Below are 57,671 nucleotides of genomic sequence, written 5' to 3' on the forward strand. Positions count from 1 at the left end.
TCCTTGAAGTCAGCGAGTCTCGGGTAAGTCAGATACACAGTCAGGCGATGTTAAAGCTAAAAGCAAAGATGCAGTCTTGGCGCACCGTGAAGTAGCTCAATTGATGATTAGTATAGAAAAATTAAATAAAAGATCCCATTGCGGAGGTAGTTTTGGATAAGAACATGAAAATTCTGGTTGTTGATGATTTTTCAACGATGCGTCGCATTATTAAAAACCTGCTGAAAGACTTGGGTTTTACTAATGTTCAAGAAGCAGATGACGGCAACACTGCATTACCCATGCTCAATCAAGGTGATTTTGATTTTGTGGTAACCGATTGGAATATGCCGGGAATGCAGGGTATTGACTTACTTAGGGCCATCCGCTCAAGCGATAAGCTAAAGCATTTACCTGTATTGATGGTAACGGCCGAAGCTAAGAAAGAGCAGATTATTGCGGCGGCTCAAGCTGGAGTGAATGGCTATGTAGTTAAGCCATTTACCGCTGCAACGCTGAAAGAAAAACTAGAAAAAATATTTGAGCGTCTCGCTTAAGTGTTGCTGAAGAGGTAATAAACAATGACGCATGATGCATCATTAATTTCGCTCGAAGAAGCGAAAACAATTGTGGCGCACTTAGAATCCAATGAGATTGAGTCGGCTAACCATATTGTGCATAGCATCACCATGAGAGAATCTATTGAGCTTTTTTCTGAAGTCGGCAAATTGACACGCCATCTGCATAGCTCGCTGCGCAACTTTCATTTAGATGAGCGCATTGCCAATCTTACCAAATCGCAAATACCCGACGCAAAATCGCGCCTTGAGTATGTAATTGAAGAAACTGAAAAAGCGGCTAACTCAACGATGGATGCGGTTGAACGAAGTATGCCTATCGCTGAGGCGCTCAATCAAAGATTAAACACCGTCATGCCAGAATGGAAAAAGCTGATGTCTCGGCAAATTGAGTTAGGCGAGTTTAAGGTACTTTGCCATGATCTCGATACATTGTTGTCTGATGCTCGCAACGATTCGGCCACCTTAAACAGTATATTAACCGAAGTCCTCATGGCGCAGGGTTACCAAGATCTTACCGGCCAAGTTATTCGTCGAGTTATAGAGCTCGTAAAAGACGTAGAAGAGAATTTGGTAGAAGTGCTATCGGCCTTTAGTGACGAAGACCCAAACAAAGACAAATCTGCAAAAAACGGAAATAAAGTTAAGTCTCAACCTTCTAATAAAAATGACGATAACGTTAATGCAGAAGGACCCATAATTAATGCAGCAGATCGAAATGACGTCGTTCATGGACAAGATGACGTTGATGATTTGCTGTCTAGCTTAGGCTTTTAGGAGAGCAAACGAATGTCGTTTGAAGTTGATGAGGAGATCTTGCAAGATTTTTTGGTGGAAGCCGGAGAAATTCTAGAGCAATTGCAAGAACAGCTTGTAGAGTTGGAGAACAACCCAGAAAACTCTGATCTATTAAATGCTATTTTTCGCGGATATCATACGGTTAAAGGCGGGGCAGGTTTCCTTTCGTTAACCGCACTGGTCGATATCTGTCATGGTGCCGAAAACGTCTTTGATATCATGCGCAACGGTCAGCGCACGCTCACGCCAGAGCTGATGGACGTCATTTTACAAGCCACGGATGTGGTAGTTGAAATGTTTGAGAAAGTAAAAGCCAATGAAGCGCTCACTCCAGCCCCCGATGAGCTAATCAATATTTTACACAAACTTAGTACACCTCAAAGCGCGGATGAGCAAATTTTTGCAGAGCAAAACGCAGTTGTAGAGCCCAGCACCAAAGAGCCCGCCGCAAGCGATGCAGCTACAGTTAATTCTCCCTCTCCAGCAAATGCTGATGACGCTATTGAAGAAATTACTGAAGACGAATTTGAAGCTCTGTTAGACGAATTGCACGGCTCTGGCAGCCCCAGTAAAAATCAAGCAAGCGATATTGCACCATCAAGCAGTGACCCTAATTCAGACGACATCAGTGATGACGAGTTTGAGGCCTTGTTAGACGACTTACATGGTAAAGGTCAATTTAAGGCAGAAGACAGCTCGGTCGTTTCTGCAACACCAGAGCTTGATACAAATGTTACGCAAACGGGCAGTGATGATGAAATCACTGATGCAGAATTTGAAGCCCTGTTAGATGATTTACACGGCAGTGGAAAAGCACCGACAATTGCAAACAGCGATGCCAACAAACCGAGCGCAGGCTCTGCCAATAAAAGCCCTGCAAACCAAAGCGATAAGGCAGAATCAGCAGCAACTGAAAATACACCCAAACAAGAACAAGCTCCGCCTACGCCTGCTCCAAAAACTCCGGCAGTATCTGCGGTAAAGGCACCGGCTAAAAAAGCCGAAAAAACTGCCGCACCGCAAGCTGAGACAACCGTCAGAGTAGACACTAAACGCCTTGACCAAATAATGAATATGGTGGGCGAGTTGGTCTTAGTACGTAATCGGTTATTAAGTCTTGGTACTAGTGTAGCTGATGAGAGTATGTCCAAAGCGATTGCTAATCTTGATGTAGTGACCGGTGATTTACAGGGTGCGGTGATGAAAACTCGCATGCAGCCAATTAAGAAAGTATTTGGTCGTTTCCCTAGGGTGGTAAGAGACTTAGCCCGAACCTTGAAAAAAGAAATTAGTTTAGTGCTTGAGGGTGAAGAAACCGACTTAGACAAGAATTTAGTAGAAGCACTAGCCGACCCACTCGTGCATTTAGTAAGAAACTCTGTAGATCACGGTATTGAAATGCCGGATGAACGGGAGGCTGCTGGGAAATCTAGGATGGGTACGGTTAAATTAGCCGCTTCTCAAGAAGGCGACCATATTTTATTGACTATTGCTGATGACGGCAAAGGAATGGACGCAGAAAAGCTCAAGGAAATCGCTGTAAATCGGGGTGTTATGGATGCTGATGCGGCAGCACGTATGTCAGATGTTGAAGCCTTTAGTCTGATATTTGCGCCAGGATTTTCCACTAAGACAGAAATTAGCGACATATCTGGACGCGGTGTGGGCATGGATGTGGTGAAAACCAAGATAAATCAGCTTAATGGCTCAGTTAGCATTAATTCTGAGCTAGGCAAGGGCACCACCCTTGAAATAAAAGTACCTTTGACACTCGCCATATTACCCACACTTATGATTGTTGTAGGTAAACAAACCTTCGCTTTACCGCTTGGTTCAGTGAACGAAATTATTAACATGGATATAGAAAAAACCAATAAAGTTGACGGGCAGTTGACTATGTTAGTGCGTTCAAAAGCGATTCCATTATTCTATTTAAATGATTGGTTAAACCCGATGAGTCCGGTTGAAAATCGCGCGCTTGGTCATGTTGTAGTAGTGCAAATTGGCACCAAACAGCTGGGTTTTGTAGTCGATTCATTAATTGGTCAAGAAGAGGTCGTGATAAAACCCTTAGACGCCTTGCTCCAAGGCACGCCGGGGATGGCCGGTGCGACGATTACGTCAGATGGCGGCATTGCGCTTATCTTAGATGTTCCTAGTTTGCTAAAGCGATATGTGTAAAATCATTGCCCGTAAACCATGCTGATTCAAAAGTTGTGGATGGGGTAAGTGAGCAATACATTTTAAAGCCGCGATGAATATGCGGCTTTTTTAATACCGATAGTTAGGACTCATTTTGAAAATGAGCACGCTTTTTGCTTATTCCTTTCATACAGTTACGCAAGCAAATAAGACACTGATATATTATATGAAAGTTTGGACCGTTGTTAATCAAAAAGGTGGAGTAGGTAAGACAACCACCTCTATCTCAATCGCTGGAAGTCTCTGTGCGCTTGGTTACAAGGTCCTATTAGTTGACTTAGATCCGCATGCATCGCTGACTCATTATTTGGGCGTAGACGCTGATAATTTGACGGTTTCCCTGTATGAGGTCTTCATGCAAAACCCAAGTAAAGACTTTGACATAAATAATGCCCTGCACACTACAAAAGTAGATAATCTTATACTGTTGCCCTCACATATCGCTCTAGCCACCTTAGATAAGAGTTTTGGTAACAGTCCAGGAAAGGGCTTAGTGATTAAAAATGCCTTGAGCGCCTTAGCAAATGACTTTGATTTTGTGATTATAGATTGTCCACCGGTACTTGGTGTATTAATGGTAAACGGACTCGTCGCCGCAGATAAAATTTTAATACCTACTCAGACTGAACATTTGGCTCTAAGAGGCTTAGCGCGGATGCTCAAGACCATTGAGCAGTTGTCGAGTAGCCTTAAGGCAGACGCAAGCGTGATGATCATTGCGACACTCTTTGACCGACGTGTAAATGCCTGCTTATTGGCCTATTCAAATATGCGTAGCGTTTATAAAGGTTTAATATGGCGAGGATATATTCCTGTGGATACCAAATTTCGCGATGCCAGTTATGAGGGTGTACCGGTAAATATTTTGGCTAGTCAGTGCCGTGGTGCTTTTGCTTACGACAAACTTACCAATGAGTTGCTAAAAAATGTCGTATAAAAGCGCAGATCTCGCCATCAATGACTATCTGCATTCGCTCACAGATTTAGTGACTCCTGATAGTAAAACATCAGAACATGCTGATGAATTAGCTTTAGCTGCACAACTGCTTGCAACTGCCAATGCACAACTGATTGATGAGGCGATTAGCACGGGAGACTTGCCAGAAAAAACCTTATTTCACCAAACAAATGTTCCATTTGAAGGCGCCGCTAGCAAGATTGTAAGTAAAGAAAACCCGAGTTTGGTCGAAACAGTAAATACAAAAGAATTAATTGCCCCGCAAGCATTGCATGAACGCTTGCCTAAGCGATTTCAGGCCCTGATTTTTGATGTTGCGGGACTAACATTAGCAGTGCCGCTTATTCAACTTGGCGGCATCATACAGATGCAAGAATTGACCAGACTCCCAGGGAAACCAGATTGGTTTATGGGGGTGTTAGTAAAGCAAGATAATCAGTATCAGTGTGTCGATACAGCGAAGTGGATTTCGCCTAATAAACATGTGGCACCGATACATCAAGGGCAAAGCTATACCTACGTAATTCAGTTAGGCAAAACTAAATGGGCACTGGCTTGTTCGCAATTAGCGACAACCCAGGAATTAAGCCATAGCGATATTAAGTGGCGCGATCAGGGCAAAAACCAACCTTGGCTCGCTGGAATGATTAAACAAAAAATGTGCGCTTTAATAGACGCTAGTCAGTTGATTAAACTGCTAGAATCAAAGCCCGCAAATATACCAGAAGTATTGTAACGGAGTGAAATCTATGTCTGAACAAAGAGCGACAGCATCAGCGGCCGATCCAAATGATGAAGTCTTACAATGGGTTACTTATCGCTTAGATGAAGAAACTTACGGCATTAACGTAATGCAGGTTCAAGAAGTACTGCGTTACACTGAAATTGCTCCGGTTCCGGGTGCTCCAGACTATGTGATGGGGATCATTAACTTGCGCGGCAATGTTGTTACGGTTATTGACACACGTGCCCGCTTTGGTTTGCCACCTTCAGAAATTACCGACAATTCTCGTATCGTGATCATTGAATCTGACGAGCACGTAGTCGGCATTTTGGTAGACAGCGTTGCTGAGGTGGTTTATTTACGCTCTTCCGAAATTGACAGCGCACCAAATGTTGGTACTGAAGAAAGTGCTAAGTTCATTCAAGGCGTCTCAAATAGAGACAACGAGCTATTAATATTGGTTGATTTGAACAAGCTCTTAAGTGATGACGAATGGGATGATATCGGCGGTATTTAAGGTCGCCAAATCAACTGCAATACATATCGTTTTTTTAAAGCTTTATATCCCGTTTTATTTCGACAACGCAAGATTTTAGCGGCCTGAATTGTTCAGGCCGTTTCTTTGTGCACACTTTTACTAGCCAATCCCTGTATTTTTATCTGTATCACTCTATAATCAAGCACATACTGTTTTTTAATAATGGAAAGTCCTCATGCCAGACTCGCTTGCGTTATGGTTTGCCCTAGCTGCATTATTACTGTGTTTCGCGCTCATCGTTGTGCTGTGGGCGTACGCGCAAAACTTAAAAGCAAAACTGATGCAGTCGGTGGGCTTAATTGATGAGTTACATAAACTCAGCAGTTCGCAGTCTGCCAGTATTGATTTACTCAAAACACAAGTGATTGAGGTAAATAAGCTCAGTAAGTCTGTGCGCAAAGAATACGGCGCCATGGCTGAGCAGGTTGATACGCGCATTAGTAAGGTGGAAGACACCGTTGAGCGTCTTGAAGAGCAAGACCCCGCCCTGAAAATGTACAGTCGCGCCAGCAAGTTGGTGGAACAAGGCGCTGCGATGGACGACATCATAGAAGCTAGCGGTCTACCGCGTGCTGAAGTTGAAGTATTGATTTCGCTACACGCACGCAAATAAAAATGCCTCATAAAATATTCAAGGCAGATGTCATTTTTCGTTATCTAAAATAAAAAACCCTTTTTGAAAAGTCATTCGTTAGTAGGGGTAAGGCAGCATCTATGCATATCGGTGCCGGCATTACCTGACAATATTATTATTATAGGATGACCTTTATGATTACCTCTACTTTTTCTCGCCCACTTCAACGAAGCTTCGTTTCTATTGCTATTTTGTTTGCAATGGGATGCGCTGGGCCATCGTTGCAAGATGAGCAAACCCGCAGCGCATCTAGCACAAAAACCCATGCGCATGAAGTTGATAGTCAAATCGAGCAAAAGCTAACTGAGCCTCTGCAAACTTCAGAAGCCGAAGCAATCGTGCTTAGCGCAGCGCGCACAATCGACGGACGCTATAAACGAGAAACTGATAGGTCTGCATTGGCGCCAGCATCGTCACGACTATTGCGCCACCCCGGTGATGCCTTAATGATTCATGCTCCGTTTGCTGAGAACAATACTGAAACCTATCAAGACATCGAGCAAAGTGGGGTCAAATTAACGCGCCTTGCACCGGTTTCTACTTTTTCCATTGATGTGGATACCGGCAGCTACACAAACGCTAGGCGCATGCTGCAACGAGGTATCATGCCGCCGAGCGATGCTGTGCGCATTGAAGAGTTTTTAAATTATTTTGACTATGGCTACAGTGCACCAAAAGAGCTTCATCAGCCCTTTAGCGTCAATACAGCCGTCTCCACTGCACCTTGGGATGCGCAAAAGCACATAGTCCGAATAGGCCTTAAAGGCTACCAGCCAGATAGCTCAAAAAGCGCCGGCAGTAACTTAGTTTTCTTACTTGACGTTTCGGGCTCTATGAACCAAAGCGATAAACTGCCGCTATTAAAACGCTCACTGTCGATGCTTACCTCACAGTTGACAGAAAACGATAAAGTGTCGATTGTGGTATATGCAGGAGCCTCAGGTGTGGTGCTTAGTCCGACCAATGGGAATGACAAACTCACTATTGAAAATGCATTAAATGCCCTGCAGGCCGGTGGTTCTACAAACGGTGCTGCAGGCATTGAACAGGCCTATCAGATAGCGCAAAGTACCTTTATTAAAGGCGGCGTCAATCGGGTGATCTTGGCTACCGATGGCGACTTTAACGTCGGCATCAGTGATCATAATGCCCTCATTGAACTGATCACACAAAAACGAGAAAAAGGCATTGCTTTGACTACCCTAGGATTTGGGCAAGGTAACTACAATGACTACTTAATGGAGCAACTCGCTAACGCTGGCAATGGCAATTATGCGTATATCGACAATATCAACGAAGCTAGAAAAGTCTTAGTCGACGAGCTCCAATCCACCATGCAAATGATTGCCCAAGACGTCAAAATTCAGGTAGAGTTTAACCCTGAGGTAGTCGCAGAATATCGTTTAATAGGTTATGACAACCGTGCGCTTGCCAATGAGGATTTCAATAACGACAAAGTAGACGCTGGCGATATTGGCGCAGGGCATCAAGTAACGGCGCTTTACGAAATCACACTGGTCGAGAGTGACGGTAAATTTAATGACGACTTGCGTTATGCAAAACCAGCGACAAATGCACACAGCACTAATTTGAATGAACTAGCGCATGTAAAGCTAAGGTTTAAGCAGCCCCATGCCAAGCAAAGCCAGCTTATAGAACAGATTGTGTATCGCGACGAGATTACGAATTTTGAGCAACAAAGCGGCGATTTTAAATTTGCAGTGGCCGTCGCAAGCTTTGCCGAACGGATAAAGCAGAGTAAATATACGCAAAATCTAGACTATCAATGGATTGCAAGTACCGCTCGACAAGTTAAAGGTGACGACGTATTTGGCTATCGCAGCGAGTTTATTCAATTAGTTAACACCGCTGACGCGCTAAAATAGGCGCGCTAGCATCACTTCACTTATGACTAGGTAGCAACTTGAACGCAGTAAGCGATGAAGCACTCATGCAACATTACGCAAATGGCGATTTTGACGCCTTTGAGGCGCTTTATGGTCGCCATAAAGGCGGCTTATATCGTTATTTGCATCGACAGCTTATTGATAAGAGTCTGGTGGATGATCTGTTTCAAGAGATATGGGGAAAAGTGATCAGCAGTGCATCAGGCTATCAGGCGTCAGCAAAATTTAATACTTGGCTTTATACCATTGCGCGCAACAAAGTGATTGATCATGTTCGCCATGTGCAGGTGTTAGGTAAGGTTATGGAGACTACTAGTGGGCATGGTGACAGCCAATCTGATGAATTGACACTGCAAACGCGTGGTGCCGATTCACAGCATACTGAGCCAGAAAGCCGCCTAGAGCAAAGCTATCAGGCCAGTGCGATTGAACACTGCATGAAAAAACTGCCCAAGCATCAGCTCGACTGCTTTTTACTGCGAGAGGAAGCGGGCTTAAGCGGACAGCAGATTGCCGACATCGTGCAAAGCAATTTAGAGGCTACTAAAAGCCGACTGAAGTCAGCCTACAGACTGTTGCGTCAATGTTTAACGCTGAGAATGGATGAACAAACTAGAAACGCAAGCGCCAGTCATAAATCGGAGATAACAGGAGGGTGGCAATGAGCAATCGATTTGATGATGAGCACAATGAACATCAAGCGATTGTGAGTGAAGCTTATCAACAATTACAAAAGCCAATGCCTACAGATACACTAGACGCGAGTATTTTGTCGATAGCTAGGCAGCAAGCGCAACTGAATGCGACATTGAGCCATCCGTCAATGAAGTCACCATGGCGAAAATGGCAATACAGTGGCTCAATTGCCGCTTCAGTAATCTTCGTCGCACTGGTGTTTGTGGTAGCCGAGCCAGAAGTAAACACCGATAGCGTTCAGTCCTTGCCTCCTGCTAATTCTGAACCAATGATGGCTGATATGACAGATTCAGCGCGAGAAAGAATGATATCAGCGCCTGCTCAGACCCAGATGCAAGGGCTTGTGGTGACGAGTGCCAGACGCCTCGCTAGCAGCCTAAATACTGAAGCTGAAGAAACACCACCGTCGCTGATTGATGAATTGTTTGAACGAATTCTTGAAATAAAAGCAATAAATGAAGAGTTGATCCCACCAAAAAAAGCGATGCATACCTCACCAAATGAGATAAGTACAAGCCAATTGGTCATCAGCAATCAGAAAAAAAGCGAACAAACTAAAGGTAGACAGGCCTTAGTTCAGGACGATAACGCTGAGATTAGTGAGTTACAGAGACAATTATTTGAAGCACTGTTAGCCGATAAGCAAAGCGCGCAAAACTGGGTGCTTGATGAAAAGTACAAAGAAGTATTGACCCATGATCAACTTCTGCAATTGCAGCAACACTAAGGTCTGTTAATCTTTGCTGCAAAATCATACAGCAAAGATCAACAGACCATTGGTATTTGCATTTTGGCGTAGGGATACAAAATCATGTAGACTCGTGCGCTTTATTATAACTTTGAAATCACTCTTTTTTTACAAGCTTAATGAGCGTTGATTTTGCCTAAAAATTTAATAATGAACATAAAAACCTATGCATCATGACAGAACTTGAAGAAGCCCTAACAGCCTTAGAAAGAGGCGACGAAACGACATCAATAAAGTTATTAAAATCGATGATTGAATCGAACCCAAAGCATGCAGAAGCATGGTCTTTCTACGGGATAGTTCTGCTTAAGAAAAATCAGCCAGAGGCTATTGAGGCGCTCAAAAAAGCATGTGATATAGCACCTCTAGAATCTCGGTGGCATTTACATTTAGGACGTTGTTTAAACCAAGTGAAAGACTTTGCAGGGGCTAAGACTGCCCTGCAACGAGCTGCAGAACTCTCTCATTACGCTCCTGACGCTGCGCTTGCGCTTACCAAGGCTTTGATTCAACTAGGAGAATTAAACGAAGCATTAAACGTCATACAAATCAGTGCAGCCCGCTATGATTCACCCCAAGTACATCACAAACATGCGCAAATCTCTGCCGCTTTACATGACTATACAACAGCTATCAGCGCCATAAAAACTGCTTATCGAAATGCAAATATGTCGGAGGCAGACTCGTTGCTTCTTGCTAAATGGCACATTCATGTCAAAGATTTTACTGCAGCGCAAAATTTGGTGGATAAGGTTTTAGCGATCCGGAAAAATGACCCTAAAGCCACAATACTAGCGGCTAACCTTGCATCATGGAAAGGTGATTTTGACCGCGCTCGAAACCTGATAAAAAAAGCACTTATCAGTCATCCAAAGCACATTGACTTGATTGTTGAGCAATTGCTATTGTCCACAAGTACCGATGCAGATACCTATCATTTCGCAAGCGAAATTGTTAATCAGCCAGGCACGAGCTCAGACAGCCGCATTAAACTTCTATTCGCATTGGCACAGACGGCCGATCGCCATGGTGATTATGAATTAGCATGGGACTATGCTACTACCGCTAATCGCTTAGCAAAAAACGGCTCGACATTTGACATTAATTCACTCTATAAACAGCTCGAACACGCGCTCACAATTTATCAAAAATCACGTCCCTTAGACTCAAGCGAAGACGTACAGCAAATATATTTTTTAGGACCGCCTCGGTGCGGTGGTTCTCTTATACAAACCTTATTAGCGGCAGCCCCGGGAGTTGCCTCTGTGGGCGAACGCGGGGCATTACTGCCATGGCTGATGCCGATGTTAGTAGGCCATGATGGTATTGATGTTTTTAATAAAAGTCAGCACCAATTGCAACAAGCTGATATCGCCGGTTTAAGGGCTCTTGCTCCTTCCGCCAGCGTATATGTTGATAAGACGACCCACAACCTGCATCTCGCGGGCTTGTTGCAGCGCATTCATCCTTCTGCGAAATTTGTTCATATCGAACGAAACAAAAAAGATATGGCACTTTCCATCTATATGCGCAATTTTTCAAATACGTTTACATATAGCTATGAAATTGACGATATTAACCGCTACTTAGACTTTCAGACTTATGCAGTAAAAAAATGGCAAGAGCTTGGTTTGCCCATATTAACCCACAATCATGATGACTTTGTAAAGGCACCTGAGTCCCACGGCAAGGCCTTATTTACCGACCTAGGACTCAGTTGGAATAATTCATACCTTGGAGTTGAAGCTCGCAGCGCATCCGTAGAAACATTCAGCTCGATGCAAGTTAGAAATGAAATAAAACCACCCCCGCAGCCAAAATGGAAACCTTATGCTAAATACTTAGCAAGCATCTAAATATGAGTTTGCAAGACCAGTATTAAGCAATCAAGCTTGGATAAGACAGGTAATTAAACGAAGCATATTGCCTAACAAGTCCTTTCCAAAGAAGACTTGGCGAAAGTCACCAAAAAGTGTCCGAATCGAACAGTTTTTTCGTCCGCGGACACGAATAAATCCACACCTTTTTAATATAGTGTTTAAATAACAGTTACTTAAATTTTGGCACGAACTTCGCTTAGCACTAGTGATAAAGACTCACAGCAAATAGTTAATCAATCACTAGGAAATAAATATGACGATTAAATACAAAATTTGGACTGCCTCATTTGCCCTGTATACGTTTACCGTTTGTACACTATGTTTGATAGCGTAAGCAGCCCTTGCTCGATTAGCTGGATGTTTTTAGTAGACCATTTTTTTGCATAATGTCCTTTATTTCTTGGACGCTCTCAGGGTCATCAATGGTTGAGGGCACCGCATAGTCACTGTCATCTGCAATTTGTCTAAGGAGTTTGCGTAAAATTTTGCCGGAGCGAGTTTTCGGTAGTCTAGGCACAATGATGGTTTGTTTTAAGCACGCTACCGCGCCGATTTCTTTTCGCACCATATTTACGAGCTCCGTTTGCAAGTCGGCTTCTGAAATGGTTGCGCCATCTTTCAACAACGCTAGGCCGATTGGCACTTGTCCTTTTAAGCTATCGTAAACACCAATAACACTGCACTCGGCAACGTCACGATGCGCCGCAAGTACTTCTTCCATCTCACCGGTTGAAAGCCGGTGGCCGGCTACGTTAATGACATCGTCGGTGCGACCCATAACAAATAAGTAGCCGTCTTCATCTATATAGCCGCCATCACCTGAGCTGTAATAGCCCGGAAATTCTTTTAAATAGCCGTCTTCAAAGCGAGCAAAATCACCCCATATAGTGGCTAAGCAGCTAGGTGGAAGTGGGAGTTTGATGGCAATTGCGCCTTGAGTGTTAGCCGGCACCGGCTCACCGCTGTGGTCAAGAATCTGTACATTGAATCCAGGCACCGGTTTGGTCGATGAACCTGGCTTGGTTGGCAGCGTTTCAATGCCGGTTAAATTAGCGCAAATTGCCCAACCTGTTTCAGTTTGCCACCAATGATCAACCACAGGTTTGCCGGTTTTTTCAACGGTCCACTCGTAGGTGGGCGGATCTAGTCGTTCGCCTGCCATAAAGATGGTTTCTAGACAGTCAATGTTATATTGCCCCAATAAAAGCGCCTCAGGGTCTTCTTTGCGAATGGCTCTAAACGCAGTGGGAGCGGCAAATACGGCTTTCACGCTGTACTGCTCTATTACCCGCCAAAATGCCCCAGCGTCAGGTGTTCTAACGGGTTTGCCTTCATACACAACGGTGGTGCAGCCATGCAGTAACGGCGCATACACGATGTAAGAATGCCCCACTACCCAGCCTACATCTGAGGCCGCCCAAAATACATCACCTGGCTCTAAGTTATACACCGAGCGCATCGAGTATTTCAGTGCCACCGCATGACCGCCATTGTCACGGACCACGCCTTTGGGCTTGCCGGTGGTGCCGGAGGTATAAAGCACATAAAGAGGGTCGCTACCCAAGACCTTAACGCAGTCTGCGGGAACTGACTGTTGAGTGGCCTGCAGCCAGTCGATATCTCTGGGACATTGCATGCTGGCAGCGCACTGTTCCCGTTGCAATAGAATTACGTGTTCGGGTTTGTGTTTGGCAAGCTCAATCGCTTGGTCTACCATCGGTTTATATTCGATAACTCGGCTAATTTCGATACCGCAAGACGCCGTGACAACTAACTTAGGTTTGGCATCATTTATTCTGATCGCTAGTTCGTTTGCTGAGAACCCGCCAAATACCACCGAGTGCACCGCGCCTATTCGGGCACAAGCAAGCATTGCAACAACCGCTTTGGCAATCATTGGCATGTAGATAACCACCGTATCGCCTTTTTCAACGCCGTACTGGCGTAATGTACCGGCAAACAGTGCGACTTCTTTTAGCAGTTCGCGGTATGTGTACTGCTGCGCCTCATCCGTCACAGGCGAATCAAAAATAAGCGCTAACTGTTCACCTCGGCCATTTTCAACATGATGGTCAAGGGCCATATAACAAGTGTTCATCTCGCCGTTGGCAAACCATCGGGCAATGCCGTTGCTATCCTCTGAAAGTATGCCGCTCGGAAAGGTAAACCAAGGTAAGTCTGCGGCTTTCTCTCCCCAAAAGGTTTCAGGTGCGGCAATAGAGTGATCGTATTCTTGCTGGTATGACATATTGATTCTGCCTTATTAAAATTACTAACGGTGGCTACATTTCAATCTGTGCAAAACGGACTTATTCGCTAACGCTACGCACAGTTCATTATCTTGTACTCTACAATAGAGCAGTTTGGGGAATAGGTGTTATTCGACTTCGGGCTTACATCTATGCTTATTTAGGATATTCATTTGACTAGCGATGATTTTTAGCCAATGATGCAAATAGACCTTGGCATGGATAAATGCTACCGATAATAACAACACACAACAGAGGTACTTTATGTCGTTTAACGCTGACATGCTTGAAGAATTAAATCTCATCTTGAAATTTCCAAACAAAAGCTTGATGCAAGGGCTCAAAGTACGCAAAGATGCTGACCAAGCTATGATCGATGCAGCACAACGCCTATACGAAAAAGGCATTGTGCAACAACCTGACGGTGGCTATTTAACCGATTTAGGCCACGATCTTGTTGAGCATGCGCAAATCTTGCAATCTGCACTCACTTCATAATAAGCCACTGAATAAACGTTTAGACGTCTAGACGTTTATTCTTGACATTTGTTCCCATTCCGCCACAATAACGACATCTTTGTTTCATTTGGTGTCTGTGCTTCATGCCGATTAAAATACCTGCTGAGCTTCCTGCTTCAGACGATTTGTCTTCCGAAAACATTTTTGTGATGGACAGTGAGCGTGCGCTTAAGCAAAATATACGGCCGCTCAACGTGGGTATTTTAAACCTCATGCCTAATAAAATAGAGACCGAACTACAAATACTCCGCTTGCTTTCCAATACCCCTTTGCAAATTAACATCGACCTAATTCGTATCGACGAAACCGCACCAAAAAATACCCCTGCATCTCATATGAATGCTTTTTATCATTCGTTTTCTGAAGTGAAAGATAAAAAATACGATGGGCTTATCATTACCGGCGCGCCCTTAGGTAATATGGAGTACGAAGACGTTAAATACTGGGACAAAATGACCACGCTGATGGACTGGAGCCGCCGTCATGTGCAATCTACCATCTTTTTATGCTGGGCAGCTCACGCGGCTATGTACCATTATTATGGTGTGCAGCGAGTGGTCAGAGAGAGAAAGTTGTCTGGCGTTTTTGAGCATCGAGTTCTGGACGAAAAAAACGAGCTGGTGCGCGGCTTTGACCCTTATTTTTGGGCACCGCATTCTCGCGTGGGTGAAATTCCTATTGAAGATTATCAGCGGATCGACGGTCTTTCTGTGCTCGCTAGCTCTTATGATGCAGGTGTCTATATTGCCGCAACAGACGATAAACGCTTAGTTTACGTTACCGGGCATCCTGAGTATGACCCATTAACCCTTGCGCAAGAGTATGAGCGAGATGTAGAGGCTGAACTCAGCCCTGCAGTGCCTGAAAATTACTTCCAGCAAAACGATCCAACAAAAGACATTAAAGTCCGCTGGAAGTCACACGGCACTTTGTTTTTTACCAATTGGCTCAACTACTGCGTGTATCAAACCACGCCGTTTGATTTAAACGAACTTAATTAACCCATCGCATATAGGAAGTCGCAGTGACCGATACCGCAACCCGCATAGCCAAGCTCGCATCTACTCGTATTTTAGTGCTTGATGGCGCAATGGGAACCATGATCCAAGAGCTAAAACTCAATGAAGAAGACTACCGCGGTGAGCAGTTTAAAGACTGGCACTGCGACCTGAAAGGCAACAATGATTTGTTGGCAGTCACGCAGCCTCACCTAATCAAAGAGATTCACCTGGCGTATTTAAAAGCGGGCGCCGACATCATTGAAACCAATACCTTTAACGCTACTGCTATTTCGATGGCCGATTACGACATGCAAGACCATGTTGAACAAATTAACCTGTGCGCGGCTAAGTTAGCTCGTGAAGCGGCTGATCAAATAAGCGCACAAGACCCTGCTAAACCACGATTTGTTGCAGGTGTGCTTGGACCAACCAGTCGTACCGCTTCTATTTCGCCGGATGTCAACGACCCAGGTAAGCGCAATGTGGATTTTGACGAGCTAGTTGAAACCTACACACAGGCCACCAAAGCGTTAATAAAAGGCAAGGTAGACATCATCATGCTCGAAACTATTTTTGATACCTTAAATGCAAAAGCAGCAGCCTTTGCTGTCGATGCGGTATTTGAAGAGCTTGGTTTAACTTTGCCAGTTATGATATCAGGCACCATCACTGATGCCTCTGGTCGCACGCTTTCAGGGCAAACTACCGAAGCCTTTTATTATTCTTTACGCCATGTTAAGCCAATTGCGTTTGGCCTTAACTGTGCCCTTGGCCCTGACTTGCTAAGACAATACGTGGCTGAATTATCAAGAGTCTCGGAGTGTTTGGTATCGGCGCACCCCAATGCGGGATTGCCCAATGAGTTTGGTGAATACGACATGCAGGCTGCCGAAATGGCTGAGCATATTGAAGAGTGGGCAAAGTCAGGCTTAGTCAATATTGTGGGTGGTTGTTGTGGCAGCACACCTGAGCATATACGTGCGCTATCCCGAGCAGTAGCGGGTGCAGCACCAAGAAAGCTACCTAATGTTAAGGTGAAGCTAAGGCTATCAGGCCTTGAGCCCTTTGTGCATTAGGTTTTATTAGGGCGACGGCGCTACTCATTCGATGCAGTATGTAATTGATAAGCGAATACCTTTTCGATTTAACCGTTTTACAAGAGAGCATGTAAGTGGCAGCAGAATTTTCAAGCTTTATTAATGTGGGTGAACGCACCAATGTAACTGGTTCGGCGATGTTTAAACGCCTGATCCTCTCAGAGGATTATGAGGCTGCCTTAGATGTGGCTCGTCAGCAGGTTGAAAATGGCGCGCAGATTATCGATATCAACATGGATGAAGCCATGCTCGATTCTGAGGCGGCGATGGTCCGCTTTTTACACCTCATTGCTTCGGAGCCGGATATTTCTCGGGTGCCGATCATGATTGATTCTTCTAAATGGACAGTGATCGAAGCGGGCTTAAAATGCGTGCAGGGCAAGGCGATAGTTAACTCTATAAGCTTAAAAGAGGGTGAGGAAAGCTTTTTAGCACAAGCAAAAAAAATTAAACGCTATGGTGCGGCGGCGGTAGTCATGGCCTTTGACGAAACCGGTCAGGCAGACACCCAAGCCCGCAAGTTTGAAATTTGTAAGCGCAGTTATGATCTATTAGTTAATAAAATCAACTTTGCCCCTGAAGACATTATTTTCGACCCCAATATTTTTGCCGTCGCAACAGGCATTGAAGAGCACAATAACTATGCCGTCGATTTCATTGAAGCCACTAGGCAAATTCGCCAACAGCTACCCCACTGTCATGTTTCGGGAGGCCTTTCAAATATTTCCTTTTCGTTTAGAGGCAACAATCCGGTGCGCGAGGCCATGCATTCGGTGTTTTTATATCATGCCATTCGCGCCGGTATGGATATGGGCATTGTCAATGCCGGCCAACTCGAGGTCTATGATCAAATCCCCAGCGAGTTAAAAGAGGCGGTAGAAGACGTTATTTTAAATCGCAACGATCAGGCCACCGATCGCTTACTGGAGCTAGCGCCAAAATTCCAAGGCGACGGCAAAGCCGCTGCGGTTGAAGACCTAAGCTGGCGCGAACAAAGTGTAGGTAAGCGTTTAGAGCATGCTTTAGTCAAGGGCATTACCGACTACATTATCGACGACACTGAAGAAGCGCGCCTGGCAGCAGACAAACCTTTACACGTCATTGAAGGGCCTTTGATGGACGGTATGAACGTCGTCGGCGATCTTTTTGGTGAAGGCAAAATGTTTTTACCGCAGGTGGTTAAATCTGCCCGCGTAATGAAAAAAGCCGTGTCGCACCTACAGCCTTATATTGAAGCTGAAAAATCGGGTGTCAGTCAGTCTAACGGTAAAATTATTATGGCCACAGTAAAAGGCGATGTGCACGATATTGGTAAAAATATCGTGGGCGTAGTGCTGCAATGCAATAATTTTGAGGTTGTGGATTTAGGCGTGATGGTGCCGGCAGCTAAAATCATTCAAACCGCGATTGATGAAAAAGCCGACATGATTGGCCTGTCGGGTTTGATTACCCCTTCATTAGATGAAATGGTCAATGTCGCCCAAGAAATGCAGCGTTTGAAGCTCGACCTGCCGCTGCTGATTGGCGGAGCAACCACATCTAAAGCCCATACGGCGGTAAAAATTGAACAAAACTATGATCATCCGGTGGTGTATGTGCCCAATGCCAGCAGGGCAGTCGGGGTGTGTCAAAAACTAATATCAAAAGAACATCGGCCAGCCTATGCCAAACAAATTTCAGAAGAATATGAAAAAGTACGTGAACAACACGCTCGCAAAAAGCCGCGCACAAAGGCCATTAGCTTTGAACAGGCCCGCGCCAATCGCTTTACCTGCGACTGGCAACGCTATGCAGTGCCTAAGCCTAACTTTTTAGGTGTAAAAACTATCTCAGTTGATCTAAATACCTTGCGTCCTTACATCGATTGGACACCGTTTTTCTTGACCTGGTCTTTAGCCGGGAAGTATCCGCGCATATTAAATGACGAAGTGGTGGGGGGTGAGGCAAAAAGCTTATTTAAAGACGCCAACAACATGCTCGACGATATTGTGAGAAATGCAAAGCTGCAGGCTAAAGGACGCGTGGGTATCTTTCCTGCAAACAGTATCAATGAAGACGTCAATATTTATTCACCAAGCAATAGCAACGAGCTATTAGGTGTGTCTCATCACTGTCGTCAGCAAACCGACAAACCTAAAGGTTTCAACTACTGTTTAAGCGATTACGTGATGCCTGAGTCGGTCAACGGTCGGGATTATATTGGCGCGTTTGCAGTGACCGCAGGCATTGGTGAGGACGAACTAGCAAAAGCTTATGAACAAGACGGTGATGATTACAACTCAATTATGAGTAAAGCTATAGCCGACAGATTAGCCGAAGCCTTCGCGGAATACTTGCACGAGCGCGTACGTAAAGAGCTCTGGGGTTATGCAAAAGACGAGCAACTTGATAACAATGGCTTAATCGGTGAGAAGTACCAAGGCATTCGTCCGGCACCGGGTTATGCCGCATGCCCAGAACACACTGAAAAACAGCTGATTTGGGATTTACTGGATGTGGAGCAAAGCATTGGTATGAAGTTAACGTCTTCGTATGCTATGTGGCCGGGTGCAGCGGTATCAGGCTGGTACTTTGCGCATCCAGAATCACGCTACTTTGCGGTTGCGAAAATCCAACATGATCAACTTGAGGATTATGCTAGGCGCAAAGCTTGGAGTATAGAGGAGGCGGAAAAATGGTTGATGCCAAATCTTCAAGATTAATCCATCCTTAAAAAAGAGCATAAGCTATTCGCGGAGTATTATTTTAAAACGTATAGGAGGCCGCTATCCATACTCTAGAATTGTCTTTGAACTGTCCAAACTGACCGTTGATATTCCCAAATAAGTAGTCCAGACCAGCCCTCAGTTTTAATTGATCGCTATATTCAAAGGCAAATTCTGGGCGCAATACACCGTCCTGTTGGTTTAGGCTGCCAAGTAACTCACCTTTTAACAACAATCGACCATTTGAGAATAATCGTTGGGCGCGCACTGTCATTATCGCATCCATGTTAGGCCGCAGCAAAGTAAAGCTTTGCTGATCTAAGTAGTCGATGGCAACTTGCGCATTCACAAACCATTGAGCAGGTGCGTTCCAATCGATACCAAGACCCGCAAGCAATCTACGCGTGCTCACAGTTTGTAAAGGTATTGAGCTAATAATATTCACGGTTTGGTCGGGAATATAGGCGACTTCGCCACGTACGACCGTTTCTCCAAGCGTGATATCATAACTTGCGCCAAAAAGGCTTCGTCTAGGAAATGACAAGGACACATTAACAGTATGACTGGTCGCAAGATCAGCGGGCATGCTAATTATGGGGTCAGTATCAGGCCCTCGGAAGCTTAACAAAGACAAGTCACCATCGCCTAATGAATGCGAAATCCGCAGCCCAAAAGTAGATTGTTGTAGTGTGCTATTTCGCCTCTGACTGCTGATTGTCAGAGGAATATTAGTAATGTCTAATCCACCGGTAAAGCGAGGCGATGTGTTAAAAAACTGTGCGCCAATCTCAGCTTGCTGAGATACTGTGCCGTCAAAGGCCAATGATGCATCTAGACTAAATCCACCGATTTTATTACGCCAACGCCCACCCCATCTCGCAAGTCGATCCGGTCGAACATCGGTAAATACAAAATCTCGCCGGCGAACCGGATCAAAACGGTCGGTGATCTGTATCCCGTCGAGTACGCCCCATGGCGTCACTTGTTTGCCTAGAGTAAAGCTGTGGGCGCGGGATCGCCACTGCAAAAACGCGCGGTCTATTTCAAAGCGAGTATTCTTATTTTCAACCAGTGGCCTGTTAAGTTTTGCGTAGTGAAATGTTGAACCTAAACCTACATCATCTTCGGCAAATTCGGCCCGAAGGTCGAGTTGGGCAGACCAACTATGGTTTAATTTGACCTCAGTTTGAGTATTAACGGTAAGGCGAGATAAGCTTATGTCTTGTGACTTAAAGTCAATTCCCAACCGATAGTCAAAAGCGACAATAGTAGAGCTATCACTGGCAGCATGGGCTGCCTTCAACCAGAAAAACGCGAACGCTACCAGCAATAAAGATAGTTTAACAAAGTGTTTGCCGAAATCTGACGATAAAGCGCCTAACATATCGTTTCTCAACTTATTGCAGCAGCGAGACTGGGGCGCCATAAGCAAGTTCTTCGGGCTCTAGTAAATGCGGCGGAAGTTGATACACTGACTGCATGTCACTGATCACGATATCAGTTTGATGTGACAACTGAGTATTGAAAATGGAAAAATGCGTGGCTGTCCAGATATTGTCAATCAGTTCAAGGCTTAAAACAGATACTTCTTTTAGCCGCACGTTATCGGTATCGTTATATTCAATTGATACTGGAAACCATGTGTCAGGGTCAATGTGAGCGCTAAAGCTAGCGTATCCCATTTCTTGTTTTATCGTCTCAGTTTTTGCAAGCCCTTTGAGCACGTAATAAGTCTTACTACCGATTGTTTTAGGGTCGCCTAAACTGAATTCCCAATCATCTAATGCGAATGCAAAGTTATCTTTGATGTCACCGTAACTGAGGTCTGTCGCCATAAAATAGTCGCCTCGGCTAGAAGCGGGCAACTTTCTGACTCTCTCGGTAGCAGGCAAATATAGCCAATTTTGATCATTATTGCCGCTGTTGTCGTGGCTTAAAAAACCAGTGTCACGCAGACCAGCAGGTTCGGTAAAGTAAATACCTATTTTGGTTTGATTCGGCAATTGCTCTTGCACGAATAGCGCGGAGCGTTTGCGTTGAGAGCCTGAGTGATTGCGCAAGGTAAAGTGCATGTAGCCAATCCTTGCTTCATTAATCGCGCGATTGGCAAGTTTTTCAGCAACTTGCTCAGCACTCAGAGAGTAAGCAGCATCCTTGGTATTTTGAGCATGACTGCTTGGCATAGCAAACAATGATGTGTACAAAACCGCGATTGTGCCAATCAGATAAAACTTTTTCATTACTAGGTATCCTCAATATCAAGCAACACCGCCTGGGTGTTAAATAATGCAAAAAACGCCGGTATCATAAATATTGCGCCAACTAGGCTGCCAATCGCTGCCGCAGCAACCAGTGCACCAAACCATTGCAAGGGCGGCGCAGAGCTCATACATACAACGCACAATGCAACTGCTAGAGCTAAAGCTGAAAACACACAGGCTCTTGCAATCACCAGATAGCTACCTGATAAGGCTTGTTCGGTGCCGATACCGCGTGTTTTTGCTTGACCCAGGCCCCATATAAGATGAATGGCAAAATCCACTCCTAAGCCCGTAGAAATAGCAGCAGTCATCGATGTTGCTGGCGCGATATCAATATTAAGTGCACCCATAGCTGCATAGGTAAACAGCACGCCGCTTGCTATTGGCACTAAACTCAATAGGGCTTTATAGAGGGAGCGAAACAACAGCAAAGATGCAACGAATACAAATGAAATAGCCAAGCCTAAACCGGTAAAATGTGACTCAGCCAACACGCTCATCCAGCCAACATTGACGGCAACTCTGCCACTTACACTTGCTTGTAACCCAGTATCAACTGACCACTCATTGGCAATTTGTTCATAGCTGGATACGGTTGCCTTTACTTTGCTGTATTGGTCGGTGGTGAGCTGAGAACGAATAAGCGCGTGCTGATAATTAAAATCGATTTCTTCGCTGAAATCTCCTGGGTCGCCCGACGATTCGTATAAGAACATGTATTGCATGGGCGCATTTTTTGCCTGTGGGAAACTACCTAAAGGGGCGTCATTGAGTACACTATGCATTAGTGTCATATAGTCGGTTATGGATGTGGTTTTAGCTACAAACGCTTGCTCACTGAGTAGTTGCTGCAATTGAGCGACTGCCATGATGGCGTCGGGAGTCATTAATTGTCCGGGCTGCCCTGCTGTTATCACAACATCCAAAAAATTTACGCCAGCTAAGCGATCATTTAAGGCAATGTCTGCAATGCGCACCTGTTCATTATCTTGAAAATAGCTTTGACGCTGATAATCAAAGTTCGCTTTAAGCGCAAAATAGCCCATGGCGGTCATCAAAAGAACCGCTACGCTTACGGTTAATATGGGCTTATGAAAGGCTTGTAGGGTGAGTGTTTGAATGCATTTATCGATTGCTGTAAATTTGATATCTGCATGATTTGACTTTGCTTGTAACTTGGTCAAGATCATAATGGCAGGCAACGAACTTAAGCTCAGTACCCAAGCTACTAATGCGCCAATTGCTGCAAACCAGCCAAATTCTGCAATTGGCTGCATCGGCGAACCTAAGGCTAAACCTGAAAATCCAGCGATGGTAGTGATGGTGGTCAAAGTGATTGGCAAATAGGTGTCCTGAAGTGTCTCAAGCAAATTTTGCGAGGGCGTGTTTTGTGCTTGATGTCGGCATTTGTGCAAAAAAATTGTAGAAATGTGCAGGCTATCGGCAATTGCAATTGCCATGATAATCACAGGCAGTGCGGTGGTGATTAAATAGTATTTCGCATCTAACCATCCCATCAAACCAATTGTCATCGCAGCTGCCCCAGCAATAACATACAGCGGGCCAATCAGGCTTCTAATATTGCGCAGAGCGATCCATACAATCACTAGCGCAGTGATCACCGCTGCAGGAATAAATTTGCGGGTATCTTCGCTTACCATCTGTGCTAATCGTCCATTCATAGAAGCGACACCGGTAACATGGACTGTCAAATTCTGCGACGATTCGGCGTTGGCGATAGCTAAAACTTCGCCATAGGTTTCGGTTGCATGATTGGCGTCGTAAACGGGTATGATTAGGGTTAATGCATCCCCGTTTTGAGACGCTAACAGGCCTTTCATCATGCTCATGCTGTTAACGCGATTAATGGCCTCTGTTGCTACTTTGGCTGATACTAGACCGTCTGGCACGATGCGTTCAACAATCAGATCACCCACATCCCCACGAATTGCGTTTTCATTCAAAATGCTAATTAAGCTTTGTTTTTTCACATTTGGTAGCAAGCGAACTTTTTGCTCGATACGGCGCAAGCTTTCAATGTTTTCGGGTGTAAAGGCCGATGTATTGCTAGGCGCCAGTAAACCAACGACGATTGGGTCTTCTATGCCAAATATCGCGGCGGCTCTGTCTCTGGCATAAGCGGCAGGGTGATCTTGAGGAACAAAAGCGTCAACCGATGATTCTTTGTGCACATTGGTCAGACCTAAAGCCATGGCGAATATGAGTAAAAATGAGAGAACCATCACGCGTTTGGGGTGTTCGATAATCCAAATGAAATAACGAGTTTTGATTGACAGCTTATCCATATTCGCAGCCAAGTGGGGTTTCTCTAGTTCGTTGCTTTGCATGTGCTGATCTTCCTTTAGCGGCTCATGTTCACCATGGGTAATTCCCAAAGAGGGCTTTGCTCAAAATACTTTACTCTAAAAGGTATAACGAGAAAGGTCCTAAAAAGCGGACAAATAATTAATCACTTGTTTATTGATGCTTTTTTATGCAATGCTAATAGTGTTTTTTGTAGTCAAGCGGGAGCCGTTTTATGGGTAGTGCAGAAGCTAATAGCACCTTTGAATATTCTACAGATGATCGAAACATCGCTCGTGGCCTGTTTGAGCAAGCCTATGAGCCTCTATTAAAAATTGCGCGTAATCGCCGCAGAAGGGTAGGCTTAGGGGCGACCATGATGACGGAAGACATTTTGCACGATTGTTTTTTGAAGCTCAGTGGCAAAACAATATGGCAATCTCAAGAGCAGTTTATGCGCACTGCCAATCTTGCCATCCGTCAGGTAATTGTTGACCACGCTCGCAAAAAGTTGACGCTAAAGCACGGCAGCGGGAAAAGTAATTTTTCTTACAATGAGGATGATTTTACGCTCCCAGAATACCAAGAAAGTCCAGAACAAATCCTGACTATTAATGACCTTATCGATCAGCTTGAAGTTAAAATGCCTCGCCTGTCGAAAGTGGTTGAAGCACGCTATTTTGCAGGATTAACCGAAGCTGAAACGGCGATGAGTTTAGGCGTGTCGGATCGCACGGTACGACGCGATTGGCAAGTAGCAAAAGCTTGGCTTGCCGAGAAAATGGATTCGACAGCCTAATTATTATTTCAAAACGTTTAGCACAAGTAATTTAGTTACCTTTTCATAATGCATAAGCAAGCACTCCGAATCGTCTAGCGCTTTGCTCTTTCCCTTTTTACTGAAAACATCAATCAGCTAAACGCAAGGGAAGGGCATTTGATTATCGCTCCAGCATATATTCAGTTACCTGCTTAATAACATGTGGGTCTTTGAGAATTTTTCTGTGTCCGAGTTCTCGTGTTCGAAGATATCGAGCACCGGTCCAAATGCTCGCCAAATAGTCACCAAGTTCAATTGGAATAAGTTGGTCATGCTCATCGTGAACGAATAATCCAGGTATTCTTAGGTCACGCATTAATCCACTAATGTCTGTACTATTTATCTCTAATGCATACTGTGTTTTTAGTTTAATTAATAGTTTATTCATCATAGCTTCAGATAAGCCAGTTATGGTATTGAACACCCTGAGGTGACTACTTAGAGATTGCATCGGTGATATTAGGCAAAGCTTTTTTGGCAACAAGTGTTGTTTGTCGCGCAATAATAAAACCGTAGCCGTTCCACCAAAAGAGTGCGCTATGATCCCAAAGGGTTGACCATAAACAGATATGACAAACTCTAATGCTGCAGAAAAGTCACTTAAATGGGTTGCTTGCTTACTGGAGTGGCCATGTGAAGGCATATCAAACACTACCACTTTATATCCTTGTTGAACAAGCGGTGTAATAAAGCCTTTCATTAAACTTGAATTACTTTCCCAGCCGTGAACCAAAAAGATCAGCTTTCCTCCTTTCCCCCAGCTATGAGTGACAATATGCCCGTCACGATAAACTAAACTTTTAGACTGTGATTGTTCAGGGAACTCCGCCAGTGAATATGGTCTGCGTTGGCGAACGTTGGTAAAGTGATACATTGCAATTTGCAAGCCCAGCGGTGGTAACGTAGCGCAGCATGCTCGAAGAGCAAGACGCTGTAGCTTTTGTGTCGCATTCAATGAAAATGTTTTATCGCCACTGGTGTTGACCGCTAATTTTGCAATTGACATGACTTGTTATCCTCCAATGATAATTTGAATTTATTGAATAGCGCGTTAAGCTGGAACCCCTTCTTTTGATGGACATTCCGATAAATGTATAAAGCAACAAACCTACTCCAGAGGGTGCGGCTCTCGGTTTTTTGCTTGCTCTCAAAGCTGTTCGACGTTTACATTTATATTGAAATCCTTTGTAAAATGCCGTTGTAACGGATCGGAATAAACACAGTGAAAGAAAAATATCGTAAATACGCTAATACTTATTGCTATTAGAACTAACGAGAGTTGACCAAAAAACCGGACATTTTTTTAAGTGCGTATGTATTCAAAGATGTAAGCTACTGCTTCCAGATAGCGAAGAGCTTGCTGAGCCATTAATAAGTTGGAAGCTTGATTGAGGTATTTTTAATTAAGCCAAAATTCAGGTGCTAGTTGTTTGTCCGCCAATTTTTTATACAAGTACAAGATTATCAAATTACTTGCGGCCTCATTGTGTACATGAGAGTCTTTAAGCCATGCTAGTTCTTGCAATTCAAGGCTTCCCTGAGCGGATTTTAGGGAAACGCTGATTAACTTTAATTGCTTCTGGATGCGCTCATTTGCGGGCAACATTGCAGCTTCGCTTTGTGCTTGTGCAATCTTTGCCATGGCTAAATCCGTCTGATTGGCGTAAAACAAAATATAAGCGTGGATCCCCTTTGCTAAAAGAAAGAGGGCGTTCTTTTCCCCAGCAAAGCGTTTAAATAAAGACACAGATTCTTCGATTAATATTATTGCGCTTTGTGGATCGCCCTGATGCACTAGAATAATCGCTTTAAGCATGGTTGCTCTGGCTTGTTGTATGCTCTCACCTTTTAGTGGAACATCTTCAGTTAAAATTGCATCAACAAGAGCGGAAGCTCGCTGGGTATCGCCCTTCCATGCTAGTACGATACTGGCGAGATTGAAGCGCGCGATATCTCGTCCATAGGTTGCAAAGCCTGGATTTTCATCAAATATTCGCAAAGTTTGCTCATATGCGTGCAAAGCTTCATTAAAGCTGCCTTGTAAGGCGCGCATGCCAGCTAGTTGACTATAACTAAATAAGCGCTCAAACGGAGTGTGTACATTTTGTAGTCGAATATTGAGTAGTGTAACCGAACGAGCGATATCTTCTGGTGCTCGTGTGGCTCTGGCTAAACGATTGGCATAGTTTGAAGCATCGGCGTCGTTGGTTTGACTGCCGTCACCAAAAAATGCAACCAGCCGCCTCAGTATCTTAGTTGACTCATCGTAGCGGCCGGCATCTGATAACATCATCGCATAAACCTCTTCGCCCAGGGCAACCAGAGATTCGGAGCCTATTTGCTCGGCCATCCATGGATCGAAAATCTCAAGTGCCGAAGCAGTATCGCCACGGAAATAAAAGTTTCTGCCTATGGCATAGCTTAATGCAGCAGCAGTCTTCTCATCTTCATTTCTTCTAGAAAATGCCTCTTGCCAGCGTGCCTTTAACAATTGACTTAACCTTTCAACATCTTCCTCTCCGCCAAATGCCCGTTGTAAGACGTCGGAGTATGCTTGCTGCGCCGCTAATGTTGCCTCGGTGCGCTCAAACTGCCAATTCGCCTTTTCTAAGGCCAGTTTCGCCAGACTGGCTTGGTGATTCGCATCACTTGCAAACTTTAGGCTAGTAGCCATTCCAACAAGCAATGCAAGTACAGCAGTTACAGCGAGCGTATTTGCAATTGGGTATCGCTGGATAAATCTTTGTGCTCTATAAGCCCAGTTTCCGTTCCTCGCCGATACTGGCCGTTTTTCTAAAAACGCTTTCACATCTTGACTGAAAGATAAAGCTGACGCATATCTTTGCGCGGGCGCGAATAGTAGTGCTTTAGATACTATCGCGAGTAGATCTTTTTCTGTTATTTTCGAATCATCTGCCTGCATGCCGCCATTGCTCAGTCGACTTGGGCGTTTATCAGCTATGAGTTCATGCAACAAGACTCCGAGAGAAAATACGTCAGTTTGAATCGATACCGATTCGCCTAACAATTGCTCGGGCGCTGCTGATGCTAGCGTCAGTGCCGCAGGTATATCTTTTGCGTCATTTATATCAGTGGCAATCCCGAAATCAATTAAGCGAGGAGAACCGTCAGCTGCAATCAGGACGTTTTCAGATTTAATATCTCGGTGCAGCACCAGTTTGCTATGTGCATAATCTACCGCTTCGCAAACCGCTAAAAACATTATTAAGCGTTGCTTAAGAGCTAGCTTATTATTGACAGCATGCTGCACAATCGGTTCGCCTTGAATGTACTCCATTGCCATATAAGGTCGACCATCGATATAGCTGCCACCATCTATTATGCGTGCAATGCCGTGATGATCCATATGAGCTAATCGTTGCCGCTCTATTTCGAATAATTCGGAACGGGAGCCGGACGGGCTTTGGATCAACTTTAAGGCTACTGTCTGTTCATACAAACCGTCTGCTCTATGTGCACGATAAACATCGCCCATGCCGCCGCGGCCAATATGTTGGTCAATTTTCCATGCATCGATTAGCGTCCCGTCTGCCAACTTAGCTTCGTCAACAGGATGATCAATCGCTGACGTTGCCATAAACCCTGTAGCGGGTCTCAGCCGTTTAATAAGGCGAGACACTTCATTGGCTTCTTTGGTAGTGGGTAAGGACGCAATAAAAGAGGTAAGCGCAGTGTTATCCAATGAAAGAGCATGTTCAACTTCAGCACTTATTTTTGCCCAATCTAACATTATTGGCTCCTTTGCTTATCATCAGGACTTAGCTAGTTTTTAAGTTAATCTAGCTATCGTAAAAAAGCAATGAAGACATGAAGGTTTGTTTACTCTCTGAATGAGTCTATTTATTAAACGTCTCTATATATCAGAGGGGCTGCTGCTTTGCGTATACAGAATCACGTTATTTTGCGGTCGCTAAAATTCAGCATGATCAGCTAAAGGATTTTGCTAGGCGAAGTGCTTGGAGCAATTAATCAATATGATGTACGCGCAAGGTGGAAGGTAAAGGGATATCTGCCCTTGCTTGGTCTCGATTGGGCTGCATCGCCTCCCAGCTAATAAAGTATTTGCTTGAAGGTGTTTTTTGCTGCTCAATGAGCGGCAGAACACGCAGAGGAATGCCATTATCTAAGTCATATTTTTGAATCGATTCAGGCAAGTTTTGTTCGACAGGTGCACCCGATATAACGTTTAGTGTGTTGTGTTCAACTTCCCATTGCCAAGCGACACCTTTATAACTTGCTGGCACGATAATATTGCCAGCAGAGTTAGTAAAAGCTGGTTGGCTGGTATCAATGGGTAAATCTAATGCTCCGCTCTTATCCAGATCAACACGCGAGTTTTTCCAAGAAGATATTTGTTTGCCCTTCCAATTGCTGCCTTCCTGTCGGAGCAAAAACACTTGTGTGTCACCATTTTCATCGTATTTTTGATAAGTCACAACTACTCTGTTCTCGGCATCAAAGCCTATGGGAGTGCGACCATTCAATAGTCCGCCATGCATGGGTATAGGGTCAATTATTTCGCCAGCAGCTAGCACAATTGGCAGCGCTATTTTTTTGCCAGTAGAGGATTCCCAATTAATTAAGTCTTTGCTCTTGGCGTATGACAGGTCATGATTACTAGAGGCAATTGGACTTTCACGCCAAACATAGCTTAAATGCGCATAGCCATCTGGACCAAATACAGGCCCTTTTGGGTATACACTACGAGTTCCTTCTCCATCAAGCAAGGTGCTGTCATGAATTGCCTCCCAGCTATTTTTTGAAGCATTCCAACGAATATAATACCACTGAGCTTGGCTGCTTGTGCCAAGTCGATATTTAAAGAACAGCTCGTTATTATTACCAAGGAAAAACTTAGGATAGGTCATGTGTTGCTCAGTTTCCCTAGCAATCATTACGTCTACTTGCTTTAGTGTTCTGGGGTCGTATGGTTTGCTTGAGCGAAAATACACCAAAGGATTCGCATGTAAATTTCCTACCACATGAATATGGCCATTTTCATCAAAAGCAGTGGTGATGCTATTATGTGCATCCCAACCCAGAAAGCTTGGTAATTTATGGTAAATCCACGGTGCACCGTTTACATCACCGACCTGCCTGACAGCCACACTCATTTGGCGGGCAGCATCATAATAAGCTACCAACTGGTGCTCGTCTTGACTGATAAAGTCAAACCATACTCTCTGTCCAGACCATACCCAATCAATGGCTTGAGCTTGAGGCTCGAGCACATTAGTTTCTTGCAGTGCGAACATCTGAGGGCTGTTAAGCAGAAATGCACAGCATAGAAAAAAGATAGCAAATGTTTGTGTAATTTTCATATCGCACTCTAATAGTAGTTTATTCGTAGGACAAGTTTGGATGTTTACCTGCCCAAATCTTAAAGTCGTCGAAATAAATATGCTCTTTGCGGGGCGAATGAAAGCGTGGGTCGTCTCTACCACCGCCGCGATAAGTATGGAATATTCCAGTATTAACCTTGACCTTATCTTTACCGGCTTCTCTGAAAAACGCATCATCTTTGTAATACACCAATGCATCATCGACAAACATCCATATTTGCCCATCTCTTTGCCCTGGTGTATTTAAGGCTATTGTTTGCGTGATTTTATACCACTTCCCAGCTTCGGCTTTAAAAAATGTGTAATCTTCACCGCATCTATTTTGTCTATCAGGAAAATAGGTGTAAACCACGAGTCGACCATCTCGTCGCCACATCAGTCTGGTTGAGAAGCCATTTTTGATGTTGTTTTGATCTTGCGTACAACCGACTGGAATGTTTGCGCCCTGTGCAGCCCCGCCTAAACCAGGGAGCTTGCCGCCAAGTGCCCAAACAAAATCAGGTGAAAATTTTAATCGGTATTCCATGCTGGCAGATTCCATATCAGGAAAGGCTTTATCAAACAAAAAACCGGTTTCTTTTCCGCTAGCTATGTTAGCTGCGAATTCAGCTTTTAAATGTCCTAAACCTACCTGATTACGAGCTGTCCATGTTTTCGTTTCAGAATCAAAACCTCTTATTTCACCCGACGCTCTTTTATCAATACTAGCAAAATCCTTTGCTACCATGTCTAGACGATAATCTTGATATTCATTGCTATAGTTTTCAAAATCCATTTCAAATATAGGCGCTGCGCTTATTGGCTGTGTTACTGGAGAGTTTGCCGATTGTTCGACAATGCTTGAGCAAGCATTTAATGTAGCTAAGGCAAGCGCTATACCGAACAATTCCAATGCGCCAACGCGTTTGTAGTTTGTGTTAAGGATCGTCAACATTTGTAATGCCTTTAAACAGCATAAACGATGGAAAATGCGGATTTCACATTGGAAACATGCATAGAGCGCGCATCCATCGGTGATGGTTAAATTGTATGCCCGAACTTACAATATTAATAATTCACTGGCAATCAAATTCAGTAGTTTTCGGTCATTTATTATTAAGGGTTATTCATCATTATATGTGAATACTCAACGCTTAGTGCTTCTCTTTGAAAGTGTATAGAAAAGTGATTCAGGCATTTATTTTATATTTTGTTAGAAAAAACAAGGTTGACAGGCTTTTTCAAAGGCACGGCATTTGTTCTTAGTTTTTGCGTCTATGGAATGCTGGTTAGAAAATCATTTTTGTTCAAAATTAATCAGTGTTACCATTGGCCCATTGTGTGTTTACTATACTAGAGGGTTTTATGAAAATAGCGTTGTTAATGGAAAATAGTCAGGCTGGAAAAAACCCAGTGGTGTTAAATGAACTCAATACCGTTGCTGAGCCTTTAGGTCACCAAGTGTTCAACGTAGGCATGGAGAGTGAGGCAGATCATCACTTAACTTATGTGCATTTAGGCATAATGGCCAGTATCTTAATAAATGCCAAAGCCGTTGATTTTGTGATAGCAGGTTGTGGCACAGGGCAAGGCGCTCTAATGTCACTTAATTTGCATCCTGGCGTATATTGCGGTTATTGCTTTGACCCCTCTGACGCATTCCTATTTAATCAAATTAATAACGGTAATGCACTTGCGCTAGCCTTTGCAAAAGGTTTTGGTTGGGGAGCTGAGCTTAATCTTAAATACATGTTTGAAAAAGCCTTAACAGGCGAACGCGGGGCAGGTTATCCCATCGAGCGGAGAGCTCCTCAAGTGCAAAATGCCGGAATTTTAGCGGAAGTTAAGGCAGCAGTGCTTAAATCGGACTATTTAGAAACCCTAGCTAGTATCGATCAATCTTTAGTAAAAACCGCTGTGCAAGGTGAGCGTTTTCAAAGCTGTTTGTTTGAGAACTCTCAAGATCAGGCGGTCACCGATTACGTTAAACACTTGTTAGCTGATTGAGTGGCAATTCATTCAGAACATTTCATTTAGAAAATGTTATTCAGAATATGTGATCTTATGCATGCTGTTTAAAATAGCTTACTAATGAAAGTGCCGCAGATTTTGTGCGGCATTTTCGTTCAAGAGCTAAGATTTGTTTAAAGCCTTTGGTGTTTAGCGCGGATAGCGCGCTGCTTCGCCTTCAGCAGGCAGGGTATTAAGGATAAATTCACGCAAGTCCTCATTTGAAAGCTCCAAATCTGCGCGGCGCAGATACATCATGTGTCCGCTTCTATAGCCTTTAAAGCTCATTCTATCTTTCATTTTGCCACTGGGGTCAAGCTGCCACATCGTATATTTGGCATCAAAATAATTGGTTGCGCCATCGTAATAGCCAGACTGTATCAGCACATTCAAATACGGATTCTGCGCCATTGCTAGCCGTAGGTTTTCGCCCGAATTATTGCCAGTTCTATCCCAAGGTCTGACAGAACCAAACATATTGTATTTAATGTCGGTCTCGTACTTTAACTCGGCACGAAGGTAGTGATTAATTGCAGGTGTAAATGAGTGTAGCCAGGAGGTGAGCTCTGCCCAGTAGTCTGGCCTGTCGCCGGTTTCTTTTTTGTCGATGCCAATATAGCGGCTGTCGAGTCTGCCAATGGTTTTGCCTTCATCGCGCAGCAGCTCCTTCCAGAAAAAAGCGTTGCTAATATCAAGATTGCTTTGTTCAACGGCTTTTTCACTCAAGCCAGAATAGCGTGCTACTTGTTTGATTGTTTCGGCTTTTTCTTGTTCACTGATAAAGCCTCCTCTGGCAATAGCAGGAATGTATTGGTTGATAGTGTACGCTTCAACTTCGCCAAGCACATCGTATAAATCTTTGGCCTGCAGGTCGTCGCTGAGTTTATTGTGATGCCATGCGGTAGCCGCAAAATAAGGGAGGCGATTTGCGGCTTCTACAGGGCCGGCTCTTTCGATACCAATTTCGGTAGGCGATACTAAAACCACACCGTTTAGGTACATCCACTGCTGGTTTTGCAAGGCTAGGGCTAGACCCGATACGCGAGTGGTGCCATAACTTTCGCCAATTAAATATTTGGGTGAACGCCAGCGCTCATTGCGTGTTACAAAGGTATTGAGCCACTCGGCTAAATACTCGATGTCGGCATTGACGCCAAAGAACATTGCTTTTTGATCTTCTTTTGACATCATTTCGCCGTTTTCGTCTTCTAAAACACGGCTGTAGCCTGTATTGACGGGATTAACAAAGACAATATCCGCCACATCGAGGATGGAGTAGGGATTAGTTTGCACGCCATACGGCTGAACAGGATAGCCTTCATCATCAATATTTAATATTCTCGGGCCGGTGTAGGCAACATGCATCCACACAGACGCTGAGCCGGGGCCGCCGTTAAACGACATGATCAATGGGCGCTTGCTATTATCTTTGATATCAGTGCGTTGGTAGTATGTGTAAAACAAGGTAGCAACGGGTTTGCCTTCATCATCCCAAACCGGCTGCGTCCCTGTTTTCGCTGAGTATGAAATGCGCTTACCCTTAATTTCGGTTTTATGTTCGGTAAGCACGAAAGAATCGGTGGGAATAACCCGTTCGGTAGCGCTACTAAATATTGAAAAGCTGATTAACAATAGTAAGTGTGCTGTAGATCTTATTTTTAGCATAAAATACCTTAACTTAAATACTTAACATAAATGATAGTAAGACAATGATTTTACTGCGCTTTGCCTACCTTGTATCAATATGAATTATGAGAAGTAATCCACGTAGTTGCTTAAGTGTATAGGGAATTTCATCATTTATCAGCATCAAAGTTTGAGAACGGTTTAATAGTAAAGATATGCTATATTGATGATTGGTAAATTCAGCCTTTAAAATCAAGTTAACAAAAGATAAGGCAATAGAGTTAGCGTGATGTGCGTTGAGTGGGGGCTCCTTAATGATGATAAACATCGATAAAGTGTGCGAGTTTAGTTTGCCACCACAAAGCACGAATCAACAGACCTTAGTTAAACAACACAAACTAAAAAGAGAGTAAATGCAAGAACAAGAGATTCCTTTTAGTCAAGCCTGCGAAAATAACAAACAAGCCATATTAAATATCTTACAGCTTGCTTTTGCCAATATAAATGTTGTTTTAGAAATCGGTTCGGGCACCGGTCAGCATGCGGTTTATTTTGCCAAGCATTTGCCGCATCTAAGCTGGCAAACCGCTGATCAACTCGAATATCATGCAGCAATTAAGCATTATTTGCAGCATTACCCTAGCCCCAATTTAAACGCTCCAATAGCGCTTAAGATCCCATTAGATGATATACCCGAAAATCAATATGACGGATTTTTTACTGCCAATACTGCGCACATTATGCAAGAAAACGAAGTTCAACATATGATGCAAACCATAAACCGTGTCCTGCCTGAAAACGGCGTGTTCTGCCAATACGGTCCATTTACGCAAAACGGCGAGTTTAATAGTCAGAGCAATGCGGACTTTCATCAAAAATTAATTGATAACGGTAGAGGTGGTTATAGGGATATTGAGGAATTACAGGCTTGGGCACCGCAACTTATAGTTGATAACATAGTGCAGATGCCGGCCAATAATTTAATGCTGATATGGCAAAAACGCCGTAAATGACAACATTCACGGCGTTTTAATGGATTTGGCCCAATACTAACTAATTCATATTGCGCTTTTTATTGATAGCTGCGTGCACTACCAAATACGAACACGGTCTTCTGGTGCCAGATATAGTGCGTCGCCAGGCTGCACATCAAAGGCCTCATACCAAGCATCATGATTACGTGGCGCCAGCGCTCTGTATCGACCCGGTGCATGAGTGCCGCCGCGCAGTTGGTTTAGCATGGCTTCTTCGGTAAACTTAATACGCCATACTTGTGCCCATGCTAGGAAGAAACGCTGATCGCCTGTAAGGCCATCCAATACAGGGGCTTCTTCGCCATTGAGGCTCAATTTATAAGCATGATAAGCCATCGCCAAACCGCCTACATCACCGATATTTTCACCCAATGAGTTGGCTCCGTTTACAAATTGACCTTCGAGGGGTTCATAGGCGCTGTATTGCTCTATAAGCTTCTGGGTTTTTGCGTCAAAAGCCGCGCGATCGTCTTCTGTCCACCAATTACGCTGAACACCATTAGCGTCTGATTTTGAGCCTTGATCATCAAAGCCATGGCCCATTTCGTGACCAATAACCGCACCGATTGCGCCGTAGTTGACTGCTGGATCCGCATTCGGGTCAAAGAAAGGTGCTTGTAAAATGGCTGCCGGAAATACGATTTCGTTAAACGACGGATTATAGTACGCATTTACGCGCTGAGGTGCCATAAACCAATCGTTGCGATTAGTGGGTTTAAGTTCGTCGGCAACGCTTTTAGCTTGGAAAAACTTACGCATATTCTGAACATTGCTTACGATGTCTGATGCAGTCAGCTCTAAGCCTTCAAACGACTCCCACTCATCAGGGTAACCAATTTTAGGATTAAAGGCCGCAAGCTTTGCTTGTGCATTTACTTTGGTCTCTTCGCCCATCCAATCTAGATTAGTAATACGCTCGCCGAGTGCTGTGCGCAAATTCTCAACTAAATCCTTCATTTTCGCTTTTGAGCTTTCAGGAAAGTATCTGTCAACGTACACCTTACCTATAGCAAAGCCTAGAGAATCAGTGCCAGACATCGCAGAAATAGCGCGCTTCCAGCGATCACGTGGCTCTTGTTGACCGCTCAAGGTAGTACCATAAAAGCTGAAGTCAGCCATGTAAATTTCGTCAGAAAGCATGCTGGCGTTACCAGAAATGAGGTGATACGTCAGGTAGTCTTTCCATAGTGCTATAGGTTGCTCATTAATCAACGCGATCATGTCTTTGACTGGCTCAGGTTGAGTAATATTCAGTGTCGGTATTTGCAAACCAGTGGGTGCAAAGTAAGTATCCCAATCAAACCCTGTATATTCGCTGCTCAAATCTGCACGATCAAGTTGGTTTAGGGTTAAGTCACGATTTCTACGTTTCTCTCTTGGCCACTGAATCTCTGCAATCTTCGTCTCTAAGGCAAGAATGCCGGCTGCTTTTTCGGCTGCATTTTCGACATCAGCAAAACCAAGCATGGTAGCGATGTTGTCAACATACGCTGCACGGATATCTGCAAAGCGTTCGTTGTCTTCTAAGTAATAAGAGCGATCAGGTAAGCCTAAGCCAGACACACCTAATGAGAGCTGATATTCATCAGGATTAATTCTATTGAAAGACAAGCCGCTGGAAATTGGTGTATTTGTGCCAGTTAACCATGCATTACCAAAGGCCTGGGTTAATGCGGTGATGTCGTCGATGTTTGAGATATCATCAAGCATGGCTTGAATAGGTGCGATGCCTTTCTCATTGGCTGCTTCGACGTCCATATACGCGGCAAAGAAATCAGCAATTAATGACTCTTCCAATGATTTGTTTTCAACGTCGGCAACGGTTTCGATGATGCCTTTGACGCGTGCTTCACTTTTATCGGCGAGCGCGGCAAATGCGCCAAAGCTTGTTTTGTCTGCCGGCATAACAAAGTTATCGTACCAAGTGCCGCTGGCGTACATAAAAAAGTCGTCGCCTGGTTTGATATCGGTATTACGGGCATCTAACTCAATCCCAAAGCTACCGAGTTCTGCTTTAGCTTCTGTCTGTTCGACAAGTGCAGAGCTTGCCGCTGCTTGGTCACTATTAGGTTGGCCGCAGGCCATCAATACAAAAGAGCTGGCTAGTGCCAGCGCTAAAATGGAAGGTTTCATCTAAAATCCTATAATTATAATATTAGTACGTTCTGTCGGCGCAGACGTTAAGCTGAATGGGTTTTAAAATCAAGCCACTGACAAACTCTGTAACAATTTATACCGTATTTTTCTTAAAAAGGCTTAAACTGTTGATCATGCAGCGTTCAACAAGCCCTAGCTATCCTCTTGTTTAAAGGGCAGGAGTTGAGTTGTTTCGGCATGATACTGTTTTATGCCTGCACGTTCGCGGATTACAAAATCTGCAACCGCGCGATCAAATGCGGGTTCAACTAAATAATGATTCGAATAGCAAAATGTAGGGCGAAAACCCCTGAGTATTTTATGCTCGCCTTGCGTGCCTGGATTGAACACTTGAATGCCTTTGGCAATAGCAAACTCGATACCTCGATAGTAGCAGCATTCAAAGTGCAAGCCCGATACATCCTCAAGCGCACCCCAATACCGTCCGAATAAAGCAGTGTCGTTGTAAAAAAACAAAGAGCCAGCAATCATTCGCTGATCCCTAAAGGCAGCGACTATGCATATATTGTCTTTCATTGTGTTCAATAGCTGATCAAAAAACGCACCGCTTAAATAACCCGCATGACCAGAGCGTTTGTAATAAGTTTGTTGATAACACAGATAAAAAGCATCCACTACATCTTGGCTTAAGGCATCATTGCTAAGGGTTTTAATGGATACGCCATTGTCGTTTGCGTCTTTGGCCGCAAAGGGTGCTCGCTCCTTGCGAATGCTTCGTCGTTTGCGTGAGGTAAGCGCCTGCATAAAGTCATCCATACTGCTATATTCTTGGTTATACCATACAAATTGTATGCTCAAGCGTTGATGCATATTCTGAGAAAGCAAGGCGTCACTGATGTTTCTTGGTAAAAACAGCACATGCAGAGAAGACGCATCTGCCCGCTCAGTAAGTTGCTCTTTAATCGTGCCAACATAGTCGAAAATGTGTTGTTCAGTTACACCCAATTCTGCATGTTTGCGATGGATTAAAGCACGAGATCCAGTCACAGGTGTAAAAGGCACTGCACAAAGCAGTTTTGGATAATAAGCAAGCTGATGCTGATGGTATGCGCTAGCCCATGCGTGATCAAATACATACTCGCCGTATGAATGCGATTTAAGATAGCAAGGCAGCAGAGCCACAATATCTTGTGAAAGTTCAGGTTTTTCGATGCTCGATTCAGTGCTCGTTTGCGTAACTAAAATATGATGACTTTGCCAGCCGGTATCACCATCAACACTGTGGCTTTGTGCAAGCAACTTTAAAAACGCAACACTAAGAAATGGCGTATTAGTATCTGATTGTTGCACAAGAGCGTGTTGGCTTTCGCTTGGAATGTCCTGAAGGTCGGTAACAATTGACCATTGCCACTGATGCTGCATATTTTGGTGGTTTCCTTGAATATCTTGTATTTACTGACATCGAGCTGTTCAAGCAAATTGCTTATAAAAGGTATATACGAGGTTTTGCTCTGAAAGATTAACCTTTAATATCAATACAGAACAATACAAACCTATTGTTCTTATCATAGCTAAGGGGGCTGATTCGCGAATATTTATTTTAATATCCGGGCTAGGACTTGATTCTGATCTTCAAAATCGTGAGTATGTAACAGGATTTAAAGCAAGCAATTGGGGGCTAATGAGCGTTTATGGCAGTTGATAATTCCGTCAATATCGACGATGACCCAGATCAAATTAAGCGTCAAATAAGACACAGTATCACGCGTTTTTTAGCAAGGAGAGAACACAGCTGTGTTGAATTGGTACGAAAACTAAAACAAAAGGATTATGAACATGAAATGATTATAGAGGGTCTCACCCCTTTTGTTGAGAGGGGACTGCAGTCAGACCATCGATATGCCGAGGTGTTTGTACGCTCATGTTTTGAGAAGGGTAAGGGCCCCGCATTTATTGAGCAGAGCCTGCAACAGCATGATATCGAATCGCATATCATACAAACCTTGATACAGGATGAAGCCTACGATTGGTATGAAGCCGCCTTTAGAGTAAGGGCCAAACGTTTTGGTGAGCCTTTACCAAGTGAGTGGGACGATGTTCAAAAGCAAAAGCGGTTTTTACAGTATCGAGGATTCTCTCAGACTCATATCAAAGAAGTGTTTAGTTAACACAGCGTTTAATCAGCGCTAAATTTTATTGCGCATTCCCACAATTTCATGCTTAAAATTCCCTCTTCATCATGATACTGTTGCGCGGATAGGGTTCAGGCGCTTTTGTAAAGTCTATTTTGCTCCCTTGTTTTTGCCAGCTAAAGCACCACATATTATTGTGTAAAATTAATCGGCTTTGTGCATATTAAATACGAGCCATTCACCTGATAGGAAACTGCATGACCCGCTCTACCGCTGATATCCGACGTACATTTATTGAATATTTTTCCAAGCATGGGCATCAAGCGGTGGCAAGTTCATCTCTCGTGCCAAGTGACGACCCCACTTTGCTTTTCACCAATGCGGGCATGAATCAGTTCAAAGATGTATTTTTGGGTGCAGAAAAGAGAGCTTACACCCGAGCAGTTTCATCACAGCGTTGCGTGCGAGCCGGCGGCAAACACAACGATTTAGAAAACGTCGGCTATACGGCTCGCCACCATACCTTTTTTGAGATGCTTGGTAATTTTAGTTTTGGGGATTATTTTAAAGAGCAGGCCATAGCGTTTGCTTGGAACTTCTTAACCAAAGAATTAGGGCTTGATGCCAGCAAGCTGTTAGTAACAATTTATCATGAAGACGACGAAGCTTTTGATATTTGGCACACACAGATTGGTTTGCCGGCGGATAAAATTATTCGCATTGCGACATCTGATAACTTTTGGTCAATGGGCGATACCGGCCCATGCGGCCCTTGTTCAGAAATTTTTTATGATCACGGTGAGCATATTTGGGGCGGCCCTCCAGGTTCACCAGAAGAAGATGGCGACCGGTTTATCGAGATTTGGAATCTGGTATTTATGCAGTTTAATCGTCAGCCAGACGGCAGTATGGATAATCTGCCGAAACCGTCTATTGATACTGGAATGGGCCTAGAGCGTATTTCTGCTATTTTACAAAATGTGCACAGTAATTATGAAATAGACCTTTTTGAACGTTTGATTCAGTCTGCAGCAAAGATTGTTGGCACTGAAGAACTATCAAATAAATCGCTCCGCGTAATCGCTGATCACATTCGCTCTTGCGCATTTTTGGTATGTGACGGTGTTATTCCCTCAAATGAAGGTAGAGGCTACGTACTGCGAAGAATTATTCGACGTGCGGTTCGCCATGGTTATCAACTTGGTTGCCAGAACATTTTCTTTTATAAACTTGTGGCGCAATTAGTCTGTGAAATGGGCGAAGCCTACCCAGAACTATCAGCGCAGCAAGCATTGATTGAAAAAGTGCTAAAAGTCGAAGAAGAGCAGTTCGCCAACACACTGTCGCGGGGCATGAGCATTTTGAATCAAGCGCTCGAAACCTTAGAAGGCGAGCAGGTACCCGGTGAGCTGGCCTTTAAACTTTACGATACCTATGGTTTTCCAGTCGACCTGACTAACGATGTAGCAAGGGAAAAAGGCTTGACGGTGGATGAGGCCGGCTTTGAACAGGCCATGCAAAAGCAAAAAGAAATGGCGCAATCTGCTAGTAAGTTTGGTGCGGACTACAGCAAGGTTGTGAAAGTTGAAGGTGAAACCGAGTTTACCGGTTATGACGATGTTACCGGCTCCGGTAAAGTTATTCAGCTTATACAGAACGAGCAAGCGGTAGACACAGCGACTGATGGCAATGTGCTGGTTTTCTTAGATGCTAGCGTATTTTACGCTGAGTCTGGCGGTCAAATTGGTGACTCAGGCTCAATTGAGAGCGCCACTGCCGAAGGGAAAGTGCTTGATACGCAGAAAATGGGCAAAGCCTTTGCTCATCAGGTGCAACTGAAGGGCCGTCTGAAAATTGGCGATGTGGTAAATTTAAAGGTTGATAGCGCACGCCGACAGGCAATAAAACTTAACCACAGTGCCACACATTTGTTGCATGCAGCACTACGCGAAATTTTAGGTGAGCACGTTACTCAAAAAGGTTCATTGGTAGATGAAGAGAAGCTGCGCTTTGACTTTTCACACTTTGAAAGTATTAGTGCAAAGCAGTTGCTGGAAATTGAAGATCGCGTGAATCAAGAAATTAGGTTAAACCATCCTTTAACAACGACTATGATGCAGCTAGACGAAGCTAAGCAAGCCGGCGCGATGGCTTTGTTTGGCGAAAAATACGATGATGACGTCAGAGTGGTCAAGATGGGCAGCTTTAGCACAGAGCTTTGTGGCGGCACGCATGTAAGTCGCACCGGTGATATTGGCTTGTTCAAAATATTATCAGAGGGCGGTATCTCAAGCGGCGTGCGTCGCATGGAAGCAGTAACAGGCGACATTGCCCTAAAACACGCACAAGATGACGCACAAATGCTCTTAGCACTTGCTGGTTTGGTAAAATCTGATCGTGCTTCATTGCAGCAAAAAATTGAACAGAGTTTATCTCATGCAAAACAGCTTGAAAAAGAGCTCGCTCAATTTAAGCAAAAATCGGCTGGAGAGAAATCCAAAGACCTTGTTTCGAACGTAATTGAGGTGCAGGGTGTGAAGTTGCTGGTAGCCAGACTCGATGGCGTCGAGCCAAAAGCTTTGCGCAGCATGATGGATGATTTGAAAAACCAGCTGCAATCAGGTGTGATCGCCTTAGGCTTGGCCAACGATGGTAAAGTTAATCTCATAACGGGTGTGACTAAAGATCTTTTGGGCAAAATTAAGGCCGGTGACATCGTAAATCACATAGCTTCTCAGGTTGGCGGTAAAGGTGGTGGACGGCCTGATATGGCCCAAGCAGGTGGAACCCAAGCAGAAAACCTGGACACGGCGCTAGCGTCAGTCAGAGAGTTTGTGGATAAGCAGTTAGGGTAGTGAAGGAGTCGGCACCTAGGGTATTGGTCGTTATATAGCCGCTTAATAGAGATAAAAGACTAAAGCTTTGGATATATATTGATTCTTGCTCTATAGTGATTGGACAACATGTGTATTCGCCTGACCAGCATGCAGAACTAAAATATCGGTCATAATTAAAGGAGCTAAATATGCTTATTTTAACTCGTAGAGTAGGTGAAACCTTGATGGTAGGTGATAACGTTACCGTCACAGTACTGGGTGTAAAAGGCAATCAAGTGCGCATTGGTGTCAATGCACCGAAAGATGTATCAGTGCATAGAGAAGAAATTTACATGCGTATACAGGCTGAGAAAGGCCAAACTGATCCGTCAGAGTAATGTGTAGCGCAATTTCAAGGCTCAGCAATATGCTGAGCTTTTTTAATTGCAATTAATAGATATGTTTACTTAAACAACTAATCGCTTCTTGGTTTGTTTAAAAAACTAACGAATAAGCAAAACTATCCAAAAAACCATTGACTTCAAGGGCTGATTAAGTAAACTTGCGCTCCACATTTAGGAGAGGTGGCCGAGTGGCTGAAGGCGCTCCCCTGCTAAGGGAGTATAGGGTTTATAGCCCTATCGAGGGTTCGAATCCCTCTCTCTCCGCCATTTGTGATGTTAATGTTTTAGAAGTAGTAAGAAGAGTACAGCGCGTGCGTAGCTCAGCTGGATAGAGTACCTGGCTACGAACCAGGCGGTCGGAGGTTCGAATCCTTCCGCACGCGCCACTTCTAACATCGACAATAGTAAAAGATTTACCGTTTTTGCGCGTGCGTAGCTCAGCTGGATAGAGTACCTGGCTACGAACCAGGCGGTCGGAGGTTCGAATCCTTCCGCACGCGCCATTTACAAAAGAACCACCCCCTGCGGGTGGTTTTTTTGTAAATGACACATGTGGTTGGTTGAGAAGCTCCCTAGGTTCGACAAATCGCTGACAAGCGATTTGAAACGAGCAGCTATGCTGCGAAGCCCGAAGGGTTAAAAACGCCAAAGCGTTTTTAATTCATCCTTCCGCACGCGCCATTTACAAAAGAACCACCCCTTGCGGGTGGTTTTTTTGTGTCTATAAATCACTCAAATGTTTAGTTATGCAATTAAACTGCATAAATTCATTGTTCTTGCGCAATAAGGGCGCATTTATAGTTGTTTTTTAATAATCACCATGATATCTAAGATCGCTAAAATAAAGGTAGAAGCAAGAAGGTAAGGCGCAGTGAACGAACTACTCATTGAAGCGGCTGTATTACTGGGTGTTGGTATGTCAGTAGTATTTGCGTTTCTTAGCATGTTAATAGGCGGTATTAAACTAATAGCTTGGTATGCGGCTAAATATCCTAGTCCAACTCAAACCAATATTATTCATAATAAAAATAATGTACTCCCAACAACGACAGTGAAACCCGATATTGTGGCGGCCATCAGTGCTGCCGTGCATATTCATCAACAAAAACAACATTAGGGACACCCATGTCAAATAAGTTGAAACTTACCGAATTGGTGCTGCGAGACGGGCATCAGTCATTGCTTGCAACACGCTTGCGTTTAGAAGACATGTTGCCAATTGCGAAAAAGCTCGACGCTGTTGGTTATTGGTCAATAGAATCATGGGGAGGTGCAACGTTTGATGCCTGCATTCGCTTTTTGGGAGAAGATCCGTGGGAGCGTATTCGTGCCCTAAAAAAGGCCATGCCCAATACTAAGCAGCAAATGCTGTTGCGCGGGCAGAATTTATTAGGTTATCGCCACTACGCCGATGATGTTGTAAAAGCATTTGTTGAGCGCGCGCACGCAAACGGTGTAGACGTTTTCCGTATTTTCGATGCGATGAATGACGTACGCAATCTACAAACCGCCATTGCCAGTGCAATTAACGTGGGTGCCCATGCTCAAGGCACATTAGCGTACACCGTGAGCCCGGTGCATAAGCTTTCATTTTGGTTAGATATGGCGAAAAAGCTTGAAGATATGGGAGTGCATTCCATATGTATCAAAGATATGGCAGGCCTGCTCAAACCCTACGATTGTGAAGAGCTCGTAACTGAGCTTAAAAATACTGTAAAAGTCCCCATCGCAATGCAGTGCCACGCCACCACAGGCTTAAGTACTGCTAGCTACCAAAAAGCAGTAGATGCAGGTATTGATATGCTCGATACCTCGATATCATCAATGTCGATGACTTACGGTCATACTGCAACTGAAACTATGGTGGCTATCGTTGAAGGGACATCCAGGGATACTGGTATTGATTTAGATAGCCTCGAAGAGATTGCGGATTATTTTCGCAGCATACGCATTAAATATGCACAGTTTGAAGGAAGCTTAAAAGGTGTAGACGCCCGGATTTTGACCGCACAAGTGCCGGGGGGAATGCTCACCAATATGGAAAGCCAGCTAAAAGAACAGGGTGCGCAGGATAGATTTCATGAAGTCTTACTTGAAATACCCAAAGTGAGAAAAGACTTAGGCTATATTCCTTTAGTCACGCCTACGTCTCAAATTGTAGGCACCCAAGCAGTAATTAATGTGCTTTCTGGTGAGCGTTATAAATCTATTTCAAAAGAAACTGCGGGTATTTTAAAGGGGGAATACGGTGTTACCGCCGCACCGGTTAATCAGGAATTACAGGACAGGGTCTTAAACGGTGATAGGCCAATTACCTGCCGTCCTGCCGATTTGATTGAACCTGAATTGCAAATGCTTGAACAAACCTTGAGTGATATTGCAAAAGAAAAGTCTATTCAACTGGCCGATGTTAAAATTGACGACGTGCTGACCTACGCGCTCTTTCCTCAAATTGGCCTTAAGTTCTTAGAAAATCGCAACAAGCCCGAGGCTTTTGAGGCTGCGCCAAGTGCCGCTAAAGATGCCACCGAGGCAAAGCCAAATCCGGCAGTGACCGAAACGCACAGTAGCTATTCTGTGCGTGTCAATGGACAAGTTTATCAAGTAGAGGTTGCCCAAGGCGGTGAGTTAAGTGCTATCGACATGGTGCCGGCAAGGCCTTCGCAAACCAGCTCTCCAGCATCATTACCACAACAAAGCGCGTCAACTAATGAACATACAGTGTTGGCTCCGTTATCTGGAAATATTGTTAAAGTCATGGTTAGTCAAGGTCAGCAGGTACAAGAAGGCGAGCTTATCTTAATCCTAGAAGCAATGAAGATGGAAACTGAAGTGCGTAGCGCCTATACCGGAACTGTAAACGCGATTCTGATCAAAGACGGCGATGCAGTGACTTCTGGTCAGCCTATTCTAACCATAGGATAGACAGCGCATGGAAAAGTTAATGATACTTTGGCAAAGCACTGCTTTGCCGCATTTCGAGATTGGCCAATTAGTGATGATGCTAGTGGGCTTTGGCTTACTGTATTTGGCAATTGTCAAAAAGTTTGAACCGCTATTGCTATTGCCCATCGGCTTTGGTGCACTGCTTACTAATATACCCTTAGCTGGATTTTCAGAAGTGGGTGGCTTACTGCATTACATTTATTATGCAGGCGTCGACACTGGAATATTCCCACTGTTAATATTTATGGGGGTAGGCGCAATGACTGACTTCAGTGCGCTGATTGCTAACCCTCGTATGCTGTTGCTCGGAGCCGCCGCGCAATTCGGAATTTTTGCAACCTTGTTTGGTGCGATTTTACTCAATGGAATACCGGGTTTTGAATTTACCTTAAAAGATGCTTCTGCAATCGCTATTATTGGCGGCGCAGATGGCCCAACAGCAATATTTTTAGCCTCCAAATTAGCACCTGAATTGTTAGGAGCCATCGCCGTTGCCGCATATTCATATATGGCACTAGTGCCTATTATTCAGCCGCCAATCATGAAAGCGCTGACCACGGACGCAGAGCGCAAGCTGCCTATGGCGCAACTGCGTATGGTTAGTAAAAAAGAAAAGATTTTGTTTCCTTTGGCGGTATTAGTGTTAACCCTCATCTTTTTACCCACCGCTACGCCCCTAGTTGGGATGTTTTGTTTTGGCAATTTATTAAAAGAATGCGGTGTTGTTGACCGATTAAGTAACACCGCGCAAAACGAATTAATTAACATCGTCACGATATTTTTAGGCTTAGCAGTTGGGTCAAAATTAAGTGCTGATAAATTTTTGACGGTCGAGACCCTCGGAATTTTGGCACTGGGCGCGGTTGCTTTTTCAATTGGAACAGCGGCTGGTGTATTAATGGCAAAGGTTATGAATCGCTTTAGCAAAGACAATATTAATCCATTGATTGGAGCTGCAGGTGTTTCTGCTGTGCCTATGGCTGCTCGTGTGGTCAATAAAGTCGGGCTTGAGTCCAATCCGCATAACTTTTTATTGATGCACGCTATGGGCCCAAATGTTGCTGGTGTGCTTGGTTCAGCCGTTGCCGCGGGAATATTGTTAGCCTTAGTGGGGTAACTGGAACGCTACTTGCTTATGCTTAGCTAGGTTCTTTTAGAGTAAAGCTAACAAGTGGCGTTTGATTTAATACTGACTAAACATAAATTACTGTTTGTATTCTTACTCATTCTGGCAATGACCGTGGGTTCGCGCGCGGTTGCTGACGATAGTATTGAGTACAAGCAGCGCAATGCCACCGAACGTTACGCCGACGGTGAAGAGCTATTATTTTCTCTAGTCGTTGATAAATATTCTCTGGGTGAAATCTTCACCCAAGTTAAAGATGGCCAGTTTTATCTTTTACTTGACGATGTCATTACATCAGCCAGTTTTGCTATAAAGCCGACTTATTCGAAAGGGCAAACGCTTTATGAAGGGTTTTGGTCAAAGCGTTCTAATACCTTCACTTTACTGCTTTCTGCAAATTTAAGTCAAAACGATGATTATACAGACGGTGCGGTCGCATTAGTTACATTAAACGGCGAAACCTTTCCGGTTACCGACAAAGAGCTCTATCAAATTGGAAGAGATGTATATGTCAATGCCGCCACATTGGAAAAGTGGTTTTTAGCGACTCTTACCTTCGAAGAAACAGAGCTTCAGGTCGTTGCCGATACCGAAATACTTTGGCCATTTCAGCAGTCACAGGTCCGAGAAAATACGCGGGTTTCTTCAATTAGTCGAATAGGCAATGCTGAAGAGCTTCATCATGATTTCGGGTATGCATTTCGGTCACCGCAGGCAATTGACTTGATTGTCGGTGCTCGTGGCGCAAAATTGGGTGAAGATACTAGAAGTTTCCAAGGCAACTACAGTGTGCTTGGACGCCAAGACTTGCTCGGCGTATCAACCAGGTTTTTCTTTGCAGGTGACACCAATAAAGTACTGTCGCAAGGCACCGTCGACTTTTCAAAATATTGGGTTGATGACGATACTGGACCATTAGGCATTACCAGTCTTAATTTTGGTGATGTGCAAGGTGTGCGCGTTGGGAATAGTTCGATTTCGGCAAGGCGCGGTCTGTCGATTAGTAATCAAAAATTCAATAATGAAACTCAGCAAGAAAGAACCAATGTGACTGGCATAGTGCAGGCCGGATGGGATGTCGAGCTATACCAAAATGGCGTGTTGATCAATCAGCTTTTTGATATACAGCAAGGCCGCTATGAGTTTCTAGATCTACCACTATTTAGTGGCTTAAACACATTTGATGTAGTGAAGTATGGCCCTGAAGGTCAAGTAGAAAAAGAAACCATTGAAAAGTTACTTACCGGTAGCTTTGCCTCTTTGTTTACACCTACTTATGAAGTCTCTTTAACACAGAATAATGCTAGCCTACTTGAGATCCAAGAAAATACGCTTTCCACCGACAACGGGTTTTCACTAGACGGACGATATGAAATTGCATTGGCTGAAAACTTTGGACTTAACTTTGGCCACAGCATCGCGGTTGGCAACTCTCAGGCGAGTAATGTATACACTACAGGTGCTATTTACCGTCCGTTTGATCGATTACTGCTCGACGCTGACTATCGGTATAACGAAGGTTCATCTCACGAGCTAGAACTAAGTGCCCGCAGCAACTTTTGGCAACAAATGATTTCAGCAAGAGCGTCATTAAGTGAGGACATTTCAGGTTTAACTGCTAAAGACAGTAGTTTTTCTTCAAACTTAAGTGTTTCAGGCGGAGTGTTAAATACAGAATTTCTTAAAATATTTCAACAAACAGAGGTAACAGCAGGTTCTACTTTCGACGATACCGACTTTTTGAATGTTAGCAACCGTCTTTCCTTTCATTTCAAGCCTTTTTCGATAAACAATAGTTTTGACTGGAGAAAAGTAAGTTTAGCAGACGGCACCGAAGAAGATTTTAAATTTGGTAACCTGAATTTAGTCACATCCCTCGGTAAAGTGTTTACACGCGCAGGTGTTTCCTATCGGATGGAAGAGGATGCCGCTGACATTGATTCGGCATTTGTCTCCACCAATTGGTTTGCGTTTGAAAATTATGCGTTTAGAGCTGAGATTGCACACTCATTCTCTGACGATAATACTAGATATAGCCTTGGTGTTGACTGGCGGCATGAATTATTTGCTATTAATACCCGTGTTGAACATTCAGAGTTGTTCGATACTTCATTTACCATTAGCGCCCGTATAAGCTTTGCCGAAGCGCCCACTGAATTTGGTTACATTCAAGATAGAAACAGCCTTGCTAACGCAGGTACTCTATTGGTGAGGGTATATCACGACGTTAACAACAATCGGATTTTTGACGGCGATGATATTCCCCTAAAAGACGCAAAAGTTGAAGCCGTTCAGTCTAGACGAATTGTGAAAACCGATGTAATAGGGATTGCCCAACTGGATAATCTTCGTAATTTTACTAAAACAGATATTACCGTAGATAAAAATTCAATATCCAACCCCTTGCTTGTGCAATCAACCATCAACGCCTCTATTACTCCTAGACCAGGTCTTATTTCGGTGCTCAATTATCCTATGATTGAAGGGGGAGAAATAGAAGGAGAGCTTACGTTTGAGGATGAATACGGACGGTTGCAGTATGTTGCTAATGCGCCAATGGAAATTAGAGATGGCAGGGGAAACGTAGTTGAAACCTTAAAGTCAGGTTTTGATGGATATTTTTATTTTGCTGGCTTAGTCCCGCATCAATACACCGTTTCTATTCGACCGGACTATTTAGAACAATACGCATTTGAGATCCCCAAACCGCTTGTGCTCTCGATAAAAGAGCAAGGTGACCAGCTCTTAGGTTTAGATTTTAGACTAGAGAAGAAACAGAAAGTCGAAGGCTTTATTGTGCACAGTGGTATTTTTGAAAATACTTCGATGCTGCACACCTATTACGAACTTTTTGTGCGTAGGCTTTCACAGATCCCCGACAGGATAGAAACATCACCCTTTAAGCATAAGCTTACTGGCGGCAAATATACCTTAGGTGTGAAGTTTGTGAATACAAAACTAGAAGCCGATACGACCTGTTTGTGGCTAGCGCAGTATTTTAATAACTGCAGTGTTAGAGATCATACTTACTACATATCAAAAAATGGATCGTAACTTGCTTAGAATCATTAAAAACTGCCCAACAGTTGGGTAAAAGCATGCCGCGGGCTCGCTTTGTTAACGAAGCGTCAAATTTTTGATTATATATAGAAGGTTAATTCACTATGTCATTTTGTAAGTCACTTATAAAGGTTTTCAGCATTTTGACCATGTGTTCGTATCTATCTGCTTGCTTATTAACAGATGCATTTAAAACAGAAATGATTGAAAATCACAATAAGCAATCACAACTTAGTGAGATTGAGCAAGAGCGCTTAGAATTGTCTGATGAAAAGTCTGAGCTCACTAAGAAAATTCAAGAATTAGAGCGTCGCTACACGTTAAAAGAAATTGAAGACAATATAGAAGATTTCAAAGCCCTTAGACCAAGCATTACACGCTTAATCGAATTAGAGTCTGACCTTGCCTTTGTCACCGAGTTTTTGCGTAACAAAGAGAAACCAGTTTCTTTTTCTGCGAATCAGCCCCTAGGAGACACCCTTGGCAGTCTGCCAGAGTTATCTGATATTGTTGAGCAGCAGCAAACCCAAACCTTGCTGACTAAAAATAATGGCAATGTCGAGCCTGGCTTCGATACACCTCAGCAAAGCAGCCCAAATGTTAGCGTCATGGCCGCCACTCCGATTACCGCACCCATTATTAAATCAACGACGTCGGCAATAGTTGCAACCGACAGCAAGTTTAGTAACTTTGAGGGTACATCATCAAATCTTGTTGTTGCTGCAACGACAACTGCTCCAGAAATGGATACAAAATTCAGTCAAGCCCAGGGACCTCATCAAGGCTCAACAGAATCCTCTGGTTCAAACGGCTCAACATTAAGACCCATAACTTTTCAGGGTAATACTATGAATGGTCGCAGTAGCAGTGAAATAGTCGCAAATATTAAAGATAAGGCCTTACCATTAAATTTGCCTACAGATTGCCAAGCGAGTCCATCTGGTGGTCGATATTCTGTTCACTTGGCTTCTTACTCGAATGAAAAGAACGCTAAGGCGGGCTGGCAGAGCCTTGCAAGTAAATATGCCAATGTACTGTGTGCGCTCACGCCTAAATTAGCAAGCGTGCAAGTTAAAGGCACGCCATACCTTTCTCTTCGGCTAGGGCCAATTGATAACAAAGCCATGGCGCAACAAATTTGTAAAACAATTCAGGCTAAGGGTGACTACTGTGCCAGTGCGCCATACGAAGGTGCAAGTCTGTAATATGTGTTACCGTCGTCGCGCTACCCTTATAAAATCAGTTTGCCTGATTACTTTTTTAATGGTGAGTTCTGTTGCAAAACTGGCTTATGCTCAACAAATTATAGAAATTCGCCCGATTTCGTTTGGTACTGTAGTAGTGCTAGATAATAGTACTGTAGGCTCAATAAACATCGACGCTATTGGTAATGTCAATATAAGTAATCACTTTGCGATTATTGCTCCCCCGCTTTATGGTGAATTCCAACTGTTAAACTATCCGGTCAATGCCAACCTTTTTTTATCAGGCGGGATCTTGCAGGGGCAATCATCGACGCCGGTCTTTTCGCCTGAGCAATTTACACTCACTGCTGTGAATGTGCTGGGCATTGTCAATATCGGTAACGATGGCAGCGCAATAATAAGAGCGGGTGGACGATTAGAGACATCTGGCTCAGGCAGTTTAAGCTTTGGCGACACCACCTATACCAGTCGCATCATTATCACCGTTAATTTTTAACTTTAAACAAGAGTAAATTCTATGAAGTATTTTGTTATTTTATTCATTCTACTGATACCGTTCACTAGCTTCGCTAATTTGATGATATCCCCGACTAGAATCAACTTTGATAACCGTGACCGTATGCAAGAGGTTATGATTATTAATTCAGGTAACGAAGAGCGGGTCTATCGAATTGGTTGGGCCGAATATCGAGCCAAGGAAGTGGGTGGCTACATTGAGCTTGAGAGCCCAGATCCTAATATACCCGCCTTAAGCCCGCATATGCGAATATCTCCAAGACAAGTTAGATTGGCGCCAGGCGAACGTCAAACAATTAAATTACAATTGCGCAAGCAAGCTGATATGCCTGAAAGCGAATATCGATCGCACTTACTATTTACAGTGCTGCCGCCAGAAAACACCACTACTAATCAAAGCGATGCAGAAGGTATTAGAATGCAAATTAATATGTTTATTAGTTACAGTATTCCAGTTTTGTATCATCCAGAAATCCGCGATGTAGATGCTCAACTTAAATTTCATGAGCTTAGTACGCGAGCAGACGAAAGTGCAGATTTAAAAATTTGGATAGCGCGAAAAGGCGACCAATCTGCCTTTGGTAGACTCGAAGTATTTAGCGTAGACGACAACAAACAAATTGGCATTGCTAATAATATTAGTGTGTTTAGAGAGCTAACAGAAGCTCAGCATAGTGTTCGTTTACCTAATTTTAGTCAGTACAGTGGAGTAGAAAAAGTTAGGTTGAAGTATATCGGAGAGAAAGAACATGCCGGAAAGACCTTTATAGATGAAGTAATAGCGCTTCGTTAGTTGAATTTGAAAAAAGTATTAAGGTTTATAAAAAGCTGTCGATAAACATCTTGTAGGTCATAAAACCTTAACCTGCTTCGTAAGAAGCTGACAGAGTTGTCGCGAGGAAGCTTGCGTACTATGTCATTGATTTTATATAAGCAAACGGAGAAATTCCATGTTCAAACGCAATCAATTGTATGTATCGCTTTTTGCGGCCACTATGGTCTTAGGTACAAGCACAGCAATGGCACAAGAGTCTGTAAGTTCTAGTGCATCTATCGTCGTACAGAACGCTTTCGACTTAACTGAAGTTGCGCCACTAGACTTCGGTACGGTTAGAGCAACTGTTGATTCTGACCCAACTGATGATACTGGTTCAGTAAGTATCGCTTCATTTACCCTGGGCGCAGATGGTTCTACAGGTTCTGTTTCATTGGCTGGTGGCGCAACCACAGTAGCTGCTCTTAGCGTCATTGCTAATGGTACACCTGCCGAGTTCGCTATTGCTAATGCATCGCCTTTTACTACTATCAACATCAGTTCAGTAACGGCTTTTGACCTAGTCAACACGGGTGCAGCGCCTGGCACAGCAGTATTTGGTGTAAGTTCTGTAATCTTTAGAGAAGTAGGTGCAACCGCTAACGGTACTACAGTAACAACTGATATTGGCGGCGCCGCTGGATTTACGCTTGGTGCAACCTTGTCTACAGATGATGCTACATCCGCCCAGACTAATTATGCTGACGGGACATACTCTGGTACATTTGTAATGCAAGTTAGCTACTAAGATTCGCATTTAAACGTTTAAATGCGTTTGCACGACGTCATTCAAAAGCCAGCTTAATCGCTGGCTTTTTTACGTTTTCAGTTTAGTGAAGGGGTTTGCTGGCATGAGATGGAAAACATTTCAAAAATATAACCTACAGCCGAGCAAAATGTTTCTCTACCATAGAAAAGTGCGACTGAATCAATTTTTGAGTGACGGGTTGCTGTGGATTTAAAAATACTTCAGACGTAAGACCCTGCTCGATAATCTTTCCCTTATCAATAACCAAAACGCGATCGCTGATATGCCTAACAATACCAATGTTATGTGAAATAAATACAAAACCCAGTCCTAATTCATTTTGCAACTTGAGTATTAAATTTATAGTTTGCGAGCGCACAGAAGGGTCGAGGGCCGCGAAAGGTTCATCTGCCACAATAATCTTTGGATCAAGCAACAAGGCTCTTGCCATCGCAATGCGCTGTTGTTGTCCGTCTGATAGCATATGCCGGTAATAGTAATAATGCTCTCTCAACAGTCCTACTTTAACGAGCGTTTCTTCAATTTTTTCGCGCTTTTGGGCTTCCCCAAAATCTGTATTTAAGCTTAAAGTTTGAGTGAGTATACTGCCAATTGAAAGCGACGGGTTCAAAGCGTCAGCGTTATGCTGCAAGATTAAGCGAATATCTTGACCACGAGTGCGGATTTTCGTTTGCACTGCCTGATCACTTGCTTCACTGTTATATAAATCGATTGTGCCAGAGCTTAAGGGCACCGCGCCCACCAATGCTTTGGCTAACATGCTTTTACCTGAGCCATTGTTGCCGATGATCGCAATGGTTTCGCCCTCGTGCATATCAAAACTAATTGGCCCTAACTGAAAGCTTTGCAACGAGCCAAATAATCCGCTTTTTATGGTGTGCGTGTATTCTATATTGTTTACAGAGAGTATTTTATTCATCGCCGCCAATGCCTTTTGATATGCGTTGCGCTTGGTGAGAAAGCTTCTCAGGGAGATGCAGCGGAAAATGACAGCTGTAGGTATGATCTTGAATGGCCCTTGGCGCTGGAACTTGAACGCATTCTTTCCGAGCATTTGGGCAACGCGGACCCAAACGGCAACCAGCCGGTAAATGTTGCAAGGTCGGTATCGTGCCCTCTAGCGCGACCAGTGGTGATTTAGTGGGTAAAGACACCTGAAAACTCGGCGCACTGTCTAGTAGAGCCTTAGTGTAAGGATGCAGGGGTCTTTTCAGTAAGGATTTAACCCGCCCTGACTCGACGGTTTGCCCACAATACAACACGGTCATGGAGTGCGCCACGCTGGTAATGGCTAAAAGGTCATGGCTAACAAACAGTATTGCCAAGTTTTTAGTTTTGTTAAGTTTTAGCAACAGCCTCAATATTTGTATTTTAGTCGTGCTTTCCATACCGCGAGTAGAGTCATCGGCAATTAATATCTTTGGCTCCGACGCCAGCGCCATAGCAATCATGATTTTCTGACTGACGTCCTTTGGGATTTCATGTGGATATGCTGAGAGGTACTTTTGATGTTCTTTAATGCCAATTTTGTGAATTAAGCTAATGGCAATTTGCCGGCGCTGCTTATTTTTTTGCCAGAACCACCCCTTGCTAATGAGCTCATCCGGTATGCTCTCTTCGAGCTGCTCACCAATAGTAACCGAAGGGTCTAGGGACGAAGTTGGCTCCTGAAATACCACCGCAATTTCTCTGCGCATAATTTGTCTACGTTGTTCGTAAGACATGTTTAAAAGGTCTTGCCCTGCATAAGTAATGCGGTCAGCTTTAATCGACCAATAATCGGGAATGGCACCAATTATGCACCTAACAATGAGGCTTTTGCCTGAACCAGACTCACCGACCAAAGCTAATATTTCACCTTCATTGAGTACCAAATTGACTTTTTCTAGGGCTTTAACCGTGGCGTTTCCGGTATCAATAAACAGTGTCAGGTTTTTTATTTCCAATAATGCCATTAGTGATGCAGCCTATTTCTGAGGGCTGAGCGTAAACCCTCACCAACCACATTGATGCTCAAAATCATCAAAAATATACACATGCCCGGTAAAATAATTAACCAAGGTGCTACGTATGCAACATCTAGGGCCAATGATAAGCTTGCACCTAACTCAATGGTGGGCTCTTGCGCCCCTAAACTTAAAAAGCCTAATGCTGAAATGTCGATAATCGCCACCGATAAAGCGATTGTGGCTTGCACAACGATGAGTTCAACCATGCCCGGCAATATTGAAAATATAAAAATTCGACGTGAAGATGCGCCATCCAACCGGTCTAGTAAAACATAGTCCTTTTGCAGTTCATTGCGCACATAAGTTCGGGTTTGATGCACAAATTGTGGGATCAATGCCAATGTTATGGCCATCATTGCATTAAACAAACCGGTGCCTAAAATAGCTACCATGACTATAGCAATGAGCAAGGTCGGAATTGACATAATAGAATCAAATAGATGATTCACAATACTCGAGCGCAAGCCGCTTAAAACCCCGGCTAAAGCTCCCACGCCTACTCCAATGAACACCGAAATAGCAACAATCACTAAGCTACTGCCAAACGTGGTTCGGCAAGCATATAAAAGCCTTGAAAATACATCTCGCCCGAGTCCGTCGGTGCCCAGAAGGTGAGCGATCGTGCCGTTCGGCTCCCAACTTGGCGGCAATAAAATAGCATTGGTATTTTGTAACTCTGGAGAGTATGGCGCCAGCAGCGGAGCAAATACCGTAATAATTAAAAACAACACTAACAGCACAAATCCGCTTAGTGCAATATGACTGCGCCTGAATTCTAACCAGATATTGACCAAAGGCGAGGGGTGATATTCTTCTTGATAAAGATTAAAGCGCTGCACTTTCAGCTCGCTCACGTGCAGGGTCTATAGCACGGGTAATAAACTCAATAGTTATTGTCATTGACATAACGAACAGTGAAACTACTAACATGCCAATTCTGATAGCCGGGTAATCTTGTTGATAAATTGCTTGAATAAGCCATCGGCCGATCCCCGGCCACGAAAAAATCGTTTCGATAATCATTACATTTGTAATTAAGGTCGATATTTGCAGGGCCAAAATAGGCAAGATGGGCAACAGCGCATTTTTCAAACCGTGTTTGAAAAAGATTTGGCTCTGAGTAAAGCCGCGGGATTTCGCGGCAACAATATAATCTTTGTTCATTACATCCATGATGCTTCGGCGAGTAAAGCGCACAAATAAGGCAGTGGTGACTATGGCTACCGATGCAGTTGGCAAAATTGAGTGCTGTAACGCGTCCATATAGGCTTGATGTTTATTTTCGATACTTGAGCGAGCAATGTCGATAATTAAAAAACCAGTATCAACAGGAATATCAAATAACAAGTCTACGCGTCCGGATATGGGAAGCCATTCTAGCTGGAGACAAAAAATGGTGATAAATATTAGCGCCAGCCAAAATACTGGGAACGAATAACCCACCATCGAAAAGGTCACGACTGAAAAATCGATCGGATTGTGATTCTTTAAACCACTCATAAACCCAACAGGGATACCAATGACGATAGATACTACAAGCGCATAGCAAACTAATTCTAAGGTCGCTGGAAAAGCAATACGGACTTCATTATATAGCGTTGCCTGATCGGCCAAGCTGACGCCCCAATTGCCATTGAGCAAACTTTCAATATAGAAGCCAAACTGATGAAAAATGGATTGGTCAAGTTTGTAGGCGTGTTCAAGAGCAAGCCTTTGTTCATTAGTTTGCGGAACAATTCCAGAGATATTGCTCAACAAATCGCCGGGAAACATAAAGGGCAATAAAAACGACAAAAATATCAGTGTGAATATGGTGATCACAATCAGATTGAGGTAGCGAATAAAGAGCTTAATCACTTAATACGCTCCACATCGTCAAAGCGGATACCGCCGAATGGATTTATTTTAAGGTTGTAAATATCGCTGCGTACTGCTTGATACTGCAGTGCATGGGCGATAGGCACCAATGGCATTTGCTCAAAAATCAGTTCATTTGCTTGATGATACAGGGCTGTTCGCTTATCAAAATCGTCGGTTAATAAGGCTTGGTCAACCAAGGCGTCATACTGTGGGTTGCACCACATGGCTCGATTGGTTCCTGAAGGGATGGCCGAGCAAGTTAACAGCGGGCGATAAAAATTATCTGGGTCACCATTGTCTGCATTCCAACCAATGAGCACGCTATCATGCATACCCAGTCGCAAGTTTTCCCTAAAAATATTCCAATCATAGCTCACGATATTGACCGTAACCCCAACGTCAGACAAATAACTTTTTATCAACTGAGCCATTTTTAAAGCGTTTGGGTTATATGCCCGCTGCACTGGCATCGCCCAAACATTCATCGCGAAATTATAAGGGACGCCTGCTTCATCTAATAACTCTCGCGCTCTTACCGGATTGTACCCATATTCTTTAGCATTCGATTGATAGGCCCAAGAAGCAGAGGGCACCAGGCTTTTAGCGCGTGTTGCTTGGCCTAAATAGACGGCATCAAGCAAGGATGTTTTATCTACGGCTAATGCCAAGGCTTGACGTACTTTAGGGTTATCAAATGGTGCTTTGCTGGTATTGAACGCCCAAAATCCGATATTCAGGCCGGGTTTTTCTAAGAGGGTTAAATCGGTCCGCTCTTCTATAACGCTTAAGTCACTTTGTGATGGAAACGCGACAGCATCGCATTCGCCAGTGATCAGTTTGGCCATACGTAAACTGCTTTTAGCAGTGATATCAAACATCAGATGCTGTGGACCCGAGGTAGGCAGAAAATAGTCGGTGTGGCGCTCAAAACGAATATATTGGTTTTGTCGAAACTCTCTGAATTTATAAGGACCGGTGCCAATAGGCAAACGATCTAAATCTGCAGGGCGACCTATGTCCATCAATTTTGAGGCATATTCTGCGGATAATATGACGGCAAAATCGGTAGCCAAGTTAGCCAAAAATGAACTGTCTGGCGTAAACAAGGTGATTTCTACGCGATACCCGTTTATCCGCTCGACGCTTTTTAAACGTTGATCCAAACGCAAGCTATCAAAATAGGGATAGCTGCCTCCGTTTACATCGTGATAGGGATGATTAGCATCTCGCCAACGATTAATACTAAACAATACATCATCAGCGTTTAGGGTCCGCATTGGTGTAAAATAGTTCGTGCTATGAAAGGC

General features: G+C 43.9%; 47 protein-coding genes and 3 tRNA genes (2 of these 50 only partly in view). 34 read left to right on the plus strand and 16 right to left on the minus strand.

The window, feature by feature from the left end; translation table 11 throughout:
- The 12 genes from AB9H30_RS00990 to AB9H30_RS01045 all read left to right on the plus strand — a co-directional run.
- Positions 1 to 95, plus strand: the 3' end of a protein-coding gene (locus AB9H30_RS00990) for an RNA polymerase sigma factor FliA (RefSeq protein ID WP_371192716.1). 634 nt of this gene lie to the left of the window's left edge; 95 of the gene's 729 nt are visible here — the last part of the coding sequence; its start codon lies off the left edge, out of view; the stop codon is at positions 93 to 95.
- A gap of 57 nt (positions 96 to 152) precedes the next feature.
- Positions 153 to 536, plus strand: a complete 384-nt coding sequence (gene cheY / locus AB9H30_RS00995) for a chemotaxis response regulator CheY (protein ID WP_371192718.1) — start codon at positions 153 to 155, stop codon at positions 534 to 536.
- Positions 537 to 560: 24 nt separating this feature from the next.
- Positions 561 to 1,334: a protein phosphatase CheZ gene (locus tag AB9H30_RS01000; protein WP_371192719.1), complete on the plus strand. Its 774-nt coding sequence runs from the start codon at positions 561 to 563 to the stop codon at positions 1,332 to 1,334.
- A 12-nt stretch (positions 1,335 to 1,346) separates the two neighbouring features.
- Complete coding sequence (locus AB9H30_RS01005) at positions 1,347 to 3,536, plus strand: chemotaxis protein CheA (protein ID WP_371192720.1); 2,190 nt, start codon at positions 1,347 to 1,349, stop codon at positions 3,534 to 3,536.
- A 187-nt stretch (positions 3,537 to 3,723) separates the two neighbouring features.
- Positions 3,724 to 4,494, plus strand: coding sequence for a ParA family protein (locus tag AB9H30_RS01010; protein WP_371192721.1), 771 nt, complete (start codon positions 3,724 to 3,726; stop codon positions 4,492 to 4,494).
- Positions 4,484 to 5,251 (plus strand): chemotaxis protein CheW, encoded by a 768-nt coding sequence (locus AB9H30_RS01015; RefSeq protein WP_371192722.1) that lies wholly within the window; start codon positions 4,484 to 4,486, stop codon positions 5,249 to 5,251. The genes AB9H30_RS01010 and AB9H30_RS01015 overlap by 11 nt, the downstream gene beginning before the upstream one ends.
- A 13-nt stretch (positions 5,252 to 5,264) precedes the next feature.
- Positions 5,265 to 5,756 carry a chemotaxis protein CheW gene (locus AB9H30_RS01020; protein WP_371192724.1) on the plus strand — a complete coding sequence of 164 codons (492 nt, stop codon included), beginning with the start codon at positions 5,265 to 5,267 and terminating at the stop codon, positions 5,754 to 5,756.
- Between the two features lie 196 nt (positions 5,757 to 5,952).
- Positions 5,953 to 6,390, plus strand: a complete 438-nt coding sequence (locus tag AB9H30_RS01025) for a DUF2802 domain-containing protein (RefSeq protein ID WP_371192725.1) — start codon at positions 5,953 to 5,955, stop codon at positions 6,388 to 6,390.
- A gap of 155 nt (positions 6,391 to 6,545) precedes the next feature.
- Positions 6,546 to 8,297: a von Willebrand factor type A domain-containing protein gene (locus AB9H30_RS01030; protein ID WP_371192726.1), complete on the plus strand. Its 1,752-nt coding sequence runs from the start codon at positions 6,546 to 6,548 to the stop codon at positions 8,295 to 8,297.
- Between the two features lie 38 nt (positions 8,298 to 8,335).
- Positions 8,336 to 8,983, plus strand: a complete 648-nt coding sequence (locus AB9H30_RS01035) for a sigma-70 family RNA polymerase sigma factor (protein WP_371192727.1) — start codon at positions 8,336 to 8,338, stop codon at positions 8,981 to 8,983.
- Positions 8,980 to 9,741, plus strand: coding sequence for a hypothetical protein (locus AB9H30_RS01040; RefSeq protein ID WP_371192728.1), 762 nt, complete (start codon positions 8,980 to 8,982; stop codon positions 9,739 to 9,741). The genes AB9H30_RS01035 and AB9H30_RS01040 overlap by 4 nt, the downstream gene beginning before the upstream one ends.
- Positions 9,742 to 9,935: 194 nt before the next feature.
- Positions 9,936 to 11,618, plus strand: a complete 1,683-nt coding sequence (locus AB9H30_RS01045) for a tetratricopeptide repeat protein (protein WP_371192729.1) — start codon at positions 9,936 to 9,938, stop codon at positions 11,616 to 11,618.
- A gap of 373 nt (positions 11,619 to 11,991) precedes the next feature.
- On the opposite strand, the gene AB9H30_RS01050 is transcribed toward AB9H30_RS01045, so the two are convergent.
- On the minus strand, positions 11,992 to 13,890 hold the full coding sequence (locus AB9H30_RS01050; protein WP_371192731.1) for a propionyl-CoA synthetase: 1,899 nt from the start codon (positions 13,888 to 13,890) through the stop codon (positions 11,992 to 11,994).
- Between the two features lie 265 nt (positions 13,891 to 14,155).
- Between AB9H30_RS01050 and AB9H30_RS01055 the strand changes: the two genes are divergently transcribed.
- The 4 genes from AB9H30_RS01055 to metH all read left to right on the plus strand — a co-directional run bounded on the left by AB9H30_RS01055 (position 14,156) and on the right by metH (position 19,210).
- Positions 14,156 to 14,389 (plus strand): TIGR02647 family protein, encoded by a 234-nt coding sequence (locus AB9H30_RS01055; protein WP_371192732.1) that lies wholly within the window; start codon positions 14,156 to 14,158, stop codon positions 14,387 to 14,389.
- A 104-nt stretch (positions 14,390 to 14,493) separates the two neighbouring features.
- Positions 14,494 to 15,411 (plus strand): homoserine O-succinyltransferase, encoded by a 918-nt coding sequence (metA, locus tag AB9H30_RS01060; RefSeq protein ID WP_371192733.1) that lies wholly within the window; start codon positions 14,494 to 14,496, stop codon positions 15,409 to 15,411.
- Between the two features lie 23 nt (positions 15,412 to 15,434).
- Positions 15,435 to 16,487 (plus strand): homocysteine S-methyltransferase family protein, encoded by a 1,053-nt coding sequence (locus AB9H30_RS01065; protein ID WP_371192734.1) that lies wholly within the window; start codon positions 15,435 to 15,437, stop codon positions 16,485 to 16,487.
- Positions 16,488 to 16,582: 95 nt separating this feature from the next.
- A complete protein-coding gene (gene metH, locus AB9H30_RS01070) occupies positions 16,583 to 19,210 on the plus strand; it encodes a methionine synthase (RefSeq protein ID WP_371192735.1) in 2,628 nt (875 codons plus the stop codon).
- Between the two features lie 43 nt (positions 19,211 to 19,253).
- Here metH and AB9H30_RS01075 read toward each other — a convergent pair whose 3' ends face one another.
- Genes AB9H30_RS01075 through AB9H30_RS01085 form a run of 3 tightly spaced genes read right to left on the minus strand, consistent with a single transcriptional unit; the run spans position 19,254 to position 23,822 of the window.
- Complete coding sequence (locus tag AB9H30_RS01075; RefSeq protein ID WP_371192736.1) at positions 19,254 to 20,597, minus strand: DUF1302 family protein; 1,344 nt, start codon at positions 20,595 to 20,597, stop codon at positions 19,254 to 19,256.
- A gap of 13 nt (positions 20,598 to 20,610) precedes the next feature.
- The gene (locus AB9H30_RS01080) at positions 20,611 to 21,453 is read right to left on the minus strand and encodes an outer membrane lipoprotein-sorting protein (RefSeq protein WP_371192737.1); all 843 of its coding nucleotides are present in this window, start codon (positions 21,451 to 21,453) and stop codon (positions 20,611 to 20,613) included.
- A 2-nt stretch (positions 21,454 to 21,455) separates the two neighbouring features.
- Entirely contained in the window at positions 21,456 to 23,822 is a 2,367-nt protein-coding gene (locus AB9H30_RS01085; protein ID WP_371192738.1) for an RND family transporter, read from the minus strand.
- 191 nt (positions 23,823 to 24,013) lie between these two features.
- On the opposite strand from AB9H30_RS01085, the gene AB9H30_RS01090 reads away from it, so the two are divergent.
- The gene (locus tag AB9H30_RS01090; RefSeq protein ID WP_371192739.1) at positions 24,014 to 24,577 is read left to right on the plus strand and encodes an ECF-type sigma factor; all 564 of its coding nucleotides are present in this window, start codon (positions 24,014 to 24,016) and stop codon (positions 24,575 to 24,577) included.
- Positions 24,578 to 24,719: 142 nt separating this feature from the next.
- On the opposite strand, the gene AB9H30_RS01095 is transcribed toward AB9H30_RS01090, so the two are convergent.
- Both AB9H30_RS01095 and AB9H30_RS01100 read right to left on the minus strand, forming a co-directional pair.
- On the minus strand, positions 24,720 to 25,604 hold the full coding sequence (locus AB9H30_RS01095) for an alpha/beta hydrolase (RefSeq protein ID WP_371192740.1): 885 nt from the start codon (positions 25,602 to 25,604) through the stop codon (positions 24,720 to 24,722).
- Positions 25,605 to 25,997: 393 nt separating this feature from the next.
- Positions 25,998 to 28,349 carry a protein kinase gene (locus AB9H30_RS01100; RefSeq protein WP_371192741.1) on the minus strand — a complete coding sequence of 784 codons (2,352 nt, stop codon included), beginning with the start codon at positions 28,347 to 28,349 and terminating at the stop codon, positions 25,998 to 26,000.
- Positions 28,350 to 28,474: 125 nt separating this feature from the next.
- Between AB9H30_RS01100 and AB9H30_RS01105 the strand changes: the two genes are divergently transcribed.
- Positions 28,475 to 28,588, plus strand: a complete 114-nt coding sequence (locus AB9H30_RS01105; protein WP_371192898.1) for a vitamin B12 dependent-methionine synthase activation domain-containing protein — start codon at positions 28,475 to 28,477, stop codon at positions 28,586 to 28,588.
- Here AB9H30_RS01105 and AB9H30_RS01110 read toward each other — a convergent pair.
- Both AB9H30_RS01110 and AB9H30_RS01115 read right to left on the minus strand, forming a co-directional pair.
- A complete protein-coding gene (locus AB9H30_RS01110) occupies positions 28,585 to 29,940 on the minus strand; it encodes a BNR repeat-containing protein (RefSeq protein WP_371192742.1) in 1,356 nt (451 codons plus the stop codon). The two genes, AB9H30_RS01105 and AB9H30_RS01110, sit on opposite strands and share 4 nt — an antisense overlap.
- A 19-nt stretch (positions 29,941 to 29,959) precedes the next feature.
- Positions 29,960 to 30,895 carry a polysaccharide lyase gene (locus tag AB9H30_RS01115; RefSeq protein ID WP_371192743.1) on the minus strand — a complete coding sequence of 312 codons (936 nt, stop codon included), beginning with the start codon at positions 30,893 to 30,895 and terminating at the stop codon, positions 29,960 to 29,962.
- 410 nt (positions 30,896 to 31,305) lie between these two features.
- Here AB9H30_RS01115 and AB9H30_RS01120 point away from each other — a divergent pair, with 410 nt between their 5' ends.
- Positions 31,306 to 31,947 carry an RpiB/LacA/LacB family sugar-phosphate isomerase gene (locus AB9H30_RS01120; RefSeq protein WP_371192744.1) on the plus strand — a complete coding sequence of 214 codons (642 nt, stop codon included), beginning with the start codon at positions 31,306 to 31,308 and terminating at the stop codon, positions 31,945 to 31,947.
- 153 nt (positions 31,948 to 32,100) lie between these two features.
- On the opposite strand, the gene AB9H30_RS01125 is transcribed toward AB9H30_RS01120, so the two are convergent.
- On the minus strand, positions 32,101 to 33,615 hold the full coding sequence (locus AB9H30_RS01125) for a S10 family peptidase (protein ID WP_371192745.1): 1,515 nt from the start codon (positions 33,613 to 33,615) through the stop codon (positions 32,101 to 32,103).
- Positions 33,616 to 33,989: 374 nt separating this feature from the next.
- Here AB9H30_RS01125 and AB9H30_RS01130 point away from each other — a divergent pair, with 374 nt between their 5' ends.
- The gene (locus AB9H30_RS01130) at positions 33,990 to 34,589 is read left to right on the plus strand and encodes a DUF938 domain-containing protein (protein ID WP_371192747.1); all 600 of its coding nucleotides are present in this window, start codon (positions 33,990 to 33,992) and stop codon (positions 34,587 to 34,589) included.
- 78 nt (positions 34,590 to 34,667) lie between these two features.
- Here the strand turns inward: AB9H30_RS01130 and AB9H30_RS01135 are convergent, their stop codons facing one another.
- Both AB9H30_RS01135 and AB9H30_RS01140 read right to left on the minus strand, forming a co-directional pair.
- Entirely contained in the window at positions 34,668 to 36,743 is a 2,076-nt protein-coding gene (locus AB9H30_RS01135; RefSeq protein ID WP_371192748.1) for a M13 family metallopeptidase, read from the minus strand.
- A 156-nt stretch (positions 36,744 to 36,899) separates the two neighbouring features.
- Positions 36,900 to 38,129: a GNAT family N-acetyltransferase gene (locus tag AB9H30_RS01140; protein WP_371192749.1), complete on the minus strand. Its 1,230-nt coding sequence runs from the start codon at positions 38,127 to 38,129 to the stop codon at positions 36,900 to 36,902.
- 269 nt (positions 38,130 to 38,398) lie between these two features.
- On the opposite strand from AB9H30_RS01140, the gene AB9H30_RS01145 reads away from it, so the two are divergent.
- From AB9H30_RS01145 to AB9H30_RS01210, 14 genes are all read left to right on the plus strand, one after another.
- Positions 38,399 to 38,875, plus strand: coding sequence for a regulatory protein RecX (locus tag AB9H30_RS01145; protein ID WP_371192750.1), 477 nt, complete (start codon positions 38,399 to 38,401; stop codon positions 38,873 to 38,875).
- Positions 38,876 to 39,096: 221 nt separating this feature from the next.
- Positions 39,097 to 41,694: an alanine--tRNA ligase gene (gene alaS, locus AB9H30_RS01150; protein WP_371192751.1), complete on the plus strand. Its 2,598-nt coding sequence runs from the start codon at positions 39,097 to 39,099 to the stop codon at positions 41,692 to 41,694.
- Positions 41,695 to 41,864: 170 nt separating this feature from the next.
- On the plus strand, positions 41,865 to 42,053 hold the full coding sequence (gene csrA, locus AB9H30_RS01155) for a carbon storage regulator CsrA (RefSeq protein WP_371192752.1): 189 nt from the start codon (positions 41,865 to 41,867) through the stop codon (positions 42,051 to 42,053).
- A gap of 180 nt (positions 42,054 to 42,233) precedes the next feature.
- Positions 42,234 to 42,326, plus strand: a tRNA-Ser gene (locus AB9H30_RS01160).
- Positions 42,327 to 42,368: 42 nt separating this feature from the next.
- A tRNA-Arg gene (locus tag AB9H30_RS01165) sits at positions 42,369 to 42,445 on the plus strand.
- Positions 42,446 to 42,485: 40 nt separating this feature from the next.
- A tRNA-Arg gene (locus AB9H30_RS01170) sits at positions 42,486 to 42,562 on the plus strand.
- 368 nt (positions 42,563 to 42,930) lie between these two features.
- Positions 42,931 to 43,176 (plus strand): OadG family protein, encoded by a 246-nt coding sequence (locus AB9H30_RS01175; RefSeq protein ID WP_371192754.1) that lies wholly within the window; start codon positions 42,931 to 42,933, stop codon positions 43,174 to 43,176.
- 8 nt (positions 43,177 to 43,184) lie between these two features.
- Complete coding sequence (oadA, locus tag AB9H30_RS01180) at positions 43,185 to 44,984, plus strand: sodium-extruding oxaloacetate decarboxylase subunit alpha (protein ID WP_371192755.1); 1,800 nt, start codon at positions 43,185 to 43,187, stop codon at positions 44,982 to 44,984.
- Between the two features lie 7 nt (positions 44,985 to 44,991).
- Complete coding sequence (locus AB9H30_RS01185) at positions 44,992 to 46,122, plus strand: sodium ion-translocating decarboxylase subunit beta (RefSeq protein WP_371192756.1); 1,131 nt, start codon at positions 44,992 to 44,994, stop codon at positions 46,120 to 46,122.
- Positions 46,123 to 46,176: 54 nt separating this feature from the next.
- Positions 46,177 to 49,185, plus strand: coding sequence for a hypothetical protein (locus tag AB9H30_RS01190; protein WP_371192757.1), 3,009 nt, complete (start codon positions 46,177 to 46,179; stop codon positions 49,183 to 49,185).
- 155 nt (positions 49,186 to 49,340) lie between these two features.
- Positions 49,341 to 50,396 (plus strand): SPOR domain-containing protein, encoded by a 1,056-nt coding sequence (locus AB9H30_RS01195; RefSeq protein WP_371192899.1) that lies wholly within the window; start codon positions 49,341 to 49,343, stop codon positions 50,394 to 50,396.
- Between the two features lie 58 nt (positions 50,397 to 50,454).
- The gene (locus AB9H30_RS01200) at positions 50,455 to 50,892 is read left to right on the plus strand and encodes a hypothetical protein (protein WP_371192759.1); all 438 of its coding nucleotides are present in this window, start codon (positions 50,455 to 50,457) and stop codon (positions 50,890 to 50,892) included.
- A 21-nt stretch (positions 50,893 to 50,913) separates the two neighbouring features.
- On the plus strand, positions 50,914 to 51,705 hold the full coding sequence (locus AB9H30_RS01205) for a molecular chaperone (protein ID WP_371192760.1): 792 nt from the start codon (positions 50,914 to 50,916) through the stop codon (positions 51,703 to 51,705).
- 157 nt (positions 51,706 to 51,862) lie between these two features.
- The gene (locus AB9H30_RS01210) at positions 51,863 to 52,474 is read left to right on the plus strand and encodes a hypothetical protein (RefSeq protein WP_371192761.1); all 612 of its coding nucleotides are present in this window, start codon (positions 51,863 to 51,865) and stop codon (positions 52,472 to 52,474) included.
- A gap of 133 nt (positions 52,475 to 52,607) precedes the next feature.
- Here the strand turns inward: AB9H30_RS01210 and AB9H30_RS01215 are convergent, their stop codons facing one another.
- The 5 genes in view from AB9H30_RS01215 to AB9H30_RS01235 are tightly spaced (each overlapping or abutting the next) and all read right to left on the minus strand, a layout consistent with a single transcriptional unit that may run on beyond the window.
- Entirely contained in the window at positions 52,608 to 53,414 is an 807-nt protein-coding gene (locus AB9H30_RS01215) for an ATP-binding cassette domain-containing protein (RefSeq protein WP_371192762.1), read from the minus strand.
- A complete protein-coding gene (locus tag AB9H30_RS01220) occupies positions 53,407 to 54,450 on the minus strand; it encodes an oligopeptide/dipeptide ABC transporter ATP-binding protein (protein ID WP_371192763.1) in 1,044 nt (347 codons plus the stop codon). Before AB9H30_RS01220 ends, AB9H30_RS01215 begins: the two co-directional genes overlap by 8 nt.
- Positions 54,450 to 55,343 carry an ABC transporter permease subunit gene (locus AB9H30_RS01225; protein ID WP_371192900.1) on the minus strand — a complete coding sequence of 298 codons (894 nt, stop codon included), beginning with the start codon at positions 55,341 to 55,343 and terminating at the stop codon, positions 54,450 to 54,452. The genes AB9H30_RS01220 and AB9H30_RS01225 overlap by 1 nt, the downstream gene beginning before the upstream one ends.
- The gene (locus tag AB9H30_RS01230) at positions 55,330 to 56,361 is read right to left on the minus strand and encodes an ABC transporter permease subunit (RefSeq protein ID WP_371192764.1); all 1,032 of its coding nucleotides are present in this window, start codon (positions 56,359 to 56,361) and stop codon (positions 55,330 to 55,332) included. The genes AB9H30_RS01225 and AB9H30_RS01230 overlap by 14 nt, the downstream gene beginning before the upstream one ends.
- Positions 56,358 to 57,671: the 3' portion of an ABC transporter substrate-binding protein gene (locus tag AB9H30_RS01235; protein ID WP_371192765.1), read on the minus strand. 309 nt of this gene lie beyond the right edge of the window; the window shows 1,314 of its 1,623 coding nt (coding positions 310-1,623); its start codon lies beyond the right edge, outside the window — the gene reads right to left on this strand; its stop codon occupies positions 56,358 to 56,360. Before AB9H30_RS01235 ends, AB9H30_RS01230 begins: the two co-directional genes overlap by 4 nt.

Origin of the sequence: Glaciecola sp. SC05, assembly GCF_041380235.1 — a bacterium.
Taxonomy (GTDB): Bacteria; Pseudomonadota; Gammaproteobacteria; order Enterobacterales; family Alteromonadaceae; genus Glaciecola.

What these genes read in the sequence shown, in the direction of transcription:
- AB9H30_RS01000 (WP_371192719.1), top strand. Translation starts at nt 561, where the DNA reads ATGACGCATGATGCATCATTAATTTCGCTCGAAGAAGCGAAAACAATT.
- AB9H30_RS01005 (WP_371192720.1), top strand. Translation starts at nt 1,347, where the DNA reads ATGTCGTTTGAAGTTGATGAGGAGATCTTGCAAGATTTTTTGGTGGAA.
- AB9H30_RS01010 (WP_371192721.1), top strand. Translation starts at nt 3,724, where the DNA reads ATGAAAGTTTGGACCGTTGTTAATCAAAAAGGTGGAGTAGGTAAGACA.
- AB9H30_RS01015 (WP_371192722.1), top strand. Translation starts at nt 4,484, where the DNA reads ATGTCGTATAAAAGCGCAGATCTCGCCATCAATGACTATCTGCATTCG.
- AB9H30_RS01020 (WP_371192724.1), top strand. Translation starts at nt 5,265, where the DNA reads ATGTCTGAACAAAGAGCGACAGCATCAGCGGCCGATCCAAATGATGAA.
- AB9H30_RS01025 (WP_371192725.1), top strand. Translation starts at nt 5,953, where the DNA reads ATGCCAGACTCGCTTGCGTTATGGTTTGCCCTAGCTGCATTATTACTG.
- AB9H30_RS01030 (WP_371192726.1), top strand. Translation starts at nt 6,546, where the DNA reads ATGATTACCTCTACTTTTTCTCGCCCACTTCAACGAAGCTTCGTTTCT.
- AB9H30_RS01040 (WP_371192728.1), top strand. Translation starts at nt 8,980, where the DNA reads ATGAGCAATCGATTTGATGATGAGCACAATGAACATCAAGCGATTGTG.
- AB9H30_RS01045 (WP_371192729.1), top strand. Translation starts at nt 9,936, where the DNA reads ATGACAGAACTTGAAGAAGCCCTAACAGCCTTAGAAAGAGGCGACGAA.
- AB9H30_RS01050 (WP_371192731.1), bottom strand. Translation starts at nt 13,890, where the DNA reads ATGTCATACCAGCAAGAATACGATCACTCTATTGCCGCACCTGAAACC.
- AB9H30_RS01055 (WP_371192732.1), top strand. Translation starts at nt 14,156, where the DNA reads ATGTCGTTTAACGCTGACATGCTTGAAGAATTAAATCTCATCTTGAAA.
- metA (WP_371192733.1), top strand. Translation starts at nt 14,494, where the DNA reads ATGCCGATTAAAATACCTGCTGAGCTTCCTGCTTCAGACGATTTGTCT.
- AB9H30_RS01075 (WP_371192736.1), bottom strand. Translation starts at nt 20,597, where the DNA reads ATGTTAGGCGCTTTATCGTCAGATTTCGGCAAACACTTTGTTAAACTA.
- AB9H30_RS01080 (WP_371192737.1), bottom strand. Translation starts at nt 21,453, where the DNA reads ATGAAAAAGTTTTATCTGATTGGCACAATCGCGGTTTTGTACACATCA.
- AB9H30_RS01085 (WP_371192738.1), bottom strand. Translation starts at nt 23,822, where the DNA reads ATGCAAAGCAACGAACTAGAGAAACCCCACTTGGCTGCGAATATGGAT.
- AB9H30_RS01090 (WP_371192739.1), top strand. Translation starts at nt 24,014, where the DNA reads ATGGGTAGTGCAGAAGCTAATAGCACCTTTGAATATTCTACAGATGAT.
- AB9H30_RS01095 (WP_371192740.1), bottom strand. Translation starts at nt 25,604, where the DNA reads ATGTCAATTGCAAAATTAGCGGTCAACACCAGTGGCGATAAAACATTT.
- AB9H30_RS01100 (WP_371192741.1), bottom strand. Translation starts at nt 28,349, where the DNA reads ATGTTAGATTGGGCAAAAATAAGTGCTGAAGTTGAACATGCTCTTTCA.
- AB9H30_RS01110 (WP_371192742.1), bottom strand. Translation starts at nt 29,940, where the DNA reads ATGAAAATTACACAAACATTTGCTATCTTTTTTCTATGCTGTGCATTT.
- AB9H30_RS01115 (WP_371192743.1), bottom strand. Translation starts at nt 30,895, where the DNA reads ATGTTGACGATCCTTAACACAAACTACAAACGCGTTGGCGCATTGGAA.
- AB9H30_RS01120 (WP_371192744.1), top strand. Translation starts at nt 31,306, where the DNA reads ATGAAAATAGCGTTGTTAATGGAAAATAGTCAGGCTGGAAAAAACCCA.
- AB9H30_RS01125 (WP_371192745.1), bottom strand. Translation starts at nt 33,615, where the DNA reads ATGCTAAAAATAAGATCTACAGCACACTTACTATTGTTAATCAGCTTT.
- AB9H30_RS01130 (WP_371192747.1), top strand. Translation starts at nt 33,990, where the DNA reads ATGCAAGAACAAGAGATTCCTTTTAGTCAAGCCTGCGAAAATAACAAA.
- AB9H30_RS01135 (WP_371192748.1), bottom strand. Translation starts at nt 36,743, where the DNA reads ATGAAACCTTCCATTTTAGCGCTGGCACTAGCCAGCTCTTTTGTATTG.
- AB9H30_RS01140 (WP_371192749.1), bottom strand. Translation starts at nt 38,129, where the DNA reads ATGCAGCATCAGTGGCAATGGTCAATTGTTACCGACCTTCAGGACATT.
- AB9H30_RS01145 (WP_371192750.1), top strand. Translation starts at nt 38,399, where the DNA reads ATGGCAGTTGATAATTCCGTCAATATCGACGATGACCCAGATCAAATT.
- alaS (WP_371192751.1), top strand. Translation starts at nt 39,097, where the DNA reads ATGACCCGCTCTACCGCTGATATCCGACGTACATTTATTGAATATTTT.
- csrA (WP_371192752.1), top strand. Translation starts at nt 41,865, where the DNA reads ATGCTTATTTTAACTCGTAGAGTAGGTGAAACCTTGATGGTAGGTGAT.
- oadA (WP_371192755.1), top strand. Translation starts at nt 43,185, where the DNA reads ATGTCAAATAAGTTGAAACTTACCGAATTGGTGCTGCGAGACGGGCAT.
- AB9H30_RS01185 (WP_371192756.1), top strand. Translation starts at nt 44,992, where the DNA reads ATGGAAAAGTTAATGATACTTTGGCAAAGCACTGCTTTGCCGCATTTC.
- AB9H30_RS01195 (WP_371192899.1), top strand. Translation starts at nt 49,341, where the DNA reads ATGTGTTCGTATCTATCTGCTTGCTTATTAACAGATGCATTTAAAACA.
- AB9H30_RS01200 (WP_371192759.1), top strand. Translation starts at nt 50,455, where the DNA reads ATGGTGAGTTCTGTTGCAAAACTGGCTTATGCTCAACAAATTATAGAA.
- AB9H30_RS01205 (WP_371192760.1), top strand. Translation starts at nt 50,914, where the DNA reads ATGAAGTATTTTGTTATTTTATTCATTCTACTGATACCGTTCACTAGC.
- AB9H30_RS01210 (WP_371192761.1), top strand. Translation starts at nt 51,863, where the DNA reads ATGTTCAAACGCAATCAATTGTATGTATCGCTTTTTGCGGCCACTATG.
- AB9H30_RS01215 (WP_371192762.1), bottom strand. Translation starts at nt 53,414, where the DNA reads ATGAATAAAATACTCTCTGTAAACAATATAGAATACACGCACACCATA.
- AB9H30_RS01220 (WP_371192763.1), bottom strand. Translation starts at nt 54,450, where the DNA reads ATGGCATTATTGGAAATAAAAAACCTGACACTGTTTATTGATACCGGA.